53 protein-coding genes (2 of these 53 cut by a window edge) are annotated in these 57,671 nt (G+C 47.8%); 48 read left to right on the top strand and 5 right to left on the bottom strand.

What is annotated here, in order from left to right; translation table 11 throughout:
• The 5 genes from EDM56_RS13875 to EDM56_RS13895 all read left to right on the top strand — a co-directional run.
• Positions 1-569, top strand: partial view of an SDR family NAD(P)-dependent oxidoreductase gene (locus tag EDM56_RS13875; protein ID WP_246009381.1) — the 3' portion only. It extends 394 nt beyond the left edge of the window; the window shows 569 of its 963 coding nt (coding positions 395-963); its start codon lies beyond the left edge, outside the window; its stop codon occupies positions 567-569.
• 51 nt (positions 570-620) lie between these two features.
• Complete coding sequence (locus EDM56_RS13880) at positions 621-1,211, top strand: NAD(P)H-dependent oxidoreductase (protein WP_122918504.1); 591 nt, start codon at positions 621-623, stop codon at positions 1,209-1,211.
• A 62-nt stretch (positions 1,212-1,273) separates the two neighbouring features.
• Positions 1,274-2,755, top strand: a complete 1,482-nt coding sequence (locus EDM56_RS13885; RefSeq protein WP_122918505.1) for a DHA2 family efflux MFS transporter permease subunit — start codon at positions 1,274-1,276, stop codon at positions 2,753-2,755.
• Positions 2,752-4,221, top strand: coding sequence for a multicopper oxidase family protein (locus EDM56_RS13890; RefSeq protein WP_246009382.1), 1,470 nt, complete (start codon positions 2,752-2,754; stop codon positions 4,219-4,221). Before EDM56_RS13885 ends, EDM56_RS13890 begins: the two co-directional genes overlap by 4 nt.
• A 36-nt stretch (positions 4,222-4,257) precedes the next feature.
• The gene (locus EDM56_RS13895) at positions 4,258-5,016 is read left to right on the top strand and encodes a Rossmann-fold NAD(P)-binding domain-containing protein (RefSeq protein ID WP_122918507.1); all 759 of its coding nucleotides are present in this window, start codon (positions 4,258-4,260) and stop codon (positions 5,014-5,016) included.
• Between the two features lie 304 nt (positions 5,017-5,320).
• On the opposite strand, the gene EDM56_RS13900 is transcribed toward EDM56_RS13895, so the two are convergent.
• Positions 5,321-5,740, bottom strand: a complete 420-nt coding sequence (locus EDM56_RS13900) for a hypothetical protein (protein WP_122918508.1) — start codon at positions 5,738-5,740, stop codon at positions 5,321-5,323.
• 881 nt (positions 5,741-6,621) lie between these two features.
• On the opposite strand from EDM56_RS13900, the gene EDM56_RS13910 reads away from it, so the two are divergent.
• The 21 genes from EDM56_RS13910 (at position 6,622) to EDM56_RS14015 (ending at position 28,521) form a co-directional block, all read left to right on the top strand.
• Entirely contained in the window at positions 6,622-7,638 is a 1,017-nt protein-coding gene (locus tag EDM56_RS13910; RefSeq protein WP_122918509.1) for a hypothetical protein, read from the top strand.
• 100 nt (positions 7,639-7,738) lie between these two features.
• Positions 7,739-8,635 (top strand): S8 family peptidase, encoded by an 897-nt coding sequence (locus EDM56_RS13915; RefSeq protein WP_183192430.1) that lies wholly within the window; start codon positions 7,739-7,741, stop codon positions 8,633-8,635.
• A gap of 4 nt (positions 8,636-8,639) precedes the next feature.
• Entirely contained in the window at positions 8,640-9,275 is a 636-nt protein-coding gene (locus EDM56_RS13920; protein WP_122918511.1) for a hypothetical protein, read from the top strand.
• A gap of 468 nt (positions 9,276-9,743) precedes the next feature.
• On the top strand, positions 9,744-12,602 hold the full coding sequence (locus tag EDM56_RS13930; protein WP_122918512.1) for a PAS domain S-box protein: 2,859 nt from the start codon (positions 9,744-9,746) through the stop codon (positions 12,600-12,602).
• A gap of 156 nt (positions 12,603-12,758) precedes the next feature.
• Positions 12,759-13,085 (top strand): DUF3870 domain-containing protein, encoded by a 327-nt coding sequence (locus tag EDM56_RS13935; RefSeq protein ID WP_122918513.1) that lies wholly within the window; start codon positions 12,759-12,761, stop codon positions 13,083-13,085.
• A gap of 248 nt (positions 13,086-13,333) precedes the next feature.
• The gene (locus tag EDM56_RS13940) at positions 13,334-13,996 is read left to right on the top strand and encodes a CoA transferase subunit A (protein WP_122918514.1); all 663 of its coding nucleotides are present in this window, start codon (positions 13,334-13,336) and stop codon (positions 13,994-13,996) included.
• Positions 13,993-14,694 carry a 3-oxoacid CoA-transferase subunit B gene (locus EDM56_RS13945; RefSeq protein ID WP_122918515.1) on the top strand — a complete coding sequence of 234 codons (702 nt, stop codon included), beginning with the start codon at positions 13,993-13,995 and terminating at the stop codon, positions 14,692-14,694. Before EDM56_RS13940 ends, EDM56_RS13945 begins: the two co-directional genes overlap by 4 nt.
• A complete protein-coding gene (locus EDM56_RS13950) occupies positions 14,679-15,869 on the top strand; it encodes a thiolase family protein (RefSeq protein WP_122918516.1) in 1,191 nt (396 codons plus the stop codon). Before EDM56_RS13945 ends, EDM56_RS13950 begins: the two co-directional genes overlap by 16 nt.
• A complete protein-coding gene (locus EDM56_RS13955) occupies positions 15,857-17,239 on the top strand; it encodes an aminotransferase family protein (protein ID WP_122918517.1) in 1,383 nt (460 codons plus the stop codon). The genes EDM56_RS13950 and EDM56_RS13955 overlap by 13 nt, the downstream gene beginning before the upstream one ends.
• A 3-nt stretch (positions 17,240-17,242) precedes the next feature.
• Positions 17,243-18,550, top strand: coding sequence for an aminotransferase class III-fold pyridoxal phosphate-dependent enzyme (locus EDM56_RS13960; RefSeq protein ID WP_246009383.1), 1,308 nt, complete (start codon positions 17,243-17,245; stop codon positions 18,548-18,550).
• A 21-nt stretch (positions 18,551-18,571) separates the two neighbouring features.
• Positions 18,572-19,387, top strand: a complete 816-nt coding sequence (locus EDM56_RS13965; protein WP_122918518.1) for an ABC transporter substrate-binding protein — start codon at positions 18,572-18,574, stop codon at positions 19,385-19,387.
• Positions 19,388-19,399: 12 nt separating this feature from the next.
• Positions 19,400-20,056, top strand: a complete 657-nt coding sequence (locus EDM56_RS13970) for an amino acid ABC transporter permease (RefSeq protein ID WP_122918519.1) — start codon at positions 19,400-19,402, stop codon at positions 20,054-20,056.
• Positions 20,057-20,068: 12 nt separating this feature from the next.
• A complete protein-coding gene (locus EDM56_RS13975; RefSeq protein WP_281274959.1) occupies positions 20,069-20,830 on the top strand; it encodes an amino acid ABC transporter ATP-binding protein in 762 nt (253 codons plus the stop codon).
• Positions 20,831-20,857: 27 nt separating this feature from the next.
• Entirely contained in the window at positions 20,858-22,312 is a 1,455-nt protein-coding gene (locus tag EDM56_RS13980) for an aldehyde dehydrogenase family protein (RefSeq protein WP_122918520.1), read from the top strand.
• 96 nt (positions 22,313-22,408) lie between these two features.
• The gene (locus EDM56_RS13985; protein WP_122918521.1) at positions 22,409-23,713 is read left to right on the top strand and encodes an NAD(P)/FAD-dependent oxidoreductase; all 1,305 of its coding nucleotides are present in this window, start codon (positions 22,409-22,411) and stop codon (positions 23,711-23,713) included.
• Complete coding sequence (locus tag EDM56_RS13990; RefSeq protein WP_122918522.1) at positions 23,706-23,981, top strand: (2Fe-2S)-binding protein; 276 nt, start codon at positions 23,706-23,708, stop codon at positions 23,979-23,981. The genes EDM56_RS13985 and EDM56_RS13990 overlap by 8 nt, the downstream gene beginning before the upstream one ends.
• On the top strand, positions 23,978-24,286 hold the full coding sequence (locus EDM56_RS13995) for a (2Fe-2S)-binding protein (RefSeq protein ID WP_122918523.1): 309 nt from the start codon (positions 23,978-23,980) through the stop codon (positions 24,284-24,286). Before EDM56_RS13990 ends, EDM56_RS13995 begins: the two co-directional genes overlap by 4 nt.
• Entirely contained in the window at positions 24,276-25,511 is a 1,236-nt protein-coding gene (locus EDM56_RS14000) for an NAD(P)/FAD-dependent oxidoreductase (RefSeq protein ID WP_183192431.1), read from the top strand. Before EDM56_RS13995 ends, EDM56_RS14000 begins: the two co-directional genes overlap by 11 nt.
• Positions 25,512-25,592: 81 nt before the next feature.
• Complete coding sequence (locus EDM56_RS14005) at positions 25,593-27,083, top strand: M81 family metallopeptidase (protein ID WP_122918525.1); 1,491 nt, start codon at positions 25,593-25,595, stop codon at positions 27,081-27,083.
• 17 nt (positions 27,084-27,100) lie between these two features.
• Positions 27,101-27,568 (top strand): GNAT family N-acetyltransferase, encoded by a 468-nt coding sequence (locus tag EDM56_RS14010; RefSeq protein ID WP_122918526.1) that lies wholly within the window; start codon positions 27,101-27,103, stop codon positions 27,566-27,568.
• Between the two features lie 299 nt (positions 27,569-27,867).
• On the top strand, positions 27,868-28,521 hold the full coding sequence (locus tag EDM56_RS14015; protein WP_122918527.1) for a hypothetical protein: 654 nt from the start codon (positions 27,868-27,870) through the stop codon (positions 28,519-28,521).
• Between the two features lie 106 nt (positions 28,522-28,627).
• Here EDM56_RS14015 and EDM56_RS14020 read toward each other — a convergent pair whose 3' ends face one another.
• Positions 28,628-30,673: a sigma-54 interaction domain-containing protein gene (locus tag EDM56_RS14020; RefSeq protein ID WP_122918528.1), complete on the bottom strand. Its 2,046-nt coding sequence runs from the start codon at positions 30,671-30,673 to the stop codon at positions 28,628-28,630.
• Between the two features lie 334 nt (positions 30,674-31,007).
• Between EDM56_RS14020 and EDM56_RS14025 the strand changes: the two genes are divergently transcribed.
• The 8 genes from EDM56_RS14025 (at position 31,008) to EDM56_RS14060 (ending at position 40,667) form a co-directional block, all read left to right on the top strand.
• A complete protein-coding gene (locus tag EDM56_RS14025; RefSeq protein ID WP_122918529.1) occupies positions 31,008-31,988 on the top strand; it encodes an ABC transporter ATP-binding protein in 981 nt (326 codons plus the stop codon).
• A 16-nt stretch (positions 31,989-32,004) separates the two neighbouring features.
• Positions 32,005-32,973 (top strand): ABC transporter ATP-binding protein, encoded by a 969-nt coding sequence (locus tag EDM56_RS14030; RefSeq protein ID WP_122918530.1) that lies wholly within the window; start codon positions 32,005-32,007, stop codon positions 32,971-32,973.
• 18 nt (positions 32,974-32,991) lie between these two features.
• The gene (locus EDM56_RS14035) at positions 32,992-34,668 is read left to right on the top strand and encodes an ABC transporter substrate-binding protein (RefSeq protein ID WP_122918531.1); all 1,677 of its coding nucleotides are present in this window, start codon (positions 32,992-32,994) and stop codon (positions 34,666-34,668) included.
• Positions 34,669-34,703: 35 nt separating this feature from the next.
• Entirely contained in the window at positions 34,704-35,663 is a 960-nt protein-coding gene (locus tag EDM56_RS14040; RefSeq protein ID WP_122918532.1) for an ABC transporter permease, read from the top strand.
• Positions 35,664-35,675: 12 nt separating this feature from the next.
• Positions 35,676-36,587: an ABC transporter permease gene (locus EDM56_RS14045; protein WP_183192432.1), complete on the top strand. Its 912-nt coding sequence runs from the start codon at positions 35,676-35,678 to the stop codon at positions 36,585-36,587.
• A 293-nt stretch (positions 36,588-36,880) separates the two neighbouring features.
• Complete coding sequence (locus EDM56_RS14050; protein WP_246009384.1) at positions 36,881-38,074, top strand: M20/M25/M40 family metallo-hydrolase; 1,194 nt, start codon at positions 36,881-36,883, stop codon at positions 38,072-38,074.
• Positions 38,075-38,088: 14 nt separating this feature from the next.
• Positions 38,089-38,844: an aspartate/glutamate racemase family protein gene (locus tag EDM56_RS14055; protein ID WP_122918535.1), complete on the top strand. Its 756-nt coding sequence runs from the start codon at positions 38,089-38,091 to the stop codon at positions 38,842-38,844.
• 44 nt (positions 38,845-38,888) lie between these two features.
• Positions 38,889-40,667, top strand: coding sequence for a M28 family peptidase (locus tag EDM56_RS14060; RefSeq protein ID WP_122918536.1), 1,779 nt, complete (start codon positions 38,889-38,891; stop codon positions 40,665-40,667).
• Between the two features lie 92 nt (positions 40,668-40,759).
• Here the strand turns inward: EDM56_RS14060 and EDM56_RS14065 are convergent, their stop codons facing one another.
• Together EDM56_RS14065 and EDM56_RS14070 are read right to left on the bottom strand one after the other, a co-directional pair.
• Positions 40,760-41,617 carry a carboxypeptidase regulatory-like domain-containing protein gene (locus EDM56_RS14065; protein WP_122918537.1) on the bottom strand — a complete coding sequence of 286 codons (858 nt, stop codon included), beginning with the start codon at positions 41,615-41,617 and terminating at the stop codon, positions 40,760-40,762.
• 35 nt (positions 41,618-41,652) lie between these two features.
• Positions 41,653-41,988: a hypothetical protein gene (locus EDM56_RS14070; RefSeq protein ID WP_122918538.1), complete on the bottom strand. Its 336-nt coding sequence runs from the start codon at positions 41,986-41,988 to the stop codon at positions 41,653-41,655.
• 268 nt (positions 41,989-42,256) lie between these two features.
• Between EDM56_RS14070 and EDM56_RS14075 the strand changes: the two genes are divergently transcribed.
• From EDM56_RS14075 to EDM56_RS14120, 10 genes are all read left to right on the top strand, one after another.
• Positions 42,257-43,612, top strand: a complete 1,356-nt coding sequence (locus EDM56_RS14075) for a sensor histidine kinase (RefSeq protein ID WP_183192433.1) — start codon at positions 42,257-42,259, stop codon at positions 43,610-43,612.
• Positions 43,587-44,222 (top strand): response regulator transcription factor, encoded by a 636-nt coding sequence (locus EDM56_RS14080; RefSeq protein WP_122918540.1) that lies wholly within the window; start codon positions 43,587-43,589, stop codon positions 44,220-44,222. The genes EDM56_RS14075 and EDM56_RS14080 overlap by 26 nt, the downstream gene beginning before the upstream one ends.
• A gap of 116 nt (positions 44,223-44,338) precedes the next feature.
• On the top strand, positions 44,339-45,925 hold the full coding sequence (locus tag EDM56_RS14085; RefSeq protein ID WP_183192434.1) for a glutathione ABC transporter substrate-binding protein: 1,587 nt from the start codon (positions 44,339-44,341) through the stop codon (positions 45,923-45,925).
• 89 nt (positions 45,926-46,014) lie between these two features.
• Positions 46,015-46,941: a nickel ABC transporter permease gene (nikB, locus tag EDM56_RS14090; protein WP_342772392.1), complete on the top strand. Its 927-nt coding sequence runs from the start codon at positions 46,015-46,017 to the stop codon at positions 46,939-46,941.
• 18 nt (positions 46,942-46,959) lie between these two features.
• Complete coding sequence (locus EDM56_RS14095) at positions 46,960-47,856, top strand: ABC transporter permease subunit (RefSeq protein ID WP_122918542.1); 897 nt, start codon at positions 46,960-46,962, stop codon at positions 47,854-47,856.
• A gap of 7 nt (positions 47,857-47,863) precedes the next feature.
• Positions 47,864-48,880 carry an ABC transporter ATP-binding protein gene (locus EDM56_RS14100; protein ID WP_122918543.1) on the top strand — a complete coding sequence of 339 codons (1,017 nt, stop codon included), beginning with the start codon at positions 47,864-47,866 and terminating at the stop codon, positions 48,878-48,880.
• Positions 48,852-49,826 carry an ABC transporter ATP-binding protein gene (locus tag EDM56_RS14105; protein ID WP_122918544.1) on the top strand — a complete coding sequence of 325 codons (975 nt, stop codon included), beginning with the start codon at positions 48,852-48,854 and terminating at the stop codon, positions 49,824-49,826. The genes EDM56_RS14100 and EDM56_RS14105 overlap by 29 nt, the downstream gene beginning before the upstream one ends.
• A gap of 24 nt (positions 49,827-49,850) precedes the next feature.
• Complete coding sequence (locus tag EDM56_RS14110; protein WP_122918545.1) at positions 49,851-50,882, top strand: asparaginase; 1,032 nt, start codon at positions 49,851-49,853, stop codon at positions 50,880-50,882.
• A gap of 294 nt (positions 50,883-51,176) precedes the next feature.
• Positions 51,177-52,232: an alpha/beta hydrolase gene (locus EDM56_RS14115; RefSeq protein WP_122918546.1), complete on the top strand. Its 1,056-nt coding sequence runs from the start codon at positions 51,177-51,179 to the stop codon at positions 52,230-52,232.
• Positions 52,233-52,258: 26 nt separating this feature from the next.
• Entirely contained in the window at positions 52,259-53,044 is a 786-nt protein-coding gene (locus EDM56_RS14120) for an alpha/beta fold hydrolase (RefSeq protein WP_122918547.1), read from the top strand.
• 139 nt (positions 53,045-53,183) lie between these two features.
• On the opposite strand, the gene EDM56_RS14125 is transcribed toward EDM56_RS14120, so the two are convergent.
• Entirely contained in the window at positions 53,184-53,822 is a 639-nt protein-coding gene (locus EDM56_RS14125; protein WP_122918548.1) for a GntR family transcriptional regulator, read from the bottom strand.
• A 160-nt stretch (positions 53,823-53,982) separates the two neighbouring features.
• On the opposite strand from EDM56_RS14125, the gene EDM56_RS14130 reads away from it, so the two are divergent.
• The 4 genes in view from EDM56_RS14130 to EDM56_RS14145 are tightly spaced (at most 57 nt apart) and all read left to right on the top strand, a layout consistent with a single transcriptional unit that may run on beyond the window.
• On the top strand, positions 53,983-55,143 hold the full coding sequence (locus EDM56_RS14130; RefSeq protein ID WP_122918549.1) for a mandelate racemase/muconate lactonizing enzyme family protein: 1,161 nt from the start codon (positions 53,983-53,985) through the stop codon (positions 55,141-55,143).
• Between the two features lie 25 nt (positions 55,144-55,168).
• Positions 55,169-56,212, top strand: a complete 1,044-nt coding sequence (locus EDM56_RS14135) for an alcohol dehydrogenase catalytic domain-containing protein (protein WP_122918550.1) — start codon at positions 55,169-55,171, stop codon at positions 56,210-56,212.
• Positions 56,209-57,300: an ABC transporter substrate-binding protein gene (locus tag EDM56_RS14140; protein WP_122918551.1), complete on the top strand. Its 1,092-nt coding sequence runs from the start codon at positions 56,209-56,211 to the stop codon at positions 57,298-57,300. Before EDM56_RS14135 ends, EDM56_RS14140 begins: the two co-directional genes overlap by 4 nt.
• Before the next feature lie 57 nt (positions 57,301-57,357).
• A protein-coding gene (locus EDM56_RS14145) for an ABC transporter ATP-binding protein (RefSeq protein ID WP_122918552.1) crosses the window boundary here: on the top strand, positions 57,358-57,671 show its 5' portion. It continues 760 nt past the right edge of the window; only the first 314 of its 1,074 coding nucleotides appear in the window; the start codon lies at positions 57,358-57,360; its stop codon lies off the right edge, out of view.

Genomic DNA, 57,671 nt, shown 5'->3' on the forward strand with positions numbered 1-57,671 from the left:
CGCATACAAGAAAAGGAAAGACAAGGCTTGCCTACGAGAAAATGCTATTCGACCGCCGGTGGAGCCGGGCCAAGGTCATGATCGTCCGTTTGCCGGATTATTATGGTCCCACGGCGAACGAGGCTTCTTATCTGGGCTCGACGCTTGAGGCAATCGCAGCTGGCAAGATGGCATTTTTTATCGGCAACCTTCGTATTCCTCGGGAATTCGTGTACTTGCCGGACGCGGCATTCATGATTACGGAGCTGGCTGGTAGAGATGATACCTATGGAGAGAATTGGCATATACCTGGCGCAGGCCAGATTTCGGGAAGGGAGTTTGTGAGAATCGCCCAGCAGGCTAGTGGAAGCGCCAAACCGGTCGTTCCGCTCGGCAGAATAGGACTATCATTGCTCGGCATGGGTGTGCCAGTTATGAAGGAGGTAGTAGAAATGCTTTATTTGACCGAAGAACCGCTTGTTTTGAGCGGAGAAAAATACGTGCGGTTGATCGGACCTGTGCGGGCAACGGCCTACGAGAAAGGAATCACGGATACGATTCGGGCATGGCAAAACAAAAATCGTTCTTAATTTGAATCAAAGGAATTGATTGATCACTAACGAATTTGGAGGGAAGAGAAAATGAACCATTTGATCATTTATGCGCATCCTCGAAAAAAGAGCTTTAATCACGCGATTTTGGACACGGTGACGGAAAGCTGCCGTCAAGAAGGGCATGAGGTTGTTGTTCGGGATTTGTACAGTATCGGTTTTCAACCTGCGCTTGGCCCGAGCGAAATGCTCGGTGGAGTGGAAGAGGATGTCGTTCAAGAACAAACCTATGTATCGTGGGCGGATCATGTCGTGTTTATCTATCCGCTATGGTGGGCGGGAATGCCAGCAATCCTGAAAGGATATATCGACCGCGTATTTTCGTACGGATTCGCCTACAAATATGTCAATGGGGTGCAAACTAGGTTGCTGGCTGGTAAGAGGGCGACACTTATCCATACGCAGAACAAGTCCCAGGAGGAATATGAAGCAAACGGGATTGAGAATGCAATGAATCTTACGATAGATAAAGCAATACTCGAATATTGCGGTTTTACATTGAATCGTCATCTCGTTTTCGACTCGATCGTCGACTCGACCACCGAGGAACGGAATGATTGGCTCGCTCAGCTTCCGAGACGGATGTACAGTCCTTCGACGACAAATAGAAGGCGGACGTGAAGAGTAGTCTCTATTTGAATAAAAGTAAGTGATCAATAACTAATTAAAAGGAGAGATGTATCATGAGTTCCAAAAAGAAAGAGATGTCGTCGTCAGCACAGCATGGTACACAATATCGTTGGTGGGCGCTCATCGCGCTTGCGCTTGCTCAATTCCTCGTCATACTTGATGCGTCCATCGTCAACATCGCGCTTCCATCCTTGGCTGCAGATCTTCACTTGGATACAAATACGCTTAGTTGGGTGATCACGGCTTATGTTTTGCCGTTTGGAGGACTACTGCTTCTGGGGGGGAGGCTGTCCGACCGGTACGGACATCGACAGTTGTTCATTATCGGGGTTACCGGATTCGTGATCGCTTCGGCAGCTGTGGGATTCGCGAGCTCGGGAACATGGCTATTGACTGCAAGAGCGGTGCAGGGCGGTTCGGCCGCGATGCTTGCTCCGGCGGCGCTTGCCCTCGTCACAAGGCTGTTCACGAATCCTCAGGACCGGGCGAATGCTCTTGGCATCTGGGGGGCGGTCGCCGGTATTGGCAGCGTCGCGGGTGTGCTGCTGGGAGGAGTATTGACTTCTTCTTTCGGCTGGCCTTCGGTGTTCTACGTGAATGTTCCCGTAGGTCTTTTGATAATAGCGGTGACACCCTTTCTCATCACAAAAGATAAGCCGGGAAAACGCGCAAGTCTGGATTTGCCTGGAGCGGCCGCTGTAACCGCAGGCATTGTCGCGTTAGTTGCTGCGCTCTCGGGAACTGAACGAGTTGGCTGGACATCTCCATTGACACTGTCGCTTGCTGGCGTATCGGTTATGTTGCTTGCCTCGTTTGTCTTCATTGAACGCCGTGCCTCGAACCCGCTTGTGCCGCTGGAAGTATTTCGCAATAAGTCAGTATTGAGTGGCAATCTGGTGATGTTCCTCATTGGAGGAGCGACGACGGGACTGTTCTTCGCGCTGTCGGTCTATATGCAGCAGGTGCTTCATTATGACGCGATGAAGGCGGGCCTTACCCAGCTTCCGTTAGCGGGAGCGCTTGTCGCGATAGCGGGAGTCGTACCGGTGGTAATCCAAAAGCTCGGGACGCGACTGACGCTTGCTGCTTCATTGCTTTTGTTCGCCGCAGGATTAATCTGGCTGTCTTTGGCGCCGAGCAATGCATCGTTTGTCGTTCATCTGCTTGGACCTAGCATTGCGATCGGAATCGGGCTGGGAGGAGCTTTCGTCGCCGGGACGGAGTTGGCGGTCCATGGAGTGGGTGCCAACGAAGCGGGGATGGCCAGCGGACTTGTCAATACGAGTCAGCAAATCGGAGGAGCCATCGGGCTTGCCGTATTAGCGACCTTATCGGCGATCAAAACAAGAGCTTTATTGGAGGGAGGAATGAACGTGCCGCAAGCATTGACCGGTGGATTTGCTTGGGTGTTCCTCGGGGCAGCCGCCTTCGCCGTCATAGGGGCGATCATTGTCCTCACGGTTGTTCGGCCTTCATTGTCACGTGGTGTTATTAATCAATCAATAACTATAGGGGAAAAGGGTAATCGCCCATGACTATGAAGATAAGCTCTACAAGACAGCGCATCATCGGGGGACTCCTGCTGCTCTTGATCGGCATCGCGATTAGCGTCTATTTTTGGCAAATGCGGCTTCAGAAACCGCTAGAAATCGATATGGCCCACCATCAACACAGCTCGGGTGCCGTTTCCCAATTAGGGATGCATGATCATTCTCCGACAGGCGTTTCCTGCGAGAAGTTCGTAGCCAAAGAGGCACCGGGACCGACCCGGAAGTTCGATTTGACGGCTGCACGGACTGTCCTTCAACTGGACAACGGCGAGACGGTCGATGCGTGGACCTTCAACGGCACTTCGCCGGGTCCGGAAATTCGTGTTACAGAAGGCGATCGAGTCGTCGTTACGCTCCGCAACAAGGACATTGACGAAGGGGTTACACTTCACTGGCACGGGATCAATGCTCCATGTTCGCAGGATGGCGTTGCTGGTGTGACGCAGGACGCCGTACGACCGGGAGAACAGTTTACGTATACGTTTGTCGCATCGGCTCCAGGCACTTATTGGTACCATTCTCATCAGATGAGCTCGATTCAGGCGAAAAAGGGACTTTTGGGATCGATCGTAGTCGAACCCCGGGAGCCCTCCGCTCCGTTTTCCGCCGCGAAGGAGGTAAACGCGCTTTTTCAACGCTTGGATTCCAGCATGTTATTGAACGGCAGTAGTAAAGCCTTGAGCGTACCAGGAAAAGCTGGTGAACAAATACGGCTGAGGCTGACCAATGGGGACAATGAAACGATGAACTTCTCGGTAGACGGAGCCCCCTTCCAGGTGATTGCAATGGACGGCCGCGATTTGCATGAACCCGGTCACTTAAGCGGGGTAATGATTCCGGTTGGAGCAGGCCAACGCTACGATCTGCTCATCCGGCTTCCCGAATCGAAGAAGGTCATTGTAAAAAGCCAATCAGCCACGGGCTTGTCAATTATGCTTGGCAGCGGCAACGAACCGGAACTCACGGAAGGAGGGGCGATGTTTTCGTTCGTCGATTACGGTACCCCTCAGCCAGACGATCCAATCTCTAAACGTAAGCCAGACCGTAGTTACGTGTTAAGGCTCGGCCAATCCCTCTTCGTCAAAACGATCAATGGACATTCATTCCACGAGATCCCTCCTATTAACGTGAAGGAGGGGGAGCGTGTGCACATTACCCTTATTAATGAGGGCGGCGGCGATCATCCGTTCCACATTCACGGTCATACTCTCCGCGTAATCAGCCAAAACGGCACTCCACTCACGGGCAGCCCAGTCTATCTGGACACTCTTCTCATGAAAGAAGGAGAATCCTACGAGGTGGAGCTGGTGGCCGACAATCCGGGCTTATGGATGGCACACTGTCACAATCTCGGGCATGCCTCGATGGGAATGACCATGATGTTGAACTATGAGGGAATCACGACGCCGTACCGAGTGGGAACCAAGTCGGGTAACCTTCCCGATTTATAAAATCGAAAACCAAAAATGAATCCAGGAGTGATCACGATGAAGAAAGCTATGGTTGTAAGAGTCGGTAAGGGAATAGGCTGCCTGCTGGTTGAGAGATTAATCAGGGCTGGCGTAGATGTAGTTGCCTACTCCGGATCGCGACACAAACTTGCAGCGTTGGAAGAAACCCTTGATCAATCCCCACATCTGCACACTGTGCTCGGGGACGTCAAAGATTCAGAGGGTCTACTCGCCGCCGCTACGAATGGAGTCGACGTTATTTTTTGCGGCATTTATCTTACCTATGACGAGAATCCGGATAAGGTTAGACAGATGCTGGAGGCTGTGGAGATGGTTTCGGAGAAGACTGGAGCCAAAGTAGTCACGATTGAAGGCGTCTATCGTCCCTCAGGCGAGAATGAACAGGCGTTACGATTGAATGCACGGTATATGCGTCTGATTAGTCCTGAGCTGTACGGGGGGCAAGTTACAAATACGATCGTTCATTATTTGCTCAAAGAAATCGCAAACGGTAAGACGGTCAAGTCGTTCTTACGCCCTGAGATTAGGCGACAGTATCTGTACGCAGTTGATGCCGCCGTAGACGCATTGGAGCTTGCCTCGAATGATTCGGCTTTCGGGGAAATATGGTATCTCTGCGGCGGCCCCGCTATTACTGAGGAAGAGTTGATCGGATTTGCCGGTTCGGTCGTTCACAGCATCCCTCGCATCGATAAGATTGGCGGTTGGAAACGGAGACTGCTTCAATGGTATGTGCCGAGAACAAAAGAGATTCTTCCCCCCGCCTCCACTTAAGTACTGAAAATAGAGGCCAACGCCGCCGGACTGGCGGTTTTTTTATTTATATAGATAGAAACTTTCTAATCGTCCAATTGGTTTCGTTGTTCTCAATGACAATTTCACGGAACATTGATTGTACTAGCTGCTTTTGTGTAGCTGGTTCGATGTATGCCCAGTTCTCATTTAGGTTTAACATAATCTGTTTCAGCTCAGCAGTCGTCAATTGATTGCTGTAATCTTCCTCTTTAAACTCCTCTTAAATCGATTTCATTAATAGTAAAAGGTCGCCTGAAAAGGCGACCTTTTACGTGAATTTTAGTTAGTTCGTCAAAGCGTATGTATATACATTGTAGCTTGAACCAACAGATGTATTTGTAACGAATGGATCGATCCTAATGGTATAGGTAGTTCCAGCTACTAAATTAACATCTACATAGTCGATTGTCTCGGAAGTAACGCTAGTACCAACTTTTAATCGGAGGAACTGGCCACCAGCTTTAGAGTAAGATATTTGAAAACGCATTTTTTGCGTTTTTTGAGCCGTGAATGTGTAATAATCTTGAGGATCCGACCCGTTTAAATCTCCCGTGATTTGGTTCCCATCAGCTGCAGCAAAATGACTTGCAGTGGCAACGGTGTTGTTAGGCTCGACATCAGAGTAGGTAGCAGCAAATGCAGATGAAGATACTCCTAATAATAGGGTTAAAGCTAGAATACTAGTTGCAGTAAACTTTTTCATCTCAAAACCTCCTAATATTTAGAAACAACTAAAAAATAACATATATTGAAAATAAAGTAAATGTATAATTTGTAAATTATTGTAATGACATGCAATGTGGTGTAGTAAAATAGTATTTATGTGATCAAGTTATGAGCCAGTTCGTTGATCCAGACACCGGTGAGTTTTTTATGAGGAGCAGAACATCCGACCGACGGATGAGATCGTCAAGGTATTCCGCCCAGTCGGCCGCAGTTCGAAATTTGTCAAAATCAAAGCCAGCCAGAAGGCAAAGCGACGGCTCAGGAAGCTGTCACTCGCCGAGGCTGGCTTTTTGTTGAAAATTTCGCCGTAAGCTAGCGAGGGAGCTAACCTGCTGCATGGCGACAACGAGCGGGGCCAAAAGGGCATGCCGCTTACGGTAAAAGACCTAAGATTGCAGACTGTTCATAATGGGGAGCCATTGTTTTGCGAGGTGGCTTTTAGTCAGAATCGAAAAAGGAGTAGTTTTTGAAACGATCAAAATAGGGTCCAGAACGAAATGTTTTAAATTTGTTTCCAATAATGTAAATATCTATCTAGCGAAGTAAGAACGGAGTCAGCTTGAACTTATAATTATCGTTCAACAAAACTGAAAATTATAACAATATTAAACTGCGTTGACTCACTTACAATAAAGGAATATTATTCCAAATTAAGGGGTTAAATGGAGCTGAAAAGGAGGATGGTAGTGTACAAGGGTAAATAATGTTTGACTTTGTTGGCAGCTATTAATCCAAGGAGGTGGGAGGTACTTTCTTTTTTTAGGTGAGGACACATTAAAATGTATTTCACTTAAAATCAACAAAATGCATGATGTGTATGTTGTTTATATAGTTTTTACGAAATAAACGGAGGGAATCATGAAAAAATTCAAACGATTAGCTGCAAGCTTTTTAATTCCAGCGTTGTTATTATCAATATCTTTGCCAATATCAGCAGCTGAAAAACAAAGTGCAAAGCAAAGTAATTATAAAAAGTTACTTAAAGAAGGTTTGTCTGATGAAGATGCTACATATTATTCAGAATTGCAAGATTCACTTGATCAGTTAAAAAAGGAAAATAGGACGATTGATGTTGATGCTGATGCTGTAAGTAATTTCGCTGCAGTTCAGTATTCTGATGATTATATTCGTAAAAACAAAAAGTCATTTAGAGAGAAAATTTTACAACATGATCCCGCTGCAATCAGAAAAGCAACCGAAAACGCATTAAAGTCACATTTTGAAGGAAATGAATTACTATCAAAATTAGTGAAAGAAGATATCAAGAAAAATGGGAAACCAAAAAGTTTCTATGAAATAACCTTCCCCAGTGGTGACAGTATGCAAGCAACATTTGAAACCGTAAAAGAGGTAGATTCCGAAAGTGATCAAGTAGTCACCAACGCGTCATCGCAGCCTTATGCGGGCCCGTGGGGATCAAATGTTACCACCATAGGGCAAGGAACATTACCGAGTTCTAGTGGAAATTGGGGAACGAGCAACGATGTAAAGTTTTATAATGCGGCAGGATATGCCTCAAACTATCTTCAAATTAAGTATACGTTAGACAAGAAAAACACAAGTACAGCAGATGATGACACGGTAACTGTTTACTATACCTATTCTACTGGTTCTTCTTCAGGAATCATGGAAGTGGTTACTTACAATCCAAATGTTGGCCGACCTTATGATAAAGCGTCTAAAACAACTAACCTTTACACACAAACCTTTTCTGACGCAACAATGAAACTTTCCGCTCAGGTTACAGGTTCTTATAATTTTGTGGCGGGGAGTATTAGTGTAACTTTAACGCATTCAACAATATGGCATGAATTCAGTATCATTGAAGTTATGTATCATGGGCTCCCAATTTATTACGGCGGATATAAACTATAAAGGGGTTTTAGAAGGGGATAGATTTTATCCCCTCTATTAAATTACTGATACAATGCAAAGAAGAATTGCAAAATATCTATTTATAATAGGAATAGTAGTATTGTTTATATTCTTTACTATCAAAAGTGAAACAGATTTCAGTTTTCCAAATACACCAAACCTCGAAGCATTTAAAGTTATGAACGGATTTCCTTTGAAAGTTAATATTTCTCAAAATAGGTTATATAATGTTAAGATCGGTATCATTGATAGTGGAATTGACGGAAAGCAAAGGAATCTAAAACTTAATGAAGTCAATTCTTCACAAGTAATAGTAGGTAACAAAACTCACGGAACAACTGTTGCTAGTATAATTGGGGCTAAAAAGAGCGAAGACTTGGATTTTAATGGAATGCTTCCAGGAATAACTCTATACACTTTCGATATTCAGTCAAATACTTTAAATACTGACACGTTGTCAAAAGCTATAGATGAGATGTCTCAAATAGGAGTTAAAGTAATTAACATTAGCTTGTCTACTTATAAAGACAGTCCTAATTTTAAAAAAAGCATTGAGTCAGCTGTAAATAGAGGAATTACAATTGTTGCTTCTGCAGGTAATGATTCTTCTAAAGAATATAGTTACCCAGCCTCGTATGAAATACCTGGGGTAATTTCTGTTGGAGCTTTAGATGATAACCTGGATGTGTGGTCAATAAGTAACTTTAATGATACTATCGATGTTTTTGCCCCAGGAACAGGAATATATGCAATAAATGATAGGATAAGTAACAATGATATTGAGACTTTTAATGGAACATCATTATCTGCTCCATTAGTAACTACATGGGTATCATTGTTGCTTGCAATAAACCCAAGCCTAACACCTAGTGAGGTTGAAAAATTAATAAAAGAAACGTCTAAACGTCGTTTAGTTAATTGGAAACAAAGTAGAGTCTATATAAATATGGCTAATATTAACGGATCATTAATAAAAGCAACTAATTATGTGGAGTGATCGTATGATTAAGAAATTAATTTTGGTAACCACACTTATTTTTATTAGTGGATGTAGTAATAACGATGTAATAAACAAAGAACCAACTGGCCAATCCATAAACAATACGACATATCCAGTTGATAATCCACCAATTGTAGGTGAGACAGGAAACGAGAAAAGTATAGAGGAGCCTATAAATCAAAAACTGATTAAGTATTATAATGCTAATACGGTAAGTGATTTTGAGGTTACTAATTATTCAAAGGTCAGCAAGACAATATTTTGTACGATAAACTTTAAAGTTGATGGTAAGTTGCATTATGGGCTTGTACAGGCTTACCCTAGAGATACAGGCTGGATCATTCTCACGATCAATGAGGCCCCAGAAAGTCCAGATTTGGCTGTCGTATTGCAAATGAGTAGCGGTAAAGAGTTAATAGAAGAAAATGAAACGATAAAACAACCGTTTCGCATTTATTCAGGCTATATAAATGATAAGAGGGTAAAAGAAATACAAATTACTACAACTGATGATCGTATGTATGTAATCAAGGTCGGGGATGATCAGGAGCAGTTTATTTATGCTTCTCCTCGGGATGAAGTCAAGTCTAAATTTGTAGCACTAGATAAGAACGGAGAAGTTATTTATCAACAATAATTAACGTAATGTCAAATACGAAATCGAATAAATGAAAATCCAAAAGGAAAACGCTCTATAATAACCATAGATATGAACCTTCGGCAAGAATGGCATTCGCCCAGGGGGGTTAAAACAGCGGTTTCGTACCATCCGTTGGCGGTACGCAGGCGGCCGAACCTTTGGCAGAAATTTTTTGCCGATTGGAAGTTCTTAGCGGCAACCTACTATGAAAATGACAATAACCAGTGAGGCGCTACCGTTCCATCGCCCCCCACCTCCGCCATACACATCAATGATGTCACCTGAAAAGGTGACTTTTTTCATTTTTATGGGGAAATTCGACTACACATTGTGTTTTGAAGACTGGGGGTATCAGTGTGCTATCTGTTAGTTGAACTGGTAGCACCCAAAAGGAATAGCGGACGAATTGTAGAAATATTATAACAACTATTAGTGATCCACTTTATTATCTGGAGGAATGAGATCATGAATCGACTGATAGCTCTGGATACGTATGCGAGTCTTTCTTTAGAAAGAGTAAAGCTTGAACAAGAGTGGGAACAATTTATTACCGGAGTCAATGCAAAACCGGCAATCCGTTCTTTGATGTACGAGTCATGGCAGCGTTGTCAGGAACAAAACATCAATCCGCTGCATAACAAGGCTTCCATCAGTCTTTCCAGGGAACAGATTGAGGATTATATGCAAAACGAACTACACTTTCACATTCTGAAGCCGTTGCTTTCGCAGTTAATGGAGAAGTCTATCGATTCTGGTCATTTGATTACATTTTGCAATTCCTCCGGAGACATCGTTTATTTGGATGGCGATGTATCGTTAATGTTAAAAGCCGAAGATATGAACTTTGTCGTGGGATCTTCCTGGGCAGAAAATAAGGCAGGGACCAACGCGATCGGGACTTCCCTCGTTACCGGTTCGCCTATACAAGTATTTGCTGGAGAGCATTTTTGCCAAGAAGTGCAAAAGTGGACATGCTCTGCTGCACCAATCCGAGATCCGGCGACCCAAAAAATACTGGGTGCCATTGATATGACGGGCTTATGGAGGGTGAATCACCCCCATTCTTTATCTGCGGTTATTTCAGCAGCGCAGACGGTAGAACATTATTTGTACAATCAATTGGAGCAAGAGCGGTTTAGACTTACGGAAAACTGCTCTCACCTTTTATCTTCGTCGAAAACTCCTTTCTTGGTATTGGACCGTGGAGGCAAGGTGATCCATGCATCCCCTTTGCTATATAGGGAAGGTTGGATTGATGCAAATCATTTATTAGTGGGCGCTCCGCCTATCTCGTTTCCTTTGACGGCAAGAGTGCAATGGGAAGTTGAACATCGCAAAGGAATCTGGCGTTTTGAACTTAGTCCCTTTATTTACGGCGGGAATCCGATAGGGGGGATCGTTTACGTTACTCCTCCGAAAGTTCTACAGCACGTTCTGACCGAAAAAACACCGATATCCCCACCTCATGCAAAAGAAGTCGAATCGAAATCAGGTGATATTGCTATGGAGCAAACCGCTGGCAAACCATGCATCAAGAGCGATGCTTTTTACAAGTCCCTTTTTGAAGATAATCCTTCCGCCATCATCTGTTTTGACCTGGAGGGACATATATTCGAAGCCAATCCAGCTGCCGAGAGATTACTTGGCTATACGATTGAAGGTCTTCGGAATCTCAACATTCAGTCACTTATTTTTCCAGAGTCTGGCGATAAAAGAGTAAGCCACTTTGCAAATGTGAAAATGGGTAAGCCGCAGGAATTTGAAATCGCTGTTGTACATAAAAATGGACATGCCATCGATGTTAGCATTACGATTTTTCCGATGTTTAATCGAAACGAAATCATCGGGGTTTACGGAATTGCGAAAGACATTACCAAGCATAAACAAATCGAGGAAGATCTGAAATCAACAAAAGAGCAATTGGATTTGTATCTCAAAAACACAGTCGATTCGATTGTTGTGTTGGACCTGAATTTCAAGGTAATTAAAGTGAATCGAACCTTTGAGAACATGTTTGGTTGGGCGGAGCAGGAAGTCATCGGTGGGGAATTGCCCACTATTCCCGAGTTTCTGCTCGATGACTTCAGCAGACTTCAGCAGGAAATCCTCAACAGCCGACACGTTGCCTCGTATGAGACAGTAAGACAGCGCAGAGATGGAAGTTTGCTGGATGTCAGTACGTTCGTGTCACCGCTCTCAGATACGAAGGGGAGTGTGATCGCTTTTGTTGCAATTCAGCGAGATATTACAGATCGCAAGCGAATGGAAGAAGCACTAACAGAAAAAGAAAAGCAATTGCGCACCTTGATTAATGCTATGCCTGATTCGGTGTGCTTCAAGGATGGCGAAGGGCGATGGATTGAAGCGAATGATTGCTGCTTGAGTACATTTCAGCTGGAAAATGCCCCTTTTCAAGGAAAATGCGACAGTGAACTGGCAGCGATAAACCCGTTTTTCCGCACCGCACTGCTGCAGTGTGAAGAGTCGGATAACCAAGTCTGGGAAAAAGGCAGTGCCGTCCGGTTGGAAGAAATGATCCCGCAGCCCAATGGAGAGTCCAAGGTGTTTGATGTCAGTAAAGTCCCCTTGTTTGATTCGGATGGACGTCGGAAAGGACTCGTGGTCATCAGTCGCGATATTACGGAGTTGAAGAGAACGGAAGAGCTCTTGCGCAAATCCGAAAAGTTATCGGTGGTGGGGCAATTGGCAGCAGGCGTTGCCCATGAAATCAGGAATCCATTGACCTCCATTAAAGGGTTCATTCAGTTTATTAAGGAAGGCAATTACAAAGAAGAATATTTTGAGATGATTTTATCTGAATTAGACCGGATCCAATCGGTTGTGAACGAATTTTTGGTACTGGCTAAACCACAGGCGATCAATTTTCAGCCTAGAGAACTGACAGCTCTCTTGAATCAGGTCGTCGAATTGCTAAATACAGAGGCCATCATGAATGATGTCCAAATTGCATTCGAGTTTGAGCGTACATTCCCCATTGTTAACTGTGAAGAAAATCAATTAAAACAGGTCTTCATCAATATTCTTAAAAATTCAATTGAAGCCATGCCAAACGGGGGGCAAATCAAGATTGAACTTCAGCAGCAGCAAGATGCAGTCTCGATTCGATTCATCGATCAAGGAGATGGTATTGCAGAAGACCGTATACAAAAGTTGGGTGAGCCTTTTTATACAACAAAAGAAAAGGGAACGGGTTTAGGCTTGATGATCAGTTATAAAATTGTACAGGCTCATCAGGGAAGAATGAAGATCAATAGTCAAAAGAATAGAGGAACAACCGTCGAAATCATGTTGCCGATTGGGTAGGGGAGTACCGATTTGCCTGAAACAGGCAGTCCGCCAGATATCAGACTACAAAGAAATTAAAATTTCTTAATTGACAAAAAAATAACACCGAATTTATAATAAAAAACAATAAAAGCGCTTCACTCTCAAGAAAATACTGTCGAAGGAACATCGCCTATGGAAGTATTACAAACCGTTCTAGTCACAGGCTACTCCAAAGCACCTCAAGGTACTTCGATGTATGAAGTGTATAAGCACGCTGGCATCGTTTTGGAAGTTCATATGGAGACGCATCGGATTGTTGGCGTGGAATTTACGTTTGTCGCCGGCTTGACCAAGGATTTCTTTGAAAGACTTGTTGTCGGGTATGAGCTGGACAAAGGCTTGGAGCCGCTGATCAAACGGATCCAAGACCATTACTTTGCACCATCTCAACAGGCGATCATCGTAGCGCTTCAGTCGGCAGTACAGCGCTACTGGGATTTCTTGGACAAGAAAAAATAATAACATTGGTTATGTTGAAGTGGGAAGACAACCTCTTTCCATGATCTCATCAGAACCGAGCTTAAGCAAAGACTCTCAGGAATCATTCTGATTTCTGGCATGGTCATGTTGCTTTATGCTCGGTTCTTTTATTTTACAGATAAGATTGCCATGCCGCGAACACGGCATGGCAGTCTTATCCAGTATAAGCGCAACCGCGGCTCCGCCAAAAAGCATGGCGTAGCCAGGTTTTCTAATTAGGGGGTAACATGGAGAAATTTATTGATGTGAAAAAAGCGGCAGCTTTAATCAAAGATGGGGACTCCCTGATGGTCGGAGGGTTCGGATTGGTCGGAAGCCCGTTGGCCATCATTGCCGAGCTGGCCAAATTATCCGTCGGCAATCTTACGATCATCAGCAACAACCTGGGGGAGCCGGGAAAAGGACTTGGCGTACTCGTGTTGGAAAAGCGCGTGAAAAAGGCAATCGGCTCTTACTTTACGTCGAATCCGGATGTTGTAAAAGCGAATCAGACTGGAGATTTGGAGATTGAGTTGATGCCACAGGGGACACTCTCAGAAGCAATTCGCGCCGGCGGAGCGGGCATCGGTGGCTTTTATGTTCCGGCTGGAGTAGGTACACAAATAGAAGATGGAAAAGAATTGAAAGTCATCAAGACCAAATCATTTTTATTTCAAGAAGCTCTTCATGCGGATGTAGCGATTATCAAAGCCCATAAGGCCGATAGACTGGGGAATCTCATTTATCGAAAATCGGCAAGAAATTTTAATCCGATCATGGCTACGGCTGCCGATCTGGTCATCGCCGAGGTGGATGAAATCGTTGAAGTAGGTCAGCTGTCACCGGAGGAAATTATTACGCCACACTTGTTTGTCGACTATGTGACGATGAAGGGAGAAGACCGCTCATGAATGAGAAAGAACTTATTGCTTCACGGGTTGCGAAGGAATTGCGGAACGGGGATATCGTCAACCTCGGCATCGGAATCCCAACGCTGGTCGTTGAATATCTCCCCGCGAACATCGAAGTGTTTATTCACTCGGAAAATGGAATCCTTGGCGTCGGCCCTGCCCCTGCTGCGGGTGAGGTGGACAAAGATCTTGTGAATGCGGGTAAGCTTCCCGTCACCGTTTCAACGGGCGCTTCCTATTTCGACAGTGCCGCATCGTTTGCCATGATTCGTGGAGGACATGTTGATGTATCGATCTTGGGTGTCCTGCAGGTGGATGAACAGGGGCGTATCGCCAACTGGGCGGTTCCTGGAAAAAGCGTGCTTGGCGTAGGCGGGGCGATGGATCTGCTGGAAGGGTCGAAAAAAGTTATTGTCGCAACGACCCATACCACGAAAGAAGGCAGCCCCAAGCTCGTGAAACAGGCGACGTATCCGTTAACCTCCATACGCCGGGTCGATTTGATCGTTACTGAGCTAGCTGTTTTTGAGGTGCGGGACAGTACACTGGTTCTTACCGAACTCGCCCCCAATGTAACCCTAGAAGAAGTGAGGAGCAAGACAGAAGCTCATTTTCAAGTGCAGCTGGCAAATGAAAAAGCGGGCGAAGGCCTGACAAATACGCACAGTCGTGAGGTGGAAAAATGGTTGTCATCGTAAATGCATTACGAACGCCGATTGGGAAATACGGAGGGGCATTGGCTCATGTCACGCCGGAGGACTTGGTAGCGATTGTCATGAACAATAACCTCTCGCATTCCGGTTTTCGCCCGGATATTGTCGATGAGGTGATCGTTGGGCAGACCAAGCAAAGCGCTCATTCACCCAATATTGCCAGAGTTGCTGCACTCAAGGCAGGGTTTCCGGAAACGGTGCCTGGGTATACGGTGCATCGCCAATGTGGTTCCGGAATGCAGGCGGTTTGGAATGCTTATCTGTCAATTTTGACCGGCCAATCCGAGGTTGTGTTGGCTGGCGGTGTGGAGAGCATGTCGCAGGCGCCTTACTATTTCGTTGGAAACAGATTCGGATTACATCCGGGGAATATGGCGATGTTCGATTCAAATACTGAGAGCCAGCCCCGTTCGCAGCCTATCGATCGGTACGGAACCTTTACAATGGGTGAAACTGCCGAGATACTGGCAGAGAAATACGAAATATCCCGTCAGGCGCAGGATGAATTTGCGTACAAGAGCCAAGCCAAAGCCAAAAATGCTATCGATTCCGAACGATTCCACGACGAAATCGTGCCGATCGAAGTAAAAGAAGGAAGAAATAGCGTTCGATTGTTTGCTGTCGATGAATTCCCAAGAGAAGCCAGCTTGGAAAAGCTGGCGACACTATCCCCCGCGTTTCGGGGCAACGGGACGGTTACGGCGGGTAACTCGTCGGGCAGAAATGACGGAGCGGCGATGCTGCTGATGATGAGCGAAAGGAAAGCAAAAGCGCTGGGCTTGACCCCGATGGCAAAGATTCGCTCCTTTGCCGCTGCCGGTGTATCGCCGAAAGAGATGGGGATCGGGCCGGTGCCGGCTACCCAAAAAGCGCTGCGTCACACCGGGTTGGACTTGCGCGATGTTCAATTGATCGAACTTAATGAAGCATTTGCGGCGCAGAGCCTGGCTGTCCTCAAGGAGTGGGGGATCAAAGGCGACAATGTGAACGTCAACGGGGGGGCTATCGCCCTCGGCCATCCGTTAGGGTGCTCCGGAGCAAGAATCATGGTCACACTTGCGCATGAAATGCAAAAACAGGATGCCAGATACGGATTGGCCACGCTGTGTATCGCAGGAGGCCAAGGAATTGCGGCGGTGATTGAAAAATGGAGCGAGTAGAGGCAAAGGATTATGTGTTTCACCGTGATTTTACCAAAGAGTATCCCATGATTGTCCGCGCAGAGGGAGTTTATCTGTATGACGAACAGGGAAATCGCTATCTGGATGCTTCCTCGGGAGCCATTGCCGCCAATCTGGGGCACGGGGTGACGGAAATCGCTGAAGCAATGGCAGAACAGGCGAAAACAGCCGGTTTTGTACATACATTGCGCTTTGAAACAAAGGTGCTGCACGAATTAGCGGCAGAGATCGGGAAGATGGCCCCGGCTCCATTGAATCGGGTTTATTTTACCTCGGGCGGTTCGGAAGCGAACGAGAGCGCGATGAAGCTCGCCCGCCAGTACCATCGAGATCGCGGGAAACTGGAGAAGCATATCGTCATCGGCCGCTGGCAGGGCTACCACGGCAATACGCTCGGTTCATTATCGGCAGGCGGCGATATCAAACGGCGTCAGCCTTATACGCCAAACCTGGCCAAATTCGAGCACATTTACTCGCCGTACTGCCATCGCTGCCCCTACAGCCGGACCGAGGAAATCTGTCAGCGGGAAAAGCGGATGCCTTGTGCCGAGGAGCTGGAGAGGCTTGTCAAAGAGATTGGGCCCGAATTTGTTTCTTCCTTTATATGCGAGCCCATCGTCGGCAGCCAGCAAGGGGCGGTGGTTCCTCCCAAAGGCTATTTGCAGCGAGTACGGGAAATCTGCGATCAATACGAAATCGTGTTAATTATCGACGAGGTGATGACCGGGTTTGGCCGAACCGGGACTGATTTTGCAATCGAGCAATTTGGCGTCGTGCCGGATATTATCACCTTTGGCAAAGGTGTGTCCGCGGGGTATGCGCCTCTTGCGGGAATGATTGTCTCCGATCAAATCGTCGAGAGTTTGGTTGCAAACGGAAACGGCCGCTTCATTCACGGCTATACGTTCAGCGGCCACCCGGTATCTGTAGCAGCCGGTCTCGCAGCTGTCCGCTACTATAAGCAAAAGAATGTGCTGGCGAATGGCAAAGAGCAAGGCGAGTATCTGTTTCAGCGCTTGCGCGATTTGCAGAAAAGACACAGCAGCATGGGGCAAATTAGGGGCAAAGGCTTGTTGGTGGGCTTTGAGCTGCTGGCAGACCGCTCTCGGGATCAGTTGTTTCCCCCTTCTTTCGGGGCAGCTGATCGGCTGAATCACGAGGCGTTAAAGAGGGGGGCCGTGTTCTATCCGGGGGCAGGCACAATCGATGGAGTAAATGGGGATCACCTGCTGATCGGGCCTCCGCTGACGATCACAAGGGAAGAAATCGATGAGCTTGTCGCTATTTTGGATCAATCGCTTGCTGCTTTTGAAGAGCAGGTTTACACAATAACAGGAAAAGAGGAATGAACCATGACGGAAAGCACGAAAACCATGAACGAGCTTCAACAGAAAGCGCTTCGCCATTTGTCGCCCGTAATGACGCGGATCACAAACCTGGTCATCAAGCGCGCGCACGGGGCAAAATTCTGGACAGTCGATGACGAGGAATATCTCGATTTCGTTTCCGGGGTTGCGGTCAATGCGTTGGGACACACGCATCCGGAGGTCGTCGAGGCGATTCAGGAGCAGGCCGGTTCTCTGATCCATCTGGGACTGAACTACGGTTATTATGAGAGCGCTGTCAATCTGGCCGAAAAGCTTGCCGAAATTACACCGGGCGAGCTGGACACTGTCTTCTTCAGCAATTCGGGAGCCGAGGCGATCGACGGAGCCATCAAATTGGCCAGAGCGGCGACGGGTCGGCCAGCGCTCATCGCTTTCGAAGGCTCGTTTCACGGCCGAACGATCGGGGCTACGACATTAACGGCATCAAGCGCCAAGTACAAAAAGCACTATGAGCCGCTCATGGGTGGCGTCCACCACATTCCGTATCCGTATGCACTGCAATTGGGCGCGGGCATGAGCGAACAGGAAGCGACCGCCTATTCGCTTGATCGATTACAAAAGCTGTTTGAGCTTCAAGTCGATCCTTCTCAAGTAGCGGCGATCATTATTGAACCTTTTATGGGAGAGGGCGGGTATGTGCCTGCGCCGGTCGCTTTTCTGCAAGAATTGCGCAAAATCACGGAGAAGCATGGGATCCTGCTCGTCTTTGACGAGGTCCAAACAGGATTTGGCCGAACCGGAAAGATGTTTGCCGCCGAACACGCCGGGGTAACGCCGGATATCTTGGTGCTTGCTAAAGCGATAGCTTCCGGCATGCCGCTCGGAGCGATCGTTGCCAAGCGGGAGCTGCATGAAAAGTGGCCAGTGGCGGGGCATGGATCAACGTTTGGCGGAAACCCCATCTCCTGTGCTGCTGCGCTGGCGAGCATCAATGTCATCGTTCGCGAGCAGCTTGTCGAAAGAGCAGCCGCGCTCGGCCAACAAATTGTGGAACGCTTCAATCGCTCAATCGGCCACTTTCCCGCAGTCGCTCAAATTCGCGGGACAGGACTGATGATCGGAGTTGAATTTAAAGACCAAGATGGAAATCCCGGTACAAAGCTGGTTGCTGCGATTCGCGAAGAGGCTCTGAAAAACAAGCTGTTGGTCACAGGCTGCGGCGTCTACGGCCAAACGATACGCCTCATGCTGCCGCTGAATATTGCGGAAGAGGATTTGGATCAAGGTTTAACCATTTTGGAGCAAGCGATTGCAAAAGCAGCAGCCAACTAAAACAAAGGGGGACGATTTCGAATGAACAAGAAGAGACTGATTGTCGGATTGACACTGACCCTTTTCACACTGCTCCTGTCTGCTTGCGGCAGCAAGGAAGCAGGCACCGCCGAAGCACCAAAGTCGAATGCCACGGAAAACGTGGGGGTACTGGGGACAATCAAGTCCTCCGGTACGATCAATATCGGCATCGAAGGGGCATATCCCCCATTCAACTACTACGATGACAAGAATGAGCTGGTGGGCTTTGATGTGGATATCACGAACGAGCTCGCCAAGCGCATGGGGGTAAAAGCGAACTTTGTCGCAACCCCATGGGATAGCATCATCGCTGGGCTTCTCTCGAAAAAGTACGATATCATCCTCTCTAGCATGGCGATTACCGATGCGCGGAAACAGAAGGTGGACTTTACCGATCCGTACTATCACACAGGAGCCCAACTCTTCATTCCGACGTCTTCTACGATTACCAATCCGACGGATATTAATGGACGAAAAATCGGCGCTTCCATCGGGACCACTTTTGAGAAGAAAGCAAATGAGTTGGGCGCGGTACTGGTTACCTATAAAAATGACATGCTTTCCTTCCAGGACATGGCGAGCGGCCGAGTTGAAGGGGTCATTACGGACCGCGGGGTTGGCGCTCGGATGATCAAGGAACATCAATATCCGTTCAAGCCGATTGGCGAGCCATTGCTCAAGGATGCTGCCGGCATCGCCTTGAATAAAAACGAGGATGCTTTGCGGGAAGAGCTGAATAAGTATTTGGGCGAAATGTTAAAGGATGGCACATATGAACAGATAAGCAAAAAATGGTTTGACCAAGACATTCGCTAGGGGAGAGTTGGCATGCTTGATTTCTCACTCGTAACAGAATTCATCCCCTTCCTGCTGAAGGCATCCCTAATGACACTGGAGCTGTCGATTGTGTCGATCATCCTTGGGCTGCTGCTCGGGTTAGTCGCTGCTTTGATGAAGATTTCCACAATAAAACCGCTTGTCTGGCTTGCCGATTTATACATCTGGGTGATTCGCGGCACACCGATGCTGGTGCAGCTGTTCCTCGTGTATTTTGGCCTCCCGCAATTCGGGATCGAGCTGGGGCCGTTTACCTCTGCAGTGATTGCCTTGGGCATTAATTCAGGCGCCTATATTGCCGAAATTTATCGGGGTGGAATGCTTTCCATCCCGAAGGGGCAGACAGAGGCTGCGCAATCATTGGGCATGAACTATGGCACGATCATGAAGCGCATTATCTTGCCGCAGGCCTTTCGGGTAAGCATTCCGGCCCTTGGCAATCAAGCCATCAGCATGCTGAAGGACTCGTCGCTCGCATCGCTGGTGACGGTATCTGAGCTGATGATGGTATCCCAGCGCTTTGCTGCGACCAACTACGCGTTTTTTGAGTTTTATATTGTCGCTGCCTTGCTGTATTTACTTTTGACGACCATTTTCTCTTTCGTTCTCAACAAGATTGAATATCGCCTTTCGGTAAGCGATCACTAGGAGGAGCTAAAAATGGAGATGACAGCGATGAAAACGGAAGTGGCAGAACCGATCATCAAGATCGAAAATTTGCACAAGAGCTTCGGAGAATTGGAAGTGTTAAAAGGCGTTGACGTTACGATTCACAAGGGCGAAGTGGTCTCATTGATCGGAGCCAGCGGATCAGGGAAAAGTACGCTGCTCCGCTGTCTCAACCGTTTGGAGACGATCACTGCCGGCCGGATCACCATCAACAACATTGTCCTGGATGAATCGGTCAAACACATCAGCCAAATCCGGCGGGAAGTCGGCATGGTTTTTCAGCAGTTCAATCTTTTTCCGCATATGACGGTGCTGGAAAACGTCATGGAAGCGCCGATTCAAGTGCTGCGCAGAAACAAAGAGGATGTCAAAAAGGATGCCTTGGTCCTTTTGGAAAAAGTGGGCTTGCTGGAGAAGCGGGATGTCTATCCGAAAAAGCTGTCCGGCGGCCAGCAGCAACGGGTAGCGATTGCCCGAGCGCTAGCGATGAATCCAAAAATCATGCTGTTCGATGAGCCGACCTCCGCGCTTGACCCGGAATTGGTCGGAGAGGTCCTGAATGTCATGAAGCAGCTGGCCAATGAAGGGATGACGATGGTTGTCGTTACCCACGAAATGGGCTTTGCCCGCGAAGTGGCAGATCGGGTGATTTATATGCACAACGGGATGATTGAGGAGGAGGGCGACCCAAAAGTTGTTCTCTCGAATCCAAAAAGCGAGAGGCTCAAAGGGTTTTTGCGACTCGTTCATTAAGGCAACTGGAAAGGCAGGGTAGGAAAAATGGCAGATATGCTGATGGCGACGAATTTCATTAACGGTGTTTGGAAGTCCGAAAGCAACGCTGAGAGCTTTACGAGTATCAATCCGGCGACAGGCGAAATTGTCGGGACATGTACCATGTCGGATGGGCAGGATGTAGCAGAGGCCGTTCAGGCGGCAAGCGAAGCATACAAAACGTGGAAAAGAGTCCCCGCCCCGCTACGCGCAGACTATTTGTGGAAGGCAGCCGACATTTTGCTCCAGCGAAAAGCACAAATCGCAAAAATGATGACGCTGGAAATGGGAAAAGTGTATGCGGAATCGCTGGGAGAAGTCGATGCGACGATCGCGTCTTGCAAATACATGGCTGGAGAAGGGAGAAGAATGTTCGGCGAAACCATTCCGACAGGCTCCCCGGATCGGATGGCCATGACGGTTCGCGAACCGTTGGGAGTGGTGGCATGTATCACGCCGTGGAACTTTCCGATTGCTTTGGCGGCGTATAAAATTTTTGCCGCGCTTGTTACTGGAAATACGATCGTCTGGAAGCCGGCTTCCGATGTTGCCCTTTCGGCTAAGCTGTTTACGGAAGTTTTTGAAGAAGCGGGTCTTCCCTCTGGCGTGCTGAATCTCATCCTCGGCTCAGGCAGCAAGGTTGGAAACGCTCTGGCACAGCATCAGGATGTAAAGGTAATCGCATTTACCGGTTCAACGGAGGTGGGCATCCATCTGGCGGAAATCGGCGCCCGCACGCTGAAGCGAATATCGCTTGAGCTCGGCGGGAAAAACGCGGTGATTGTCATGGAAGACGCCGATCTGGACAAGGCAGCCGCAGGCATCGTCAAAGCGGCATTTACGACAACCGGCCAACGCTGTACGGCCGCCAGTCGGGTGATTGTCGTGGAATCGGTTCGCGAGGAGTTGGAGCAGCGGATCGTCGAGCTTACTGAGAAACTGAGAGTAGGCAACGGCTTGGAGGAAGGCACCGAGATCGGGCCGTTGGCCAATGCCGCGCAGTTAAAAACGGTAGCGACGTATGTGGAGATTGCTAGACAGGAAGGCAGTCGCTTGTTGACAGGCGGTGTCGCTTTGCGCGAAGGAGCTTATCAAAATGGCTTCTATTATACGCCGACCGTCATTACTGACGTCAAAAAAGATCATCGTATCGCAAGGGAAGAGATTTTCGGCCCCGTTCTGGCGATTATTTCTGTGCAGGATTTGGAGGAAGCGATTGAAGTCAACAACGATACGGAATACGGGCTGTCCACATCGATTTATACGAACAGCCTGCACTATGCGAATCGGGCTTCACGCGAATTGGAATCCGGGCTTGTTTACATCAATAACGGAACCTCAAATGCCGAAACCGGGATGGCCTTCGGCGGCGTGAAAATGTCCGGCAACGGCCATCGCGAAGTCTCGCATCACGCTTTTGACTGCATGACCGAATGGAAAACGATTTATACCAATTATTGATACAGATAATAATTTATAAAATTCTTATCCAGTATAAGTGCAACCGCGGCTCCGCCAAAAAAATTGGCGTAGCCAGGTTTTCTAAGGAGTTTTCCGATGGCAAAACATGTTGACCTCTTAACGTTGCTCTCCTTGAATGTGGAAACGGCAACGGCAGAAACAGCGGATAAAGTGAATGAAGTTTACCATGCCTTGCACGAATATATCTTTCGAACCGACCAAAAGCCAACCAGCGCTTCGCGTGCCCACCGGGTGCTGATCGTTGGCGGCGGACTGGTCGGCATCATGACCGCTTTTTATCTCTATCAGGAAGGGTATCAAGTGACCGTGGTGGAGAGGAAGTCGTTTGGTGCCGCTGCTTCCGGCAGAAACGGCGGGGGCGTGCTTGCGCTCGGGCGAGAGTTGGAGGAGATTCCTTTTTCCAGAGTTTCCATGGACTTGTGGGAGCAGTTGTCACAGCACGGGATCGATACCCGGTTTATCCGACCGGGCCATGCGATGGTCGCGATGAATGAGCTGGAGGCGGAAAAGCTGGGCAAAGCCCATGCCTTATACCGGCGCGCCGGATTGGAGACGGTTTTGCTCGATCCAGACCAAGTCAGCAAAATGCTACCGGACATTCATCCGCAAAACAAAGGGGCGCTGTACAGCCCGATCGACGGGCAGAGCTACCCGTTTACGGCTATTTCCAGCATGATCGAATGGCTGAAAGCGCGTGGCGTGACGTTTATCGGCCATTGCGAAGTGAAGGATTTTACAGTGAGGAACGGGACCATTGCGGCTGCGCGGACCGACCACGGGGAGCTGTATGCAGACACGTTCATCCTCTGCACGGGGCCCTGGACGCAATTTGCCGGTAAATTGCTGCAGCTTCACCTGCCGATCATCCCGCGCCGATCGCAAATCATGGTCACGGAAATTCTTGAACAGAGACGAGTGAATCCATTTGTCTCAGGAAATGGACTTTATTTGCGGCAGACGCATGCCGGCAACATTTTATACGGCGGCGGCGGCCCTTGGGAAGTGACGAGCTTTGATGTAACCAATACGGCGAAAGCGATCAAGCTGCTGTCTACACGCTTTATCGAGCTGTTCCCCGGATACCATGAGAAGCATTTGATACGCTCATTTGCCGGAACGGTGGAGATCACGCCGGATCACTTGCCGCTGTTCGGAGCGATTAACGAATTTACCAATCTGTATGTTTCCGGCGGATACAACGGGCACGGATACGGCATGTCTGCGATCATGGGTAAGCTGCTTTCGCGGATGATCGCCGTTGACCATGCTGGCCAGGAGCTCCCGCAGCTGATCTGGGACATGATCGGTCATTTTTCACCGTCCCGTTTCGCGGCGGGGCAAACGGCGGAGCCGGAACATGGGGTGATCAGCTATGGATAAAGGCAGCTATCTGATCTGCCGCTGTGAAGAGGTCAGCCGCCATGAGATTGATGCGGTCATTAAGAACGGTGCCTGCACCGCGCAGGAGATCAAAATGCAGACCCGTGCCGGAATGGGAACCTGCCAAGGACGCGTCTGCCGCAGCTTGCTGGAAGCGATCGTGGGCGAAGAACAAGGCAAAATCATCGAGCATCCGAGCACGCTGACCATTCACCATCCTGTGCGTCCCGTGCATATCGGGCAGCTAATTGAGAGGGATCATTCATGAGAGTCATTCAGCACCCTGTCTTTACGCCGAGGGAGACGGAGGAAGTGACGTTCACGTTTGCCGGCAGGCAGTACACGGGGCTTAAAGGCGAAAGCATTGCCGCCGCCCTCTTGGCAAATGGTGTTCGCACGTTGCGCCATTCGGAAAAAAAGGGAGAACCGCGCGGGCTGTACTGCGGCATCGGCCACTGCTATGAATGCCGCTTACATTTGGACGGAGCGGGGGAGATTCGTGCCTGCATCACACCTGTTGAAGCGGGAATGTGCCTTACACCAAAGAAAGGGGGGGCAGGCAGTGAAGGTTGATGTCGCTGTAATCGGCGGAGGTCCGGCTGGTTTAACCGCTGCAAAAGAAATCGCTTCGCACGGCGGTTCCGTCGTCGTCGTCGATGAGAACAGCACATTCGGCGGCAAGCTGTTGGGGCAGCTGCATGAAGAGCCGGGAGGAAACAACTGGTGGAAGGGCGGAGAAATCGCAGCGAAACTTGTCGAGGAGACGAAAGCTGCAGGTGCGACACTGATGCCGCAAACGCAAGTCTGGGGATTGGAAACAGGTTGGACGGTTCATATCGCGGATACGCGCAATCGCGAACTCCCGTTTCGAGCGATTCAGGCAAAGGCCGTCTTGCTTGCTACCGGGGCAGTGGAAAAGCCGCTTGCCATGCCTGGCTGGACCCTGCCCGGAGTGATGACGGTTGGAGCTGCCCAAGTGCTGACGAACGTAAACAGAGTAAAGCCGGGGAAGCGTGTTATCATTGCGGGAGTCGATGTTTTATCTTTGACGATCGCCCGCGCTATGAAGCTGGCCGGTGTTGAGTTAGTGGGGATTGTTTTGCCCGGGCGGAGCGAGTTTAGTCAAGGGCGTTCCAATCCGTTGGAGTTGCTGAAACAGCTGCAATCCATGACCCATCTCGCTCCGAATCCGCTGCTGCGGGCGGGTGGCGCGGTTCTGGGCAGTAGTCTTGGCATTCAGCTTGCCGCGCACTTTTTTCCCCGCGGCGGGGTGAAGGTGTGGGGAATCCCAATCCAATTGAAGAAAGCTCTCGTCGCAATCCACGGAGACGAGCAGGTGACCCATGCCGAAATCGCCTCGATTGATGCTGCTGGCCAAATCATTCCCGGCACATCGACTGCTGTTCCTGTTGATGCGGTATGCTTATCCGGCGGATTGACGCCGCTCGGAGAATTGGCTGCGACTGCAGGATGCCAATTTGTCCGGATCGATGGGTTAAACGGGGCTGTCCCGCTGCATAACCAAGCAATGGAGACAACCGTTCGGAATTTATATGTGGCAGGCAATATCACGGGAATTGAGGGCGCCAAGATCGCCATGGTTCAGGGGAAAGTCGCCGGTTTAAATATGTGCCGTCAGCTGGGGATCGGGCATGTCGGTGAGCAGGATGTGCAGACTGCCATACAAAAGGTAGAGGCAACGCGTGAGACGAGTGACATCCAGTTTCACCTGAATATAAAAGAAGCGAGGATTCAGCTGCAATCGCTTTGGGAGCAAAATCGGCCTCTGCATGCGTAATGCAGACGGCTGTGTGGCTGCCGGGCGATGATCCGATTGATGAAAAACGGTGAGATGTTACACGGAAAAAGAGGAGATCACATGAGCAAAACACGCATCGGGATCGCTTTTTTTTATCATGAATCCCATTCTTTCAGCCCGGTGAAAACAACGATTCAGGATTTCTATGATGAAGGCTACCACAAGGGCGAAGCGATTATCGCGGCCTATAAAGGGACGAAAACCGAAGTAGGCGGTTTTATCGATGTATTGGAGGAAAAAAACGCTGAAATCGTGCCGCTGGTTACGGCAGCAGCTGTACCATCCGGTATCGTAGCAGCGGATGCCTACGCGGAAATCAAACGGGAGATGCTGGGCTCAATCGAACAGGCAGGGGAGCTGGACGGGGTGTTGCTTGCCTTGCACGGTGCGATGGTCGTGGACGGGGTGTCTGATCCAGAAGGGGACTTGCTCTGCTGCATCCGGCAGCTTGTCGGCGACGCTCTGCCGATTGCCACCACGCTCGACATGCATGCCAATGTGAGTGAGCGTATGATTGCGCAAACGCCACTGCACTTTGGGTTTAAAACCTATCCGCACATCGATATGTATGAGCAGGGAGTGAGGGCCGCCCATGCTTTACTGAAGCAAGTGGAGACAAACGAGCGGTATTTCGTCTCTTTTGTGAGATTGCCGATGATGCCGCCAAGCATTAATATGCGGACGGCGGAAGGGCCGATGCACGACTTGGTAGAATCAGCGATCCGCTGGGAGCGTGAGGAAGGCATCGTTAGCGCTTCCGTAATGGGAGGGTTCCCTTATTCAGATATTCCCGAAGTGGGCGCAAGTATTATCGTAGTCGCAACCGATCAAGCGAGAGGGGATCGCGCCGCCAGCGCGCTCGCCGAAGAATTTTGGTTGAATCGGGAGCGATTTATCATGGAGCTGCCTGGCGTCACAGAGGGAGTTTCGCTGGCACTCTCGCTGACAACGGAAAAGCCTGTCGTACTCGCCGATATCTCGGACAATCCGCTCAGCGGCGGAAGCGGGGATACGACAGGGCTGCTCAGGGAAATGATCAGCCGCAATCTTACGGATGCCTTGTTTGGCGCTTTGTACGATCCGGACTCGCTTTCACGCTGCGGGGAGGCAGGGGAAGGTGCAACCGTATCGCTTGCCCTCGGCGGCAAATGCTCGCCGGAATTCGGAGAGCCGATTCAGGTTGCTGCTAAGGTCATCAAGCTTTCTGACGGCAAATTTATCAATAAGGGTCCGATGAATACCGGCCTCTTGGTTGATATGAAGGGAGCGGCACATATCCGGGTTGGCGAACTCGATATATTGCTTACGGGTAGAGCGCTTTCGGCCAACGATCCGGAAATGTTCCGGCATATTGGCATCGAACCGACAGAGAAGCGAATTCTCGGCTTAAAAGTAAAAAATCACTTCCGCGCAGCGTTTGATCCGCTGGTCAGTCAGATCATCTATATCGATGGACCGGGAGTTGCGTCCAATCAACTGAAAAATTTCCCCTATGCCCATATACCGCGACCGATTTGGCCGCTTGATGATGTGCAAACCTGGGGTGAATAAGGAGGCGGCAGTAAAGCATGAATGACAAGCTTTACTTGGAGATTCCGGACTCTTTGACACCGGAGCAAATCAGCATGATGTGCGAACTGGAAGCGGATGCGTTTCCCGAGGATGGGGCGGTTGACGAAGTGATGCTTGTCCCGGTTACGAGAAACGGACGGCTCATCTGGCTTAGGGAAGCAGGTGATGAACGCCCCGTCGCTGTCTGCGAACTGCTGAGGGATTATAAGGAACCGGATATGGCGTATATATTCGGCTACTATGTTCGTTCCGACAAACAGGGCAAAGGGTATGGCAGGATATTTTTTGATTACCTGTTTGCGATGATGCAGCAGGACGGCTTTACCAAGTCGTGTCTGACCGTGAAGCCAAGCAATACAGCTGCTGTCAAGCTGTACGAGAATCTTGGCTATCGCATTGAGGAGACCAGAGTGGCGGAATACGGCGATGGCTCGGATCGGTACTATATGGTGAAGTGCTTTTAGGTTACTGGCTCCCTATACCCCCGCCTCCACTGCTACCAAGTAAATAATTAACCGTAAAGTATATGACAGAGTGAGCTAGCCAAGATGGCTAGCTTATTTGTGTATATGCGTTCAGCAAGGATGGTAATAGTCTGATTTTTTTCATGCTTCTTTTCATGTCGTGGCATCATTATTGCTAACTCTGATAGTAACAAGCGATGACTATTCAGCAAGGGAGGGGTACATCTACAAGGGGGATTCATGGTCAAGGGAAGTACACATTATTGAAGTGAAAACGAACAATGGAGGAGATTTGATTGATGAATGGAAATGCTTCGACACATCCCGGGTATAAAAATACGCTACTTATCTGCTCGTTCGGTTCACTTGCCGCATTTATTTGCCTGATATATATCTATTTTTTGCAGAGGCCAGATTTCCCCTTCAGTCAGTTTGAGATACTGAGTGGAGCGGCAAAGCCGAATCCTTCTCAGCTGACGGAATACTCGAATTATCTTTCGAAAAACTTTTCAATAGACTGCTTGTATTTGTTTGGCCACTTGTTGATGTGGCTTGGGTATGGATTGGTTGTAAGAAGACGAATTTCCTTATTAGGCACTGTGATTATCCTATTGGGCATCATCAGTGGAACGACAGATTTCACGGAAAATATTCTTCGGACGACGATTGTAACAGGCTTGCAGGCTGGTTTTTCGAGTGTCCAGCATTGGGGGATGCTTTGGAGTTTTGTCTTTGACTTTAGCGTATGGGCCATCTTTATTACGCTTGTGTTTGTTATCGCTGGCATTTGGGGGCAACGAATTATTGACAGAATATTCGTGTTGTTTGGGTTGGTTGGGCTTTTTTCTGCATCTTACATGTATTATGATGGCTTTGATTTTGGGTTTGTATGGTTAATTGGTTGGCATGGCTCAAGCGGCTTTTATTTGTGGCGGCAGAGCAGGCTCGAATAGTACAAGACGTTACGTAAAAGAGGACTGCTGCTTCGCTATGAAGGCAGTCCTTTTTTATCAGACTTCACTGAAGGGCAGGTACCACGTGGATGTAGCTGCCATCAAACTAGATCTTCATTAGGGTATCTAACCCAAGCTGAGTTAATTTCGTACCAGATCTTCCTCGACATTTTGCGATATAGCCACGTAATTCAAGAATATCGAAACGTCGGCGAACTTGGTGCTCCGTTAGTGGTTTCTTCCACGTCTGACTCATTTCCGTTACTTTCTTTCGATTTGGAGTCTCGCCTTTTTCCGATATCGACAGAAGTGCTTTTAGTAATAGAATCAGTTCTTCTTCATCATCAGGAGTAAGAGATTTTTCCGAAATAGCCATCGGCTGAGGTACCGTTTCAGGAGAATAGACTCTTAGCTGAAAGCTATTTTCGCTTGGAATATCATTCAATTGAATCGTGTTCTCTTCACAAACAGACAACATGTAGTCAATGGCGTTCTTTAACTCTCTTACGTTTCCGTACCAACTAAAAGAGCAAAGCCTTCTGACTACTTCGGGCATTATTTTTATATTTATTTTACCGCTCTGTCTAATAAAATGCTGAATCAGGTGAGGAATATCATCAATCCGGTTACGTAATTCAGGAAGACGAAGAAAGAGCACTTTCAAACGATGGTATAAATCCTCTCTAAATTTCCCTTGCTCAATCATTTTTAGCAGATTTTTATTGGTGGCGGCAATAACCCGGACATCAACAGGAATTATTTTGCTCCCACCTATTCTCATGATCTCTTTTTCTTGAAGGACCCGTAATAAGCGTGCTTGGAGCTTTAAGCTGATATCTCCAATTTCATCTAAAAAGATCGTTCCACCATTCGCTTGTTCAAATAATCCTACTTTCCCTCCCTTTTTAGCACCAGTAAACGCTCCGTCTTCATATCCAAACAATTCACTCTCCACCAAGTCCTCAGAAATCGCACTAAAATTCACAGCCAAAAATGGTCCTTTTTCTCGGGGGGAACAGTTATGAATAGCGCTTGCAAACAATTCTTTACCAGTTCCACTTTCACCCTGAATCAGAATGGAAAAGTCAGTGATTGCGAGTTTTTTAGCAGTTGCTTTGGTTTCCCTAAGAATGCTGCTTTCACCGATAATATCGCCAAGTGTGTATTTAGCGACATAGCCTTTCATTACCAATTCCCTGCGCAGCTTTTTCTCTATTTCAATTGTTTTTCTCACATTTTTAAACGTTGCCACAATGGATTGATGCCCGTTCAAGGGGAATCGATGAACAACGGCTTCAATCTGATTGAATGTAAACCAGCGATCCTCTTCCGGAGAAGGATCAAGTAAAAATGTAATCAACTCAGGATGTTCAATGATGTCGCTTATCTTTCTTCCGATGGCACGTTTGGGAGATACGTTAAAAAGATAACCTAGTTCCTCATTGAAGACGATAACGTACCCATCTTTATTAATTGTAAGAATGCCATCATTCACGCCGTCCAATACCTCATTTAGATGCTTATTTAAATCATTGGCTTTTTGGCTGGTATTCGCTAGTTTTTGGCTCAATTGAATTATTTTTCGCATGTATCTTTGAGAAATGACATTGCCAGGTTCATTCAGGTGAAAGTAATCCAATATCTGTATAATCGTTGAAATATCCATCAGCCGGGTTCCGATATTCACGACTTCTTTTACATAATCAGGGATCATCATAAACTTTCCGGGAGTAATCGCAATTTCGATTTTATGTGAATTTTGTATTCCTGGATAAAACGGTATGTAGTTGATATGGTCAATCCCTAGCTTTTTCAAGGATTCGATCGATTCTTTGCATGTCTCATAATCATCGTTCATATAAAGAACATTTGTCCCTGCGGGTAAAAATAATAGCTTGTCAATATGTTCGTAGTTAATAATTCGTTCAGCAATAATTACCTTGCATCCGTCCCCAATGCATCGCTTCACATCCGGTTCATCTTCCATGAGCTTATGTGACAGGACAACAAGTTGGTTCATGATTGTAGTGGGGTACCCCTCCTCTGATGAGAAGTGGGAGCAAGCGACATAATCACCCATGATTTCTTCTAACTGATTGGCCAATACGTTCCCTGTTTCCTGGCAGCCTGTAAGCAATACAAATTCTTTCATACACCATACATCCCTTCATTGGGCAATTGGGCTATTTTGGTGACCAATTAACACTTAAAACTGTCCGTTTATTTTCATATTTAACCAAAGGCTTTGGTGAAGAACAATAGGAATCGAGAAAAATGAGTGAAAAATACGAATCGTTGAATTATTTGTGGATGGCATAGCTTTTGCTGTAGTGATTGTGCAGAGTTCCATTCGCGAAGAAGGGAGACTCGCGGCAAAATTGTGTGATGGGGAGGCTGATAGCTATTAGCACCAATAATGGACAAAGGTTTTTCGGTTATTTCAGGTAGTAGAACTGAAAAGCAATGTTTGTGATCGGGGAGGAACTATGTCTCTTACCAAAGGCAAAATTTTAGAAGTATCAAACGTGAACGTCATGATCAAAAAACAGCGGCAGGAGTTGACGATAGCTACAGATGTTAGCTTTGCCGTTGGCAGTGGGGAAGCATTAGGCATAGTTGGGGAATCTGGCTGTGGAAAAAGCATTACAGCTCTTTCCATTATGGGGTTACTGCCGAATAACGTGTACGTGAGTAAAGGTTCCATTCGACTTAAAGAGACGGACCTTGTTGCCCTGAAACGCAACGACTATCGAAAAATGAGAGGCAAGGAGATAGCGATGATTTTTCAGGAACCGATGACATCTCTGAACCCTGTGTACTCAATTGGATTCCAGATTGTCGAGCTGCTACGAGAACATACCCAATTAAGCAAGAAAGCGGCGAAAACAAAGGCGATAGACATGTTGAAATTGGTCGGTATCCCAAGGCCTGAAGAAGTGATCAACGAATACCCTCATCAGCTTTCGGGCGGCATGAGGCAGCGTGTAATGATCGCAATGGGACTTGCCTGTGATCCCTCCTTGCTTATTGCAGATGAACCGACAACTGCTCTCGACGTTACGATACAGGCACAAATATTGGAGCTGCTAAAAGATATCCAAAAGAGATACGATATGGGCATTTTACTCATATCACACGATTTGGGTGTAATTGCGGAAGTATGTGATCGCGTTCTGGTCATGTACGCTGGACAAGTCGTGGAAGAGGCTTCGGTACAATCATTGTTTGAAAATCCGAAGCACCCTTATACCAGAGGCTTGATTGCATCAACTCCGAAAATCGGGGAATCGAAGAAGCGCCTGCATACAATTGAAGGCAGTGTTCCACAGCTGGCAGACATGCCAAATGGCTGTCGATTTGCTGTTCGCTGTAACAAGGTGATGGAGCGCTGTTTAGGAGAATCACCACCGTTATTTGAAAAAGCTGATCACACGAAATGCAGATGCTGGCTATATGAACACCAATAAGCGAGGTTGTGAGCCTATGAATGAAGTGCTTTTAGAAGCGAAAGGGATCAGGAAATACTTCCCTATCAAGAAAGGGCTATTTCAGCTTGCGCCCAGCTATGTTAAAGCAGTTGATGATATTTCGTTTCAGGTATTTAAAGGAGAAGCGTTGGGTATCGTTGGGGAATCTGGCTGTGGGAAGTCGACGACAGGGAGATTACTCATTCGATTGATAGAGGCAACTGCCGGTGAGGTATTGTACAAAGGAAATAATCTATTGAACTTCCCGAACGAAAAAATGCGTGTGATCCGAAAAGATTTACAAATGATCTTTCAAGATCCGTACTCGTCGTTAAACCCCCGCATGACAATTGGTGAGACTCTGGAGGAGCCATTACAAAATTTTCAGTTCGTCAATAAGAGAGAAAGAAAGGAAAAGATCGAGGAGCTATTAAAGGTGGTAGGTCTAGGGCAGCAAGCTGCTTTTCGTTATCCGCATGAATTTAGCGGCGGGCAACGGCAGCGTATTGGGATTGCACGTGCGCTTTCGCTCGATCCGGAACTGATTATAGCAGATGAACCTGTGTCGGCATTGGATGTTTCCATTCAATCGCAAATTTTAAATCTGTTGCAAGACCTGAAAGAGAAGTTTTCCTTAACCTATATTTTTATTTCCCATGATCTCAGCGTTGTCAATCACTTTTGCGATCGGATCATAGTGATGTACTTAGGAAGAGTAGTGGAGATCAGTACCAAGGAAAATTTATTTCGGGATCCCTTGCACCCTTATACCCAAGCATTGCTTTCTGCCGTTCCCATTCCCAATCCGCTTGCAAAAAAAGAACGCATCATCTTATCGGGGGACGTGCCTAGTCCGTCTTCACCGCCAAATGGCTGTGCTTTTCATCCGCGTTGTAAAGCCTGCATACCGAGATGCAAAACAGAACGCCCATCATTAAAGCAGATGCCGAATGGGGGCTATGTAGCTTGTCATCTTTATGACTGAAAAAATCAGGAGGAGAAAATGCAATCACGAAAATTGACAAAAACCCTCGCTGTGGTAATACTGTCGCTTTTATTATTGACCGCATGTTCTTCCAATCAAACAGCGACAAACAGCACTCCAGGAAGTGAGCAAACAGCAGACAAACCGGGATTTGGCGGAACATTGCGAATCGGAATGACAGCTGATCCTGATACACTTAATCCGCTTGTATCGAACACGACTCCAGGAAATTGGGTGAATAGTTTAATTTACCCTCATTTAATGACAATGAATATTGAAGGGAACAAAGTGCCCGATATTGCCGATTCGGTGCAAGTTTCAAATGATGGAAAGCTTGTTACGTTCAAACTACGATCTGGACTGCATTGGCAGGATGGACAACCACTGACGTCTGCTGATGTCAAATTTACCGGTGAGTATCTTGTTAAACATAAGCTGCAATGGACATCAGAGATCTTTGATCAAGTAGAGTCTGTGGAAACTCCTGACGAACTAACCGTCACGTATAAATTGAAGCAGCCTTACCCTAGCTTTGTTGGTACGGTTGGTTATTGGATACGGATTGTACCGAAGCATATTTGGGAAAAAGTCAGCGATCCGAAGAACTTTGACAATAAAGAACCAATTGGTGCGGGTCCTTTCGCTTTTGTGAAATGGGAAAAGGGCCAATACGTTGAACTAAAGGCAGCGAATGAGTGGTTTTCAGCTCCTGAAAGACGCCCTTATCTTGATAAAGTGATTTTTAAGATATACCCCGATATCAATACGATGGTGCTAGCACTGCAAGCAGATGAAATTGATGTGACCGCGCAAGATATTCCGATGTCCGCTGTGCGCCAATTGGAGACGAATGAAGCGATCCAAATTGTCCAAACTCCAAGTCTGGGCTATGCGTATTACAGCTTTAATCTCAATCCGAAACGAGCCCCATTACCGACACAAGATAAAAATTTTCGGTTGGCGATGGCCATGGCAACAGATAAAAAAACAATCATCAACGTAGGCCTGGAAGGAGCGGGAATCGACATTGATACGCCTATATCACCGGTGTTTGCAGATTGGGTCAACCCGAAAGCCAAAGCACCTGCGTACGATGTCGCGAAAGCAAAGGAACTGCTAGCCAAAGCGGGATATAAAGATAGTGACGGAAATGGAATCATAAACGCACCAGAACAATACGGCGGAAAAGATGTGGAGTTGAAGCTGATGTATGATTCGGCTAACGCATTTCATCAAAAAATCGCCAAAATCCTCGTGAAAAACGCAAGTGAAATCAGCGTGAAACTGGTGCCTGTCCCAGTTGAGTTCAACACGTTAAACAGCAAGATATTCAATGAAAAAGATTTTGAAATGCACATTGGCAGATGGGGAGTGCTCGATGAGCAAAGCGAGCTGATGCAAAGTTTATTCGACTCAGAAGCAAGCTTGAATTTCACGGGATTAAAAAGCCAAGAGCTTGATAATATCGTTCGGGCTGCAAAATTTGCACCTACGAAAGAAAAGTCACGTGAAAAGGTTTTTGCAGCGCAAGAATGGTTTGTCACCGAGTTTCCGGTTGTCCCTATTTATGTCCAAAAATTCAATCTAGCCTACAACAGTGAAAAGTTCGATGGCTTCAAATTGTATCCGAGCGATCTGCAGGGTTTGGTCGATCCAGATTCTCTCGCAAGTGTTTATCAGAAAAAACAGCGATGAATGAGTAGGAGATGTGACGAGTTAGGAGGCATACCATGAATCAATTTTTGATGTTTCGCTTGGTGCGCGGCATTATCACTATTCTTGTCGCTGTGACCGTTACCTTTTTGGTCCTGCGTGTAATGCCTGGCGATCCAACCACCATGATGCTTGATCCACGAATGACCGAAGAAGCGAGACAGCAGTTACTAAAGGATTTTGGATTGGATAAAGATTTGGCAACGCAGTATTTCATCTATTTGAAACAGCTTTTTGTGCATTTTGACCTGGGAATTTCCTTTGTGTACCGCTCCCCAGTGTTCGACGTGATACTGGCAAGGCTGCCGTGGACACTGTTGCTAATGGGAGGGTCCATGATTGTGACGACATCGATCGGGATTCCGCTTGGGGTGAACGCCGCTTATCACAAGGGGACCTTGCTCGATCGATTCATCAGTATGTTCTCGACGTTCGGGATTGCAGTTTTTATTCCGTGGTTGGGGATTGTCTTGCTTTACTGTTTCGGTTATAAAATTCCTCTTTTTCCGATCGGAGGCGCTCGAACACCCGGAATTGAGGGATGGGATCATATTTTGGATGTGGCTCACCATTTGATTTTGCCTATGCTCACCTTGACGATCATCAATCTGGCCAATTCCGTGCTATTCATGCGGGCGAGAATGGTTGATGTGCTGAATGAGGACTACATCAGGACCGCCCGGGCGAAGGGCTTACGAGAGCGAGTCGTTGTCTGGAGGCACGCGGTGAGAAACGGAATGTTGCCAACTGTGACGATGATCGGGCTTCAGGTCGGTTCGTTGCTCGGTGGCGCCATCTTGACGGAAACGGTATTTGCGTATCCTGGAATCGGCAGGTTAATTTACGAGGCGGTGAAGGAGCACGATTACCCGGTGCTGCAAGGGACATTTTTGATGTTGGCAATCACGGTAGTAGTGGTGAATCTTGTTACCGATCTGATCTACACCCGCTTGGATCCAAAAATTACGATCAATTAAGAGGTGATGAGGATGGGGCAAACCGCTCCGCTCAGCGAAAGCTCACGCCAGCGTGAGACTGCCGTCATGTGGAAGAAACAATCGCGAATGCGCCAATTTTTCCTGCATTTTTGCAGCAATCGCATTGGTATGACGGGTCTGATCTGCATTCTTTTTTTGATTGCGATCGCTCTTTTTGCACCGTTAATCAGTAAATACCCAGAAGGTTACGGGGATACGACTCACATGCTGCAACCGCCCAATTCCGAATATTGGTTTGGAACGGATTCGATCGGATTGAGCATATTCGACCAGGTGGTGTGGGGGACACGGGTATCGCTGTACGTAGGCTCCGTCGCGACAGCGATTGCCGTAATGATCGGCGTGCCCATCGGGTTGTTGTCTGGATATTATGGGGGACGTGTCTCAACCTTTGGGATGGGGCTCGCCGATATATTCCTCACTTTGCCGATCTTGCCTTTGATGATCATCATGGCTGCTGTTCTCGGCAACAGTCTGGGCAATGTTGGCCTCATCATAGGGCTTTTCAGCTGGCCTTCCATTGCCCGAGTGACGCGGGCGGAAACCCTTGCGTTAAAAGAAAACCAATACATTGAGGCAGCGAGAGCAGTTGGGACAAAAGAGTACAAGATTATCTTTCGCCACATCCTGATGAATGCAATCCCTCCCATTTTAGTGAACATGACAATGATTTTGGGGGATGCCGTGATTTCAGAGGCGGGACTAAGCTTTCTTGGATTAGGCGATCCCAGTAGCTGGAGTTGGGGGACCATTTTGCAGAATGCACATGCAACAGGAGTGATCATCAATGCGTGGTGGCATTCGCTGTTTCCCAGCATCGGAATCATTATTCTCGTACTCTCGTTTAACTTTTTAGGAATTGGACTCAATGAGACGTTACATCCAAAATTACGCAAGCTGTAGCAGCATCGGGCGGGAACGGTGTCTGACGACAAGGAGGGAAGGAATCAATGAATGTCCAAGCGGTACACGCACATCTAGAAAAGCATTTTGACGAGGATTTGGAACGAGTACGGGAGTTTCTACGCATGTCCAGTGTCAGCTACACGGGTGAAGGGATTCAGGAAACAGCCAGCACCATTAAAGATATCATTGAAAAGCTAGGTGGGGAGGCTGAGGTTGTACAAACGAAGGGACATCCTGTTGTATACGGGGAATTCAATGAGGGACAGCAACATACTTTGCTGATTTACGGCATGTATGACGTGATGCCTACAGATGAAGAAGATTGGACGGTTGATCCTTGGGGAGCACAGATAAGAGACTTGCCTCAGTTCGGCCCTTGCATCATTAGCCGAGGTGCAGTGAACACAAAAGGACCGCTGGCGGCCTTATTCAACGTCCTCGGAGCCATAAAAGAAGTTGAAGGAAAACTACCAGTCAACTTGGTCTTTGCGATCGAAGGGGAAGAAGAGATGGGGAGTCGCCATTTTCCAGCTTTTCTCGAAGAGTATAGAGAAAAATTCGCAAAAGCAGAGGCTGTGCTCTTTCCCTTTTTCGAACAAGATGAAACGGGTGTACCCAATATAACGCTTGGGACAAAAGGGATGCTCTATTTTGAATTGAGCTGTCAAGGTGGCGATTGGGGAGGTCCGAGGAGCCGGGGCATTCATGGCTCGTTTAATGCCTGGGTGAAGAATCCGGCTTGGAGGCTGGTTCAAGCGCTTTCAAAGCTGGTAGATGTCAATGAAAATTTTTTGATTGAAAATTTTGAGAAAGACGTTTCTCCCTTAGACCAAAAGGAAATGAATTTGCTGCAAAGCCAGATTGAAGCAGGTAGCTTCGACGAAAATGTATTTCTCGAAAACTACGATGTGAAACGCTTGAAATACGATGGAGAAGGCATGGCAGTATGGGAAAAGCTGTTCAGCAGACCGCAGTTGAATATCAACGGCATTTATTCCGGTTATTGCGGACCCGAAACGAAAACAGTTTTGCCTCATGTTGCGACAGCAAAAATAGATGTGAGAATGGTGCCGCACATGGTACCGGATCAGGTAATTCAGGCAATCCGAGATCACCTGGACAAGAATGGTTTTCCTGATATCGAGATGAAAATCTACAACAACTACTACTGGTCAAAAGTATCGATCGACGAATGCGTCGTGCAAGCGATGATCGACACCTACCGAGTAATGGGCAAAGAACCACAGATCTGGCCAATCGAGCCAGGAAGTGCGCCATACTACGTGTTCGAACGCTATTTAAAAATCCCATACGTAGCCGGGGGGATGGGGCACGGAGCGAGACAGCATTCCAGCAATGAGTACTGTACGGTTCAAGGCGTTCTCGATTTTGAAAAATCGATGGTGATTTTTTTCGATCAGTACGTTAAGAAAGTTGCTGCAATGAATCAGCCTGATCAACAGTGTTCACTAAGCACAGAATAGGAGGTCAATACATCATGAAGATTGCCTACGTTGTGCCCGGACCGATGGATTACCAAGAAGTAGTGCGAAGAGGCGAGTTGTTGAAGCAATGGGCATCTCCGGGAACTCAGGTTGACATTGTTAGAACGTCGCATGGACCAGCGTCCATCGAGTCGATGTACGAAGAGTATTTGGCAATACCCGAAACTGCGAAAATGGTATATCAGCTTGAGCGGCAGGGATACGATGCAGCGATCATCGGGTGTGCGGGTGATCCAGGTTTAGATGCGTATCGGGAAATTACGTCTGGCATGCTTGTCGTAGGTCCTGGAGCATCAAGCATGCATCTTGCTGCTTTATTGGGATACAGGTTCACGATACTAACGGTAGCTGAAAATACCGTTGCGAGTAGCTACGAGCTAGCGATGAAAGCCGGATTACGGGAGAAGGTGGCCTCAGTACTTGCGGTAGAGATTCCGGTTTTAGAGTTAGCACAGAATCGGGATGAAACGTTACAAAAACTGATCAGTATTGGGAAAAAAGCAATCCAGCAGGACCGGGCGGACTGTCTTGTCCTAGGTTGTATGTCAATGGGCTTTTTACATGTGGCGGAGGACATGCAGGAGGCATTAAGCATTCCGGTCATTAATCCAGCCAAAACAGCGTTAAAAATAGCAGAGTCTTTGGTAAGCAGTGGATTAACCCATTCGAAAAAAGCGTATCTGTTGCCACCCAAGCTAGCGAATGGGAGAGTAACGTCGTTGGATGAGCTCGATGTAAATCCTACCTAATGTAGGGGATCAACAAAATAACAAAAGGAGTGTGTCATACATCTATGGCAAGTGCAGTGAAACAGTTGGAAAAGGTTCTGCTTGATGAGATTAGTCTGGAAGCGCCAGAGGCTATATTGGAACGGTTTCGTCATCTGATTCGCGAATCTGGCAGCGAAGATGAAAGAATCGCTTCCCAATTTCTTGTCAGTCTTCTGGAAAAGTGGGGAGTTCCCTATAGGGTTCACCATCCTCAGCTTTATTTGAGTATTCCTAAAAAGGCGAGAATAAAACTGATCGAGCCCCACTTGAAAGAGTTTGTGGCAAAAACGCCGTCATTTTCAGTTTCCACAGAGGATTCATGGGGATCTGGAGAATTGGTCTACATCCCTGCCGGAGATGACGAGATAGGTTTAGAAGATTGGTTTGATGCCGAGATGTATCGGCGACTGAACAATTTGGAAGGAAAGGTGGTCATCACAGAAGGTTATGCAATGCCTGGAAAAGTGGCGGCTTTTAATGACAAAGGAGTCGCGGCAGCAATCTTTATCAATCCCGGACAAAATATTCACGATGGCATCTGCACCTCAATTTGGGGCGCACCTGATTTAGACAACATGAATAATGAGCCGCAAATTCCGGTTTTGGCAGTCAACAAATACGATGGAGAAGAACTCAAAAAACTGTCGCAAACAGGAAAAGTCGTACTTGAGTTTCAAACACAGTTGGAGAAGGGGTGGTTTCCATGCCCATTGATCGATATTTTGATCAAGGGCACCGAGGAGCCGGAAAAATACGTGCTGCTTCATGGGCATCTGGATTCCTGGCATGTCGGAATCGGTGATAATGCGACGGGTGATGCGGCACTAATCGAAATGGCGCGTATTTTCCACAAACACCAAGACAAGCTGAAACGTAGTCTGCGAATCGCCATTTGGCCAGGTCATTCAACAGGAAGATATGCTGGCTCAACCTGGTTTGCCGATCAGTTTGGGCTTGACCTAGAGGAGAATTGCATTGCACAGGTGAACTGTGACTCACCGGGTTGCCGCTGGGCTACATCCTATGAGTATATGGACTGGATGAGCGAAGTGGACGAATTTTGTCAGGAAGCGATTAAGGATGCTGTTGGTCAAGCATCGAAAGGGAATCGACCGGTTCGCGCAGGAGACTACTCGTTTAACAATATCGGCATTACCTCCTTCTTTATGCTATCATCCAGCATTCCGGAAGAAATCCTGAAAGAGAAGGGCTACTATCCTGTGGGAGGGTGCGGGGCCAATATTGAGTGGCATACTCATGAAGATTTAATGCATGTAGTTGACTATGATGTTCTTGTAAAAGACTTGCAAGTGTACATCACGTCGGTCATCCGTGTATTGCAGGCACCGATTCATCCATTTTTCTTTACAAAAACGGTAGACGATATAAAGCAAACCATCCAAGCGTATCAGGTGAGGATAGGCGAGCATTTCAGCTTTGATCAAGCCGTAGCTGAAGCGGACAACCTTCTTCACGCTTTGGCAGCATTTTATCAACGATTGGAGAAGTTGAGCGATCGGGAAATCTCTGACCCGCAGGTGCAACTTGCGAACAAACAACTTCTTCAGTTAGCAAGAATTCTTGTCCCGATCAATTACACCAGGCAAGGAAAATTCAGGCATGATCCCGCACTTGATGTTCCACCGCTTCCTGACTTGGCGCCTGCCTGTGAGCTTGGAAACACAGCCGTTGGTTCGCATGTTTATAACGTGGTGCAAACTCATCTGACACGTGGCCAAAATCGGGTCGCATGGGCACTTAAACAGGCCACCAGTATCGTCCGAGAGGAACAGAGTAGATAGGGATAAAAAAGAAACTGGGGAAAAACGAAACGATTTCCCCGGCTTCTTTACTTGTTTAGGGACTTTCAAGACAGCCCCGTCCATTCTTCTAGCTAGTTTCCTTTTTGACTGTCGAGCTTGGTATCAAACTGGTTTACAAAGATGGACGGTGCCCCCAATGGAGTATAGAAATCAAACTCGACCGACTGAGCAAATTCACCATTACCTGTAACTTTAATCAACATAGGCATAGGAGCGTGACCGTTCGGCTTCCAGAGAGCGGATATTTTGTACCGGCCGAGCGGGATTTTTTCGACTCCGTGACCGCCAGTTGAGAGTGCAGCTGCACGTGTTGTGATCGTTTTGCCTTTGCTACCGTCAAACAATGGCCCGACAGGTGTGAGTGTAATTTCCAAGTCGTTCATTTCAAATTGCGGCAAGCTATCGTCAAACGACCAAAAATCGGGATGGATTTCGATATGTCCTACGACACCCTTCAAGGTGAAATTACGAACAGCCCCTGAACTACTGGCGAATGGTTGATCGACGTCAGACCTCAAATAAAGCTTTTGCTCCTTGCCGTTATAGGGGAGTGAGAAACTTGTAGACATAATCCAGGTCGTCGGGAGGTGAGGCAATTGGATCCGATAAAATCCATTCTTATCGGTCACCGCTCCTAAGTTGCTGTCAGAGAACAATTGGTTATCTGCATTGATCGTAACTCCTGGAATTGGCTTGCCCTGCGCATTACGTAAATAGCCTTTCACAACGTAGGGCTCTACTTTTCCGGCAGAGGGAAGGGGTGCAGGCTTCGAAGCAGGTGCAGGTGTCGGCTTTGGTTGTGCAGCAGGAGTAGGCGTTGAAGCAACGGCTGGCTGCGTTTGGACAAAGGCATCCGCAATTCCGGTGTATGCAAGACAACCTGCCACCAAAAGGGATAAGCTCATCAATTGCTTCCTAAATTTTATCATCTCAGTATTCTCCTTTTCGGAAAATCTTTGTATGGTTAAGCCTCAGGTTTCGCCTCTGGTTTGGCAGCGATCAACCGACCCGCGTTTGCCCCGAAAGCCATTTCAGGCTTCGCCTCAGGTTTTCCGGCGATCAACCGACCCGCGTTTACCCCGAAAGCCATTTCAGGTTTCGCCTCAGGTTTTCCGGCGATCAACCGACCCGCGTTTACCCCGAAAGCCACTTCAGGTTTTGCCTCTGGTTTAGCAGCGATCATCCATTTTGTTGCGGAAAACATCTCTGGCTTTGCTTCCGGCTTGGCGCTCACCGCTGCCGGAAAGGCAATTGCTGTGAGTAATCCAGCCGCTACAATCAACTTGAATCCTTTGTTCATTGTCATAACCTCCATAAAATCAATTTGGTTTATGTGCATTATCTTATCGCGTCAGTGTTCACCTTTTCATGAGTAACAGCCAGGAATTACAGCGGGAAAAATATAGGATAATGTTAGGAATGGGGCTGGGAATTTTGAGTTGCGGTCAGGAGGAGCGCTCAATTCCCTGTGTATAAAACGCATATGCTTTCATATTTCAAAATTCTCTGTATAATAGGGGAACACAACCTTACTCAGGAATGATGCCACTATGGAGTACATTCGCACGATGAAGAAAAAACACGATGTCTTGCTCATCTTTCTGTTAGGAACTATTTTCATCATCATAAGCATCGTTCTCCCATTTTTATTAGGACTGGATCATCTTGCATTGCTAGATGCGGTATGGATGTCCCGATTGACACAGCTGACCAATCCGTTGATGCTGGCAATGCCGATGGTGGTGTTCATCGATACGGTCCTATTTTTGCCTCTCTATATTGGCGCTTTTTTTATCGGGGAGGGTATTTCCCGGATGCTGTCTGCAAGGTGGCTTTCGGCTGTTATTCCGGCATTGATCATCCTGACCATCAATGTGGTCATGGAATTTTACACGGCAGCAAGCTATCCTTTGACCGTTTCCAAAATATTGCTTACCGTTGGGGTAGTCATCCTGCAACTGATGGATCAAGCGTTTTTGCCATTGCGAAGCAAGGTGTTTCAGTTTGTTCTATATTTTCTTGCACTCAACTGGCTGAACATGGTGACATGGTTAACGCCTTATGGACTGGGTACGGAAAGTCTTGAAGCAAGGTTGAAAAATCTGGCGGAGGTCTTTAGTTTTGATTATGGATTAAACATTTTCTCCATCATGATCAGTCTGTTTCTGTTATTTTACCTTGCGATTTCGATCTATTTGGGCCGGATCAAAAAACAATCGGAACTGGAAAAAAACCAGGCAGAGCATGTGAGGCTCAAAATGGCAGAAGCGCGTTCCGGACAAGAGGTATTGTTTCTCGTTCATGATCTGAAAACGCCGCTTACCTCGATTCAGGGTTTGGTTTCCTTGATCGAACTGAAAGTGGATGATAAAGAAATTCGAAGTTATACAGAAATTATTGAGCAATCCATATCATCGATGAACGAGATGATCTCAGACATTCTGTTTGAAAAGATGAGAAGGATGGTACCCGTTCGGGAAATTTTGAATACGGTTGAGTCTGAGCGGCTGAGCGGTTCGCATCAAAAGCTGCATATTCGCACCTCGGCGCAAATGCCGCTTTTGTATATCAATAAAACCAGGATTGTGAGGGCGCTCATTAACCTGATTAACAATGCGTTTGAAGCGGTTGCGAACAAACAGGAGGGAGCCGTTCATTTGCTGGTTGCCGAGACAAAAGATGAGGTGCATTTCTCGGTTATTGATAACGGCATTGGGATTCCGCAGGAGCATCTTGATAAAATTTGGAGCATCGGCTTTTCGACAAAGGATTCTGCTGGTGCTGGACTAGCCTTTGTGCGGCAGGTCATTGAGGCGCACCATGGCAGAATGGAGGTTAGGAGCAAAAAGGGAGACTTTACAGCAATGAAAATCATTCTTCCAAAGGGGGAGAAACGGCTTGACGAAGATCTTGATTGTGGATGACGACGAGAAAATCCGTTTTACCCTGCGTGAAATCTCAAAGTTTGCGGGGTTTGAATCGATTGCGGTAGACAACGGAAAACAAGCGCTTGCCCAGCTTGGTGAAGAGGATTTTGATCTCGTGCTGGTTGATTATTATATGCCGGAGATGGATGGGCTTGAAACGGTAAAGGCGATGCGGGAAATCAATCGGGAGATTCCGGTTGTGATTTTGACCGTTGATGAGCGACCTGAAACGGTGAGTCGATTCTTTGCTGCCGGAGCTACCGACTTTTCGCTTAAACCGGTTCGGGCTGCCGATTTGATCTCACGTCTCCAGATTAATCTGAAGCTGTCGCAAATGACCCAATTACAAAAGGAAAAGAAGCGGGAGGTGTTAACGGCAAAGGGAATTAGTCCTAGCACGTTGCAACTCATCATTGATTTTCTGCAAAAGCAAGCCGGTCCGGTGACGCTTGAGGAAATTATGGAGGGCGTCGGGCTTGCTTATCCGACTGTTTATCGGTACATCACGCATTTGCTTGACGAAGGATGGATTTATACGCTTTCCAATTACCGCAAGATTGGCAGACCGAAAAATCAATACGTTTGGAAGGGAATCGATCATGGGTAAGAGCTGATATCTCGATCAGCTCTTCTTTTTTTATCTTATTTTTCTGTGTTTTCCGTTAAATGAAAGGGGTTACAATTGCGTTGAAAATAGATCAAGCAGAGAAGGGGGAAAAGAGTGTGAAAAAAATTGCAGGCATTCTTCAGAAGTTTGGCGCTGTCCTGGTTTGCTGTACATTGCTCGCAGCCTGTCAAGCTGCGAAGCCTGAAACAGAAAAAGCCGCACCGGCAAGTAATGCCCAAGCTGGTGATCAAAAAAAGACCGATAAGCTTGTAGTGGTGATGGAGGCAAACCCTGATTCACTGGATCCGCAAAATACAACAGAAACCACGGCTAATTCCGCGCAGCGTACAATGCTGGAGGGGTTAGTGGGGTTTGACAAGGATATGAAACCCATTCCTGTTCTGGCAAAGGAAATGCCGGAGCTCGGCAAGGATGCGAAATCACTTACGATCAAGCTGAAGGAAGGGGTGCTCTTTCAGGATGGGACACCTTTTGATGGGGAAGCCGTCAAGAAAAACTTTGAACGAGTTCTGGATAAGAATAACAATTTGAAGCGTAACAATTTTTTCAACATGATTGAGAAGGTTGAAGTATTGGATCCCCACACCGTTAAATTTGACCTTAATACGCCATTTTCCGCCATTGTTAACATATTGGCTCATCCCGCTGCAGCAATCATGTCACCGAAATCGTTTGAAGGCGGCAATAAGGTAGACCGTCATCCTGTTGGAACGGGACCCTATCAATTCAGTGAATGGGTAGACGGACAATATATTCGGATGAAGAAGTTTGATCAGTATTGGGACAAGGAAAACCAGCCTGCGTTCCAAACGGTTGAATTCCGTCTGGTTCCAGAAACAGCTTCTCGTGTAGCGATGCTGATGGCTGGTGAAGCTCACCTTGTTTATCCGCTTGGACCTGAGCAAGCCGAAATGCTCAAGAAAAATCCGAAAGTCGAAATCAACAACTATCCGTCCATCATCGAAAACTATTTGGGCTTCAATCATAAACAAAAGCCATTCGATAATGTGAAAGTTCGCCAGGCAATCAATTATGCCATTAACAAGGAAGCGATGATCAACGTAGTCAAGATGGGCTATGCCAGCATTGCCGATTCACCTGTCGCACCTAAAGTCAGCGGCTACAGCAAACAGCCGGCCTATGATTTCAGCGTGGAGAAGGCGAAGCAGCTGCTCGCGGAAGCGGGATATCCGAATGGATTTGATGCGATTCTGTGGACGGACAATCCGACCGAGATGATCAAAGGCGCTGAATTTATCAAGCAACAATTAGGTGTGGTGGGGATCAATTTGAAAATCGAGACAATGGAAACAGGGACGTTCTACGACAGGCTTGACGCCGGCCAAGGCATCCAGCTGTATTATTCCCACTGGTCTCCGTCGACAGGGCAAGCTGACTGGGTGCTCCGCCCTAACTTTGGAAGTGCGTTTGTGGGAGCGAAAGGAAACAACTCGGGCCATTACATCAATCCAAAGCTGGACGAATTGACTGAGAAGGCGCTAGGCGCGAGCGATCCAGCAGAGGTTCAGCGTTATTATGACGAGGCGCAAAAAGTTGTTGTTGAGGATGCCGCATGGGGACTGCTCTTTGTCGACGGCATTCTGGTAGGGAAACAAAAGGAATTGAAGGACGCGAATGTACTTCCTGATGGAGTGATCGATGTTCGAAAAGCAAAATTTTAAAGCGCAACAATAAAACAACAAAAAGGAGTGGCTTTTCCATTGGTTTGGTCACTCCTTCCTTGTTGGCATCCTTTGCAAAGGAACAGGTGGTGTCTTTGATCAGGTACATGGTCAAAAGAATAACCGGGATGATCCCGATGCTGTTTATCGTTTCTGTCATCATTTTTCTGTTCATTCACGTGATCCCGGGTGATCCCGCGCGCATTGCCCTCGGAGCGGATGCTACCGGTGAGGCGGTGGCAAACCTGCGCACCTCAATGGGACTGGATCAGCCGCTTTTCCAACAGTATGTTACCTACATCAAGAATCTGCTCCGTGGCGACTTCGGCAATTCGTTTAAAAGCCATGAACCCGTTTCGAAAATTCTTTGGGAAAAATTCCTACTTACGCTGGAGCTTACCCTATGGGGGATGGGCTGGTCGCTCATTGTAGGCATTTTGATGGGTGTAATCGCAGCGGTTAGGCGAAATCGCTGGCCTGATTATGTAGGCATGTCGATTTCCATTGTAGGGCTGAGCATGCCGGAGTTCTGGTTTGGCTTTCTTCTGATTGATTTGTTTTCCATTAAACTGGGGTGGTTGCCTACTGGCGGCACGGAAGGGTGGGGTAGCTTGATCATGCCGTCTCTGACGCTAGGGATCGGAGTGTTAGGGTTGTTTGCGCGCTTCACCCGAACCAGCTTACTGGAGGTTATGAAAGAGGATTATATACGCACAGCGAAAGCAAAAGGGGTCTCGAAGCAGCTTGTCATTCTGAAGCACGCTTTGCGTAATGCCCTGATTCCGCTGGTGACGATGAGTGGCATCCAGTTCGGTTTTATGCTAAGTGGAGCTGTCGTAATTGAAGTGGTCTTTAGCTGGCCAGGCATGGGAGTGCTTCTGGTGGATGCTGTTAAATTCCGTGATTTTCCGGTGATACAAGGAAGCATGTTTCTTTTCACGCTGGAGTTTCTTGTTATCACGCTCATCGTCGACCTTTTGTATGCGCTGCTTAATCCGCAAATGAGAATTGATTAAAAGAAAAGAGGGATCACGTTGTCTGCTTCCGTTCAACTTAAGCCCCTAAGCCAACAGCAAACGGAGGAAGAGCTCTTTTCGCCAAGACGCGAATTTTTCCGGAAATTTCGTGCTCAAAAGCTGGCGTTTTATTCGTTGTTCTTGGTATTGCTGATTGGTTTGACAGCTCTTTTTGGGGCGTATTTGACTCCTTATTCACCTAGTGAGCCAGATTACAATGCGGTGCTGATGCCTCCCTCTCTATCGCACTGGGCAGGGACTGATCATTTTGGCCGTGACATTCTCAGCCGAATTATCGCCGGAACGCAAATTTCTCTTTTGGTTGGGGTAATGTCTGTCTTTTTCGGTGCTTTGCTAGGCACTCTGATCGGCCTGACATCCGGCTATTTTGGCGGATGGTATGACAGCTTGATGATGAAGCTCACGGATGTGATGTTTGCATTTCCTGGCATCTTGCTCGCGATTGGCCTCATCGCCGTTTTGGGAACCGGATTGTCCAACGTTGTGATCGCGGTATCCATCTTTACGCTGCCAATCTTTATCCGTATCGTTCGGGCGAGCACGCTGACCTTCACGAACATGACTTACATCGAAGCAGCCCGCTCTATCGGTGTAAAGGACTGGTCGATCATGTATCGCCACATTTTGCCACAGGTGCTTCCGGTCATCATCGTTTATCTCAGTATGAGGATTGGCGTTGCCATTTTGATCGGTGCATCACTTAGCTTTTTGGGGCTTGGTGCCGACCCGTCCACTCCCGAATGGGGCGCCATGCTCAGCACGAGCAGGGACTATGTTACAGTGGCGCCTCATGTGGTGTTTTTCCCCGGCCTGGCCATTATCATCACCGTGCTGGCTTTTAATGTATTGGGCGATGGTCTGCGGGATGCCCTTGATACCAAATTGAAGGAGTAGAGTGGGCATGAATGAACCGATCTTGCAGGTTAACAACCTGTCAATTAGCATCGATAGTCCAAAGGGTGAATTGCCGATCATTCGCGGGATTTCGTTTTCTGTGAACAGAGGTGAAATTGTCGGGATCGTCGGGGAGTCTGGATGCGGTAAAAGCGTCACATCTTTGAGCATCATGGGTCTCCTTCCGATGCCGCCCGGGCGAGTGAAAAGCGGATCGATTCTGTTTCAAAATCTGGACTTGTTGCAAGCAAGTGAGAATGAGATGGAGAAGAAGCGAGGGAATCAGCTTTCGATGATTTTTCAGGAGCCGATGACCTCTCTCAACCCGGTCTTTTGCATCGGGGATCAGATCGATGAAGTAATCATGATTCACCAAAAGCTACCTCGGAAAAAAGCAAGATTGATGACTCTTGAGATGCTAAAGCAGGTCGGCATTCCCGATGTGCAGAAGGTGGCAAAGCGTTATCCGCATGAATTGTCAGGCGGTATGCGGCAAAGGGTCATGATTGCGATGTCCATGTCGTGCCGTCCTCAGCTCCTGATCGCGGATGAACCGACTACCGCGCTTGACGTCACGATCCAGGCCCAAATTCTCGAACTGATGCGCAAGCTTGGGGAGGAAACGGGGACAGCGATCCTCTTCATTTCTCATGACCTCGGGGTGATCGCGGAGATGTGCCAGCGTGTCATAATCATGTATGCGGGTCAGATCGTGGAGGAGGGTGACGTCGTTTCGTTGTTCCGAAATCCCAAGCATCCGTATACACAAGGGCTGCTAGCATCGATTCCGCAGCATCACTCCAAGAGGGGGCGGCTCTATTCCATATCGGGAGAAGTGCCGCAAGCCGGGAAGCTTCAGCAAGGGTGCATGTTTGCGCCACGTTGTGAACATGCATTGCCGAAATGCTCGGTAGAGACTCCGCCGCTTACCAGGTTCAATGAGTCTCATACCGGTAGCTGTTGGCTGCACACATTGGAGGAAAGGAGGGGGCTGCATGGAGAAGGCGCTGCTGGAAGTGCGTAACCTGAAAAAATACTACAGCCTGAAAAAAGATTGGCTCGGCAGAAGCAAAGGGCATGTGAAAGCGGTTGAAAATATCAGTTTTTCGATCCGTGACGGGGAGACATTCGGACTTGTTGGCGAGTCAGGCTGCGGCAAATCGACAGCGGGACGGACCATTCTCGGATTGATGCCAGCCACAGAGGGAGAAGTCATCTATCAGGGCAAAACCCTGCGAACGTTGTCTAAAGAAGAGCTTCGTCTCACGCGAAAAAATATGCAAATGATTTTTCAGGACCCATACGCGTCGCTTAATCCGCGGATGACGGTTTTTGACATTCTTGAAGAACCGCTGCGCGCGCATCACATTGGGGAAAAGCAAGATCGAAGGAAAAAAATCGAAGAGATCCTTGAAGTGGTTGGACTGACAAAAAGGCATATCAACAGGTATACGCACGAATTTTCGGGGGGGCAGCGACAACGGATTGTCATCGCCCGATCGCTGATCCTGCAACCGAAATTCATTGTTGCCGATGAGCCCGTTTCAGCTCTAGACGTTTCAATTCAGTCCCAAATCCTTAATTTGATGCAGGATTTGCAAGAACAGTTTCAGTTGACATACTTGTTCATCTCCCATGACCTCAGTGTCGTTCGCCATTTGTGCAATCGGGTCGGTGTCATGTATCTAGGAAATCTTGTGGAAGTCAGCGATGTGGGAACGTTATTCAACGAACCTCTGCATCCGTATACCAAAATGCTGTTGTCTGCGATACCCATTCCCGATCCGCTGGCCAAAAGAGAGCGAATCATGCTGCAGGGTGATCTGCCCAGTCCTGCCAATCCGCCGAGTGGCTGTCCATTTTCCACCCGTTGTCCAGATGTGAAGGATATTTGCCGACAGGTCAAACCGGAGTTGAAATCGATGACAGGCGAAGCGCGTCAGATTGCTTGTCACCTTTATGAAGCTTGACTTAACAAGTAGGGGGGCATAAACATGATAAAGTCGGGAACCGATAAATTGGTCGAGATTACACGCGGAAATCTGGTTGAAAGCTCGCATTCCGGCGCGTTGGCGGTTGTTTCTAGCAGTGGCAAGCTCTTGCATGCGATTGGCGATGTGAACCAGCTCATGTTTGCACGATCAGCGTTGAAGCCTTTTCAAGTCATTTCATTCCTAGAGTCTGGCGCATATGACCATTTCAGATTTTTGCCCAAGCATCTGGCGCTGGCCTGCGGGTCACACAACGGTGAGCATCAACATACAGAGACGACAGAGGATATGTTGGCTCTGATCGGATTATCGGATGTTCATCTGCATTGTCATGGCCATTCACCGTTTCATCAGGAAAGCTATGAGAGCCTCATTCGAGAGGGTACTCCCTTCAAGCGTGTTCATAACAATTGCTCCGGTAAACATGCGGCGATGCTGGCACAGTGCATTTTTCATGAGTATGCTGTGGAAGGTTATCAGGAGGAGAGCCATTCGTTGCAGCAGGAAGTGCTGCGCAACCTTTCGGAAGTAACGGGTGTGCCTGCATCGCAGATTGAGGTCGGGATTGATGGATGCGGACTGCCGACACATGCTATTCCGCTGCGTCAGGTGGCATATGCTTATTCCCAGCTAGCCGATCCTGTGGGCATGACTGCCAACAAAAGAAAGGCATTGATGCAGATTGGTGATGCGATGACAGCCAATCCCAAGATGGTAGGAGGCACAGGCGCGTTTTGCACCGATCTGATGACAACCATGAAAGGCAGCGTTGTGGGCAAGGTGGGCGCGGAGGGCGTTTATTGCATGGCTTTACGGGATCGTGGAATCGGGATTGCGATCAAGATATTCGATGGTTCAGAGCGCGGGCTGTATCCGGTTGCTATGGAGGTATTGGATCAATTAGGTGTTTTGTCCGAGGAGCAGAAGCTTGCCTTGAAGGCGTACCATACCCCTGAAGTCCGCAATCGCCAAAATGAAGTAGTGGGTTCAGTTCGACCAACGTTTACACTTGCAACCACAGATACAACAAAGTAGCGCGGAAACGTTTAGTTTGAGCAATCTACCAAATGATTAAGCCACCTGATGAACGTGGCTCCTGGTTGTTGAAAAATCTGTGCACCCTTTATGGGTGTTTTTTTTATGTATCAGTACATAACTGCTCCTTCGGTGATCTTCATCAGATAAAACCTCGCGTAGGATCTTCCTCTGTGTAAAAAACTGTTAATTGAGGTCTTGTCTTACAGGTGAATAATCCATCGGTTTCGAATGTAGTAATAATTACGGTAACTATTCGTTCGCAGTGAGCAAATGAAAAGAGGAGTGAAGGCGATGGTGCATGGAATCGTGAAAAAAAGAGTGGAAACGGGTCGGTTGCTAACGTCTTATCTTGAAGCAGGAAACTCTGCTCATCAACCGGTCCTTCTCGTTCATGGGAATGTTTCTTCCAATCTATTTTGGGAAGAGACGTTGGGAAAATTATCGCCATCCTATTGGGTACTGGCCCCAGACCTTCGGGGTTATGGCGAATCAGAGGAGAAGGAAGTAGATGCGACGCGAGGGGTGCGTGATTGGGCGGACGATCTGCGTGCACTTGTCACAGCATTGCAAATCGAAGCCCCGATACATCTAGTCGGTTGGTCGCTTGGCGGTGGAGTGGTGATGCAATACGCAATCGACTATCCTGAGTCAGTTGCTTCGTTAACCTTGATCAATCCGGTTTCTCCGTTTGGTTTTGGTGGGACGAAAGACGAAATAGGAACCCCTTGCTATTCCAATTTTGCAGGATCGGGTGGAGGTACGGCCAATCCGGAATTTGTTGATCTTCTAAAAAGTGGGGATCGTTCTGTGGAAAAACCAAACAGCCCATTAAACGTGATGAATCATTACTATTTCAAAGCACCTTTTACCGTTGCGGCAGAAAGAGAAGAGAAGTTCGTTACGTCGATGCTTTTAACAAAAGTAGGCGAAGCTCTTTATCCCGGTACGTTTGATATTTGTGAAGAGTGGCCTGGTGTAGCTCCGGGACCAAAAGGCTTTAACAACGCGATCGCGCCGATGTATTTTAATCTATCCAGCATTGCTGGGATTGAACCGAAACCGCCGATCCTATGGCTTCGGGGAGCAGAAGATTCAATTGTATCCGATTGCTCGTTGTTTGATCTTGGCTTTTTAGGGCAACAAGGATACGTACCCGGATGGCCGGGGGAAGACGTCTTTCCCCCACAACCAATGGTGAAACAAACAAGATTTGTACTGGAAAACTATAAAAGAAACGGGGGAAGTTATGAAGAATATGTGGTAGAGCAAGCTGGACATTCGCCCCACATTGAAAAACCTGTGGAAGTGCATGAAAAAATCCTTCAATTCTTGCAAAGCCGCCCATAAGAAAGCAACAGGGGAGGAAAACAGACGTGACAAATCAGGGAATCGACATGCGTTATAAAGTGGAAGGAGAAGGCCCCGATGTTGTGCTGATTCACGGGCTAGGTCAAAGACTGGAAGATTGGAAATTACAAAAAGAAGAGCTGATAAAGAACGGCTTCCGAGTGTTAACCTATGATTTAAGAGGCCACGGAGAATCAGAATGGCGTGCGGAAGAGGTAAACATTGATACGTACGCCGCTGATCTGAACCAGCTATTACAGAAGCTATCGATCGAAAAGACTCATCTGGTCGGATTGTCTATGGGCGGGGCCATTGCACAAGCTTTTTATCGAGCCTTTTCAGAAAAGGTGAAAAGCTTGGTGTTGGCGGCGACTTTTTCCTACTTTCCTGAACCTGTCAAGCAGGCTAGCTTGCAGAGCCGATTACCTTACATAGAACAGGGGAAGATGGAAGAATTGGCCGAAATCATTGCCAGGCGATCTTTTACCGAGCAAGCACCTGTCCAGTTGATTGAGAACACAAAAAAGGTGATAGCGTCCAATGATCCCACGGCCTATCGAGCTTCGATGATTGCCTCTGTCAATGCGGATAGCAGAGACATCTTGGCAAAAATCAGCCTGCCTGTATTAATCATCGTTGGAGAAGGCGACCTGACCACTCCTGTGGAGTACAGCCGGTATCTGCACCAGCACATTGAAGCATCCCAATTGGTGATCCTACCAGAGGCAAGGCATATCTGCACACAAGAAAGACCCGATCTATTCAATCAAGCCTTGGTAGCATTTTTACACAACGTTGAAGATAGTAGATAAACCTTTGATCGACTGTTCGCTTTAAGTAGCCGAGCAGTCGGTTTTCTTGAAGGCTTTCGACTAAATCCTGCCTCCGTCAATACATAACGTGGATCACTGCTCCCAGAAATTAACCACTAACACCCCACCAACCACCACATCAATAAATATGCTTCTTCAACTCCTCCTCAATACTCCCCAAATCCCTGCTTTTAATAACCTCAAACAAAGCCTGATGCTCTTCAATCAATTTCGCAAAATTCTGTTCTTGATGCTTCTGGCCATTCGAAATAAAGTGAAAAACAATCCGAGAGGACACAGAAGACCAGAGTGATATCAAAAACGGTTCTTTGGTAAGGGAAATCAAATACTCATGAAATTCCAGATCCTTTTCGACCACTTGATCCAATTTGCCGTTTTCACAAGCAGCGATCAGCTCGCCGAGGATTCCCTGAAGCTTCAGAAAGTGCTCTTCTGTCATCGAGGGAAGCACCTTTTTGATAACAAACGTTTCGAGAAGCACGCGGAGTGGATTCAGCAAGCCCAACACTTCGTCCTCTGATACGGTTGCGACAGATGTTTCCTTGTGCGTTTGGGTCAATAACAGCCCTTCTTTTTCCAAGATCAGAATCGCCTCGCGGATTGGCCCCCGGCTAACGCCCATCTCTTCGGAAAGATCGCTCTCCCTCAACCGCGTCCCCGGTTTCAGGTTTCCTTGAATGATCGCTCTTTTTATATCTTTGTATACTTGATTGCGCAATGTATCCGTTTTTTTGACTGAAAAGCGGAAATCAGACATGTGTATACCTCCTTGGTAATCAACCGATTCTCTCATAGATGTTATCAAGAATCACTTATTTTGACAACGATAATGTTATTGTTGACAATGACAATGACAACTCATTATACTTCTGCTTAGAAATCTGAAATTTCAAACGAGAGGTTAGGTGCGAAACATAATGAAGATTACCGATATCATCACAACACCTGTTTTGATTCCATTCCGGAAGCCGGCGAAATGGTCGGGGGGGACACGCCGTAATGCTCCGGCATTACTGATCCAATTGGTTACGGATGAAGGAATCATCGGTTTTGGCGAATGCGTAGGGCCGACCATCCCGACCATCCAGACGATCGTTGAAAAGGAGTTCAAACCGTTCCTGTTGGGCAAGGATCCGATGCAGACCGAACTGATCCTACATCAGCTCGAGGAATACATATTGAACTGGTCGCAAATCGGTTACTACGCCTTGGCCGGGATCGATATTGCGCTGCTGGATCTGAAGGCGAAGATCCTGAATACGCCGCTCTACAATTTGCTCGGTGGTCTGTATAAGAAAGAAGTGGAGTTTTCCGGTTATTTGTTTATCGATGAGCCGCTGGTGAACGCAAAAGAGGCAGAAGCGCTCGTGCAGAACGGATATCGCGAAATCAAAATAAAAGTGGGCCGCGATGTCGACTACGACACCCGCAGAATCAAGGAAATACGCCAGGCTGTCGGTCCGAATGTGAAGCTGCGCATTGACGCCAATCAGATTTGGAGCGTGAGCACAGCGATCCGCGCCATTAACCAAATGGCGAAATACGATCTGCAGTTGGTGGAGCAGCCGACGCCTTACTATGATATTGACGGCCTCGCGACGGTCAGCCGATCCGTGCCTGTCCCCATCACTGCGGACGAATCGTGTACAAGCTTTGACAGCGCGCTCAAGCTGATTGAAAAGCGAGCAGTAGCCGCCTTTACCGTCTATCCGTCCGAAGCGGGGGGATTGCTGAAGGCCAAACAGATCGTTGAACTTGCTGATACGTACGGCATCTGGTGCGTGACGGGATCGTGGGCGGAGACGGGGATTGCCACGATGGCGAACGCCCATCTCATCGCATCGTCACGAAATTTCCCGTTTGCAGCCGATACGCACTATGGCTGGTATCAATCCGATGTATTGAGCGCTCCCCTTGATTTTCAAAACGGAAAACTGGCGATGAGCGACAAACCGGGCCTGGGTGTAGAATTGGCGAGCGACTTCAATAGCTTGAACAAAGAGGAAATCCGGGAGATGGTTTTTTACGATGATGAGAGTGCAGTGCAATTTCAGCCGCGGATCGGCATGATTTTATGAAAGGGGCGTCACGGTTGCAGTGATAATGAAAGCGCTGGTTTTAACCGAAAAGAATGTGCTGGAGCAAAAGCAAGTGCCAATCCCTGAAATAGGACCTGCCGAGGTTTTGATCAAGGTGGCCTATGCGGGAATCTGCGCGACGGATAAGGAGATCATCACCGGCAAGCTGCCCAGCCCGCTTCCGCTGATACCGGGGCATGAGATCAGCGGGGTTGTCGTCCAAAAAGGCGATTTGGTCAAGGGGCTTGAAGTCGGCGATCGCGTGGTTGTAGACCCTGCCGTTCCTTGTGGAGAATGCAGATTTTGCCGCGCGAACAAGCCGGAGTTTTGTCAAATCTATCGGGAATTGGGGATAAATGTGGACGGCGGGTGGGCGGAATATGTGAAAGCGCTCTCCCGTTGCACTCATAAGATTCCTGACGTGATGGGAATGAAATCGGCAGCGATTTTTGAACCTATGACGTGTCCTTTCGGCGCTGTTGATGCAGCTTCAGTGAATCCAGGCGAACAAGTCCTGATCATCGGCGATGGAGCGGCAGCGCTTTACTTTACGCAGATCGTGCGGATGATGGGGGCAGCGAGCAATACGGTTGTTTATAAAAGAGAGGACAGGGTCGGATTGCTGAAAAGTCTGGGGGCGGAAGTGTTGATCGGCGGCGATGAAGTATCGAAGCTGGACAAATCGCATCCGGTACAGTCGCAGGGCGGTTTTGATCTGGTCATTGATGCAGTCGGTCTTTCGGAAACGGTTCAGTCGGCCGTTCAATACGCCAGGATAGGCGGGAGAATCGTATTGTACGGCTTTAAAGATGAATGCACAGACAACTTTCCGCACCGCGAAATCATCTTGAAGAACCTGACGATCTTTGGAAGGACGAATTCGCCTTCCGTCTGGCCGCGAGCCATCGAATGCGTAAAAAGCGGGCTCATAACGCTGGATCCGTTCGTCGAAAAGGTCTTGAACCCGGAGGACGTTCCGTCCTTTCTTGACGACTTCGATCGATTTGCGGGAATCAAAGCGGTGGTGAAGTGGTCCGATTCATCAAACGATAAGGGGGACATCGAATGAAAAAAATGTGGAGTGCTGCTCTCGCGATACTGACGGTGATGTTCAGCGCCGCTTGCGGTTCGGTGGATCATTCCGGAGCCGGTTCGGAGGCTTCTCCTTTTCAGGGCAAGACCCTAAACGTGATGTCATGGGAAGGCTACCAGGAGCCCAATTGGGTCAAGCCCTTCGAGGAGAAGTACGGCGTGACAGTCAATGTGACGTACGCGGGCAGCGTGGACGATATGTTCGCCAAGGTCCAGGCAGGGTCAGTCAAATACGATCTGATTTTCGTCGATGGCGGCTCTGTGAAGCGCTATCAGCAATTCCACCTGATCCAGCCGCTCGATACCGCCAAACTAACGCATGTCAACGAACTGATCAAGCAGTTGAAGGAGAAAAATGACAAGCATGTTGTGATTGACGGGCAAACGTATGCGCTGCCGTTTGCCTGGGGCTCCTTGCCGATGATGGTCAATACGGAAAAAGTAAAGGAACCGGTCAATTCCTGGGAAGCTCTTTGGAACCAAAAGTACAAAGGGAAGGTGATCACTATGGATGATGCCAACAATCAGGTTGCGATGACGGGGCTGATGCTGGGCATTTCCGATCCTTACGACCTGAACGACGGGCAAATGGCAGAGATCAAAGCGAAGCTGATCCAGCAAAAATCGGTTGTGAAAACGTACTACAGCGGCTTTGAGGATGGGAAGAGCCTGATGGCCAGCGGCGAAGCTTGGCTGGGTTACGCTATGGGGTCGACGATGATTTCCGATCTGAAGCAGCAGGGACTGTCGATCGAAGAAGTGATTCCGAAGGAGGGGGCGCTTGTCTGGGTAGATAATGCCGTCATCGGCCAAGGTACTGAAAACCTTGAGCTTGTCCACAAGTACCTGGATTACCTTATTTCGGCGGATGTTCAGACGAAATTGATCCGTAAAACGGGGTACGGCGGCGTGAATCAGGAGGCTGCAAATCTTTTGACCCCGGAGGAAGCGAAAGCCGCCCATATGGACGATCAGGGGTATTTTGACAAACTGGTTTACATCGCGTATCCCGAAAGTTTTGAAAAACGGGTTGCCTTATGGAATCAAGTGAAGGCTGCGCAATAACATCTGAGGCTGACAAGGGGGGATTCGGCGCCCCCCTGGAAAGGAGACCGGCAGGGCATGAAAGAGGAAAGCGCTGTGCTTGAGATCAGAAACGTTTGGAAACGTTATGGCGATTATGAAGCGGTCAAAAATTTGAATATTACGGTGAAGAAGGGGGAGTTCTTTTCCATCGTAGGGCCGAGCGGTTGCGGAAAAACGACGACGCTGAAAATGATCGCAGGCTTTGAATACCCGTCTGAAGGGTCCATTCTCTTGGAGGGGCAGCAGACAGAATCGCTCCCGCCTTTCAAGCGGAATGTCAACACGGTTTTCCAAAACTACGCGTTGTTTCCGCATATGAATGTCTACAAGAATGTTGCCTATCCGTTAAC

The sequence above is a fragment of the Brevibacillus fluminis genome, assembly GCF_003710825.1.
Lineage (GTDB): Bacteria > Bacillota > Bacilli > Brevibacillales > Brevibacillaceae > Brevibacillus_D > Brevibacillus_D fluminis.

Bases quoted from the DNA above. Each gene is read 5' to 3' on its own strand.
- EDM56_RS13880 (WP_122918504.1), top strand. From the start codon at position 621: ATGAACCATTTGATCATTTATGCGCATCCTCGAAAAAAGAGCTTTAAT.
- EDM56_RS13885 (WP_122918505.1), top strand. From the start codon at position 1,274: ATGAGTTCCAAAAAGAAAGAGATGTCGTCGTCAGCACAGCATGGTACA.
- EDM56_RS13890 (WP_246009382.1), top strand. From the start codon at position 2,752: ATGACTATGAAGATAAGCTCTACAAGACAGCGCATCATCGGGGGACTC.
- EDM56_RS13895 (WP_122918507.1), top strand. From the start codon at position 4,258: ATGAAGAAAGCTATGGTTGTAAGAGTCGGTAAGGGAATAGGCTGCCTG.
- EDM56_RS13900 (WP_122918508.1), bottom strand. From the start codon at position 5,740: ATGAAAAAGTTTACTGCAACTAGTATTCTAGCTTTAACCCTATTATTA.
- EDM56_RS13910 (WP_122918509.1), top strand. From the start codon at position 6,622: ATGAAAAAATTCAAACGATTAGCTGCAAGCTTTTTAATTCCAGCGTTG.
- EDM56_RS13920 (WP_122918511.1), top strand. From the start codon at position 8,640: ATGATTAAGAAATTAATTTTGGTAACCACACTTATTTTTATTAGTGGA.
- EDM56_RS13930 (WP_122918512.1), top strand. From the start codon at position 9,744: ATGAATCGACTGATAGCTCTGGATACGTATGCGAGTCTTTCTTTAGAA.
- EDM56_RS13935 (WP_122918513.1), top strand. From the start codon at position 12,759: ATGGAAGTATTACAAACCGTTCTAGTCACAGGCTACTCCAAAGCACCT.
- EDM56_RS13940 (WP_122918514.1), top strand. From the start codon at position 13,334: ATGGAGAAATTTATTGATGTGAAAAAAGCGGCAGCTTTAATCAAAGAT.
- EDM56_RS13945 (WP_122918515.1), top strand. From the start codon at position 13,993: ATGAATGAGAAAGAACTTATTGCTTCACGGGTTGCGAAGGAATTGCGG.
- EDM56_RS13950 (WP_122918516.1), top strand. From the start codon at position 14,679: ATGGTTGTCATCGTAAATGCATTACGAACGCCGATTGGGAAATACGGA.
- EDM56_RS13955 (WP_122918517.1), top strand. From the start codon at position 15,857: ATGGAGCGAGTAGAGGCAAAGGATTATGTGTTTCACCGTGATTTTACC.
- EDM56_RS13960 (WP_246009383.1), top strand. From the start codon at position 17,243: ATGACGGAAAGCACGAAAACCATGAACGAGCTTCAACAGAAAGCGCTT.
- EDM56_RS13965 (WP_122918518.1), top strand. From the start codon at position 18,572: ATGAACAAGAAGAGACTGATTGTCGGATTGACACTGACCCTTTTCACA.
- EDM56_RS13970 (WP_122918519.1), top strand. From the start codon at position 19,400: ATGCTTGATTTCTCACTCGTAACAGAATTCATCCCCTTCCTGCTGAAG.
- EDM56_RS13975 (WP_281274959.1), top strand. From the start codon at position 20,069: ATGGAGATGACAGCGATGAAAACGGAAGTGGCAGAACCGATCATCAAG.
- EDM56_RS13980 (WP_122918520.1), top strand. From the start codon at position 20,858: ATGGCAGATATGCTGATGGCGACGAATTTCATTAACGGTGTTTGGAAG.
- EDM56_RS13985 (WP_122918521.1), top strand. From the start codon at position 22,409: ATGGCAAAACATGTTGACCTCTTAACGTTGCTCTCCTTGAATGTGGAA.
- EDM56_RS13990 (WP_122918522.1), top strand. From the start codon at position 23,706: ATGGATAAAGGCAGCTATCTGATCTGCCGCTGTGAAGAGGTCAGCCGC.
- EDM56_RS13995 (WP_122918523.1), top strand. From the start codon at position 23,978: ATGAGAGTCATTCAGCACCCTGTCTTTACGCCGAGGGAGACGGAGGAA.
- EDM56_RS14005 (WP_122918525.1), top strand. From the start codon at position 25,593: ATGAGCAAAACACGCATCGGGATCGCTTTTTTTTATCATGAATCCCAT.
- EDM56_RS14010 (WP_122918526.1), top strand. From the start codon at position 27,101: ATGAATGACAAGCTTTACTTGGAGATTCCGGACTCTTTGACACCGGAG.
- EDM56_RS14015 (WP_122918527.1), top strand. From the start codon at position 27,868: ATGAATGGAAATGCTTCGACACATCCCGGGTATAAAAATACGCTACTT.
- EDM56_RS14020 (WP_122918528.1), bottom strand. From the start codon at position 30,673: ATGAAAGAATTTGTATTGCTTACAGGCTGCCAGGAAACAGGGAACGTA.
- EDM56_RS14025 (WP_122918529.1), top strand. From the start codon at position 31,008: ATGTCTCTTACCAAAGGCAAAATTTTAGAAGTATCAAACGTGAACGTC.
- EDM56_RS14030 (WP_122918530.1), top strand. From the start codon at position 32,005: ATGAATGAAGTGCTTTTAGAAGCGAAAGGGATCAGGAAATACTTCCCT.
- EDM56_RS14035 (WP_122918531.1), top strand. From the start codon at position 32,992: ATGCAATCACGAAAATTGACAAAAACCCTCGCTGTGGTAATACTGTCG.
- EDM56_RS14040 (WP_122918532.1), top strand. From the start codon at position 34,704: ATGAATCAATTTTTGATGTTTCGCTTGGTGCGCGGCATTATCACTATT.
- EDM56_RS14045 (WP_183192432.1), top strand. From the start codon at position 35,676: ATGGGGCAAACCGCTCCGCTCAGCGAAAGCTCACGCCAGCGTGAGACT.
- EDM56_RS14050 (WP_246009384.1), top strand. From the start codon at position 36,881: ATGTATGACGTGATGCCTACAGATGAAGAAGATTGGACGGTTGATCCT.
- EDM56_RS14055 (WP_122918535.1), top strand. From the start codon at position 38,089: ATGAAGATTGCCTACGTTGTGCCCGGACCGATGGATTACCAAGAAGTA.
- EDM56_RS14060 (WP_122918536.1), top strand. From the start codon at position 38,889: ATGGCAAGTGCAGTGAAACAGTTGGAAAAGGTTCTGCTTGATGAGATT.
- EDM56_RS14065 (WP_122918537.1), bottom strand. From the start codon at position 41,617: ATGATAAAATTTAGGAAGCAATTGATGAGCTTATCCCTTTTGGTGGCA.
- EDM56_RS14070 (WP_122918538.1), bottom strand. From the start codon at position 41,988: ATGAACAAAGGATTCAAGTTGATTGTAGCGGCTGGATTACTCACAGCA.
- EDM56_RS14075 (WP_183192433.1), top strand. From the start codon at position 42,257: ATGAAGAAAAAACACGATGTCTTGCTCATCTTTCTGTTAGGAACTATT.
- EDM56_RS14100 (WP_122918543.1), top strand. From the start codon at position 47,864: ATGAATGAACCGATCTTGCAGGTTAACAACCTGTCAATTAGCATCGAT.
- EDM56_RS14105 (WP_122918544.1), top strand. From the start codon at position 48,852: ATGGAGAAGGCGCTGCTGGAAGTGCGTAACCTGAAAAAATACTACAGC.
- EDM56_RS14110 (WP_122918545.1), top strand. From the start codon at position 49,851: ATGATAAAGTCGGGAACCGATAAATTGGTCGAGATTACACGCGGAAAT.
- EDM56_RS14115 (WP_122918546.1), top strand. From the start codon at position 51,177: ATGGTGCATGGAATCGTGAAAAAAAGAGTGGAAACGGGTCGGTTGCTA.
- EDM56_RS14125 (WP_122918548.1), bottom strand. From the start codon at position 53,822: ATGTCTGATTTCCGCTTTTCAGTCAAAAAAACGGATACATTGCGCAAT.
- EDM56_RS14130 (WP_122918549.1), top strand. From the start codon at position 53,983: ATGAAGATTACCGATATCATCACAACACCTGTTTTGATTCCATTCCGG.
- EDM56_RS14135 (WP_122918550.1), top strand. From the start codon at position 55,169: ATGAAAGCGCTGGTTTTAACCGAAAAGAATGTGCTGGAGCAAAAGCAA.
- EDM56_RS14140 (WP_122918551.1), top strand. From the start codon at position 56,209: ATGAAAAAAATGTGGAGTGCTGCTCTCGCGATACTGACGGTGATGTTC.